This is a genomic window from Marinobacter lutaoensis, from assembly GCF_001981305.1.
GTDB classification, from domain to species: Bacteria; Pseudomonadota; Gammaproteobacteria; order Pseudomonadales; family Oleiphilaceae; genus Marinobacter; species Marinobacter lutaoensis.
The window spans coordinates 1-57,671 of sequence record NZ_MSCW01000009.1; the positions used below are offsets into that span (position 1 = coordinate 1).

Here is a 57,671-nt window from a genome sequence, read left to right on the forward strand (position 1 = left end):
TATACGAAGAAGAACGGAGTTGTGTACGATCTGAGAGAGATCAATGATCGGGCCACCAAACTGAATCGGGCGTTCCAGGCATGGGGCGGCATGCAAACAACTGATGCCTTTGCAGCCCCGATTGAGGCAGTTATTTCGTCACAAGCCGGGCTTTGGGATCATCCTTTGGGCACCGTTATGGCTCCGACCACGCCGGATGCAATCGGCTTGTGTCCACTGTTTCGGCCAACAACCAGTTGGACAAAAGACGACGGAAACGTGCTCTTGCGCACAGCGGACGGGCGTTTCGTCCATTATCAACAGGGCTCGCCTCGACAATCCGCCTGGGTAACGATGCTTGTGGGGCCGATGGGTTTTGGTAAGTCCACGGCATTGAACACGCTAAACCTTTTTTACCTTTTGAACCCATCGGTCAATGATGAGTTGCCGTTCTTGAGATGCTTGGACATTGGCCCATCTTCACGATCAATCGTGGACTTGGTAGACCAAACGCTTGGGCATAAAAACCCCAATATAGCCAAATACATACGGATACAAAACAGTGAGCGGTATCGCTTCAATCCGTTCGATACCCCACTGGGTTGTGAGTTTCCAATGCCCAATCACCTCGAATATCTGGGCAACCTGATTGGCACAGTATGCTACTCCATGCAGGGTAACCCGGTGCTGGAGAAGCAGATGCCCGGGATGGTCAACGCGGCGATCAACCAATTATATGAGCGGTTTTCCTCGCCGAAAAATGGCGGTGACCGTGCTCGCACGTTCAACGAACTTGACAACAGTTATGTTACCGAGAAAGTGCGCGAACATGGCATCGAGGTAGATGAGCGTAGTACCTGGCATGAAATTCGAGACGCGCTGTTTGATTGCGGCGAAATTCGCGCAGCACTGATTGCCCATCGTAAGGCCATGCCGGTCTTGCAGGATTTGATCGGTGTAATCGCCTCCGAGCGTATGCGATCTGATTACCCTGACACGATCGGTGGTGTGCCCATCCTGGATATGTTCAGCCGCTCAATTCAGGAGGCGGTCGATCTGTTTCCGATGATTAATGGCGAAACTCGGTTCGAGCTTGGCGAAAGCCGAGTAATCTCTCTGGATATGGAAGATCTGGTACCCAGAGAGCAGACAGACAGAGCCATGTGGAAGGCGTCGATTGCCTTCTTCATCGGCTATGACATTCTCACCAGGGATTTCTTCTTCCATGAAGATTACCTGCCGCTGATCCCTCGGAGATACCAACCCTACCACCAAAAACGGATGCGAGACCTGTCCACCCAGGATAAACGCTTTTCGATGGACGAGCGGCAACGGTTTGCCAAGATTCCGACGGCCCAAGCGCAAGTCGATGGACTTATTGCAGAAGGCCGGAAAAACAAAGTGGATATTCAAGTGGCATCCCAGTTGTTTGAGCATCATACCGATCAATCGATTCGATTGGCGACCACGATCATTATTCTGGGTGCAGGCAATATGACCAAGGAAGAGGCAGAAGAGATTAAAACCCGATTTGATCTTACGGATGCTCAGATGCAACTCATCCGGCGGATTCGGCCGCCTTCTGCCAAAGGTGCCGAGGCTTTTGTGGTATTCAGAACCAAAGACGGGACTCAGGCGCACCATGTCTATCTGACAGATGGTCCGATGTATCTCTGGCTCATTGCAACCGAGTTGGTGGATCGCACATTCCGGAAAATGGCGTATGAACGGTATCCGATCAACGAAGCATTGCGCCGGCTGGCGAAAAAATATCCGGGAGGATCAATCAAGAAGGAAATCGAGAATCGCCTGGCCAGCCAGGATGAATTCGACGTGGCGGAGAACAAAGAGCAGAACATTCTGGAGGCTCTGATCGAGGAATTATAAAAAATCGTAAAATCATATATGTGGATGACCTTATTGATGACGATTCGAATATCATAAGCAGCGCTCAGAACAAGAACCTGAAAACAGCCTCTTAGTTAGAGGGGTTCGCAGGAAGCGCATTGGTGTCAATGAGGGATCACAGTAACCGGTGCGAAACCTTAACGCTGGCCGTTTCGCACTATCGTTTGGTTTTGTTGCGCTGTGGAATTGAAAAATGGCTCTTATCCGAGAAGCAGATTTAGCTGTTGTTAGAGATGACAAGGGGCGGATAACCGCGATTCGATACTTGTTGTCCAGTCCATTGTTCGCTCCCTCGCTCTCTCGCGTGGGTACCTCTTGCCAAGAGCTCGATGCAGTCATCATCGAAGAAAACGCTCCTTTTTGGCATGGCCAATGTCTGTCGCTAAATATCGACGGAGATGAAGTCACGATCAAGCTCCGCATGGATGAGCGGGTTGCCAATGCAGTGAATGCGAGTGGTCAAACCTTGATGCAAGAGATTGCCACGTTCATTCGAGCTGCCGGTCGAGTGGAGGTTGTCGAACACATCGTTGACCCGGCCAAGGTCATTAACCAATTCGCCGGCTGGGAACCCCGAACGGTGCCGGTGCTGGTTCGCTATTATGCGACCTATTTCGACTTCTTGAATGAGTTCGGTTCGGTCAGAACTGGTTGACAAGTCCCATAGGGTATACTGTTCTAAATAGTAAAATTACCATATACCCAGATACGTGAGGTGGAGTTAGTATGACGGTGATGGTCGAAGCGCTGGTACGCGCTACGCATGGCGAGGATGGCCGGATAGCTAGCTTGGAGTTCGGCATCATCGAATGGCCCTACGCTGAACTGGAACCAGCGCAGGTGTTGTTGGTTGAACGCGGTTTGCGTGGCGGCGACGATGATCCAATGTACCTGATCGCACTGATGAACGATGGTGAGTCCATGTTCGAGGTTGCGTTTAAGGCGAGCCGGGAAATTCGTGAGTTCGCGCGTCAGCATATTAGTCGTGCAGGACAGATCAAGCTGGTGAGGCTGCCCAGTATTTATGACGAGATTGCCGAGCCCGAGGGCCGGCGAAAAATCCGGAACTTCGTGGTTCCGGCGCGCGTGTATCCAAGCACCGCGGAAGCAATTGTTGCATTGGCAAACCCGGAAGCATTGGCAAGTTAAGCCAACCTTTCGGGAGCAAGAGGAGTGAATTGTATGACGGGACTGACTGGGACTTCGGACAGTGGACTGACCCCTCAAGAAAAGGCAGTGCTCAATACCTATAAGGAGTGGATCGGTGACGACACCAATACGACGATTTTTCTGGCAGGAAGTACACGGGGATCGATCGATCTGAACAAGGATGAGCAGCGCTTCACAATCCGCGATGACCGGAGCCTGAGCGAGAACTTCATTGCCGCACTCAAAAGGTTTGGGGCCGATCGTGTGGTCGATGCGCGAGTGTCTGCCGAACAAACCTTGGGGCTACTGAACGAAATGGCGAATCAACCGTTCCAGCCAGCATTGCAGGCGGCCATGACTACCGCAGCGAACGACGAATTGAGCATGGATCTCGACAGCCGCGAAGGTGCTAGTCCTGGTCTGAGTTGACCCAGCGGTAACCAGTCACAGCATCCCTTTATCAAAGCCCGCCCATAGCTCGGCGGGCTTTTTTTCGCGCTGAATCCGCCACCCCACTCTGCACCATTCAGGCGAGAGCGTGCTCGGATGCTTGCCCCATGGCGAGGCCAGCGCCGAGCCGTGGCCATCGAGCGTCGCACCAGCGGCGCCGATTCCGGCCGGCGCGCAGCGACACCATGCAGGCGCGTATGCGCCTCTAAAAGCAGAATCATGAGGCGCGGCCACCTTCGTTGAGCATCTTGTCCAGCATGAAGGACAGCATTTCCACGTCCTCGTAAGATAGCTGATTGCGGGCGGCCGCAGTAATTAACCGGTCGTGAAGGCGGACAATATCAGTGCGCTTGGGCGGTATCAGGTATTGCCGGGCGATTCGTTTCACATCCGACAACCCTCGGTCTTTGGTGGAAAGCCGCCCGGTTACATCGGTCATGGTTTCCCTGCCGGTCTGCAACCACTTCGGATTCACCCCAAGGCATTCGGCAATCTCCATGGTGTACCGGCTGGATTTAATGGTGCCATTTAGGATCTTGGAGAGGGTGGATCGGGTCAGATTGATGCCATGGTCACGCATCATGGCCTTGCGCAACATTGATCGGTTCATCCTGGCATACCGCATCGCGAAATCCAGCCGAGCCGCCAGCGGTGATACCTTCGTGACACTGGCATCACCCAGGTTCGCCATAGAGTTTTCGTCTGATGAATGCGTTTGAGACGCATCCTCTCGGCCATTCGAGTATACATGGTCATCCATAGGTCATTTCCACTTCGTTGCAGTACGTTGCCAAACACTGCCCGCAGCGCCAATACGCGCAGATCGGACACCTAATTGGCGGAGCTGTCCGCCATAAGTGATCAAATGTTGTACGTTGTCCCGACGGAGATGATCCATCCGCCAGCCCTCTTGTCACGGTGCTATCACCCTGCTTCGGCAAGGGTTTTTCCAGCACTGTAAACGGTTATTCAAAAGCAATCGGACACACGGGTACACGCTTGGTCACCCCAATTGTCAGATTGTCCATGTTCTCATGATGCCCTTTATGCACTTATTGCCCGGATCACCAACGATGATCGAGTCAAAAAGGAACCACTTGTTGTATTGCAGACATCCCGGTTCGTTTAGATTGAAACCAGAAAAAAGTAATGAAAAACAATTACATAAATGATAACCGGCATTGTCGGTCGGGTCTGAAACGACCCGCCGCCCTATTCTCAATTGGTTTCTCTTCGTTGTTGCTAATTATCACATAGGATACTGTAGTTAATACGAAAACGAGTGAAACACCTGTGGATAGGAGAGGTAAGCCATGCTTGACATCATCGGCCAGGCAAAAGAGAAAGGTCGCGAACGCAACAAAGTTCGGACGACCGTCTTCAAGTTGGAGAAGTACATCATCAACAAAGATAACCCCGGCGAGTCCCGGATGATCGGCTACGACATGTACGCCAAGGATGAGAATGGCGTCCCCAAACGGGTTGAAGTCAAACACATCAATGAAAAAACCCAGGGTATTACCGATTTCGCGAATCCTGGTGCGATGATGCACACCGCTCCGGGTGGCCTGATCCGCCTTTCCCAATACCGGGTCGCCGGGGATGGCACCTATCTGACTAGCCACATGCAACGGATTCGCCGTGATGAAGGACCCAAAATCTCGGCAAGCCAGGACAAATATGACATTGGCTACATGAAGGGATGGGTCAAAATTTATCCGAAACGGGAACCGGATGGAAAACTGACCATCTTTGAACGCCGGGGGCGTCTGTTCCATCGTGCTGACGCAATGGTCATCCCTGAAGATGCTCAGGAAACCTTGGTCAACTTCGGTGGTGATAATTTCGAGCAGGAAGTCAAACAGGCACTCAATCGAGCTATTGACAATGCGCCCAAGGGCACTCAGCCCATCCTGATGGTTCGGATGCCCGGCAAATTGGAAGCTGATGAGATCCGAATTCCCAATTTGAAGGTTGAGGCGGACAAGTCAATTACCCTTCTTCCGAAAGAAGAAATGATCGCGCTGGCCATGAAAAATGGAAAGCTCGCGAACAATTACTTCCCTGTTCATGAAGCGGCCAAACAGGGCGGTCAGGTTGCCCAGGTTCAGTTCGTTCCGGGATTTTCCATGCAGGCTATCGGCCTGAAATGGGATGGCAAATCGATGCAAAAGAATCCGGAAACCGGACTCGAAGAACCGCGCTACACCGAGCGCAGCCTGATTGAAGAGTTCATCAGTGAAACCGCGCAACGGCATCAACTACCTCCCGAGCCTGGTTCAGATAAGGTTCGCTATGTAATTGATGATGGTGCTCCTCAGTATGCGTTCGGAGTTCTGAGCTATCGCATCAAGCAAGTCGAACCTGGTGAATATGCCAATGCGGACCTGGACACCTTTGGTCGGGATCGGGGTGCCGAAATCATTGTGTCTCCGAATGCCGGTTTGGATGTTAAACCGAATCCGTATGCACCGGCTGTATCGACTCAGCAATCGGTAAACCAAGCACCGAAAACAGAGCCCCAAGTAAAACCAGCGGTATCCGCACCTGTGCAACAGGCGCCCCAACCTGCACCAAGTGCCCAAACAACGGCACAAAGCCAACCGGTTTCAGAGAAGACCCAGCTCATTGAAGAAGAGGTTGCCGAGCCTGAAGAGGCGGCTGATTTCGGTATCGATGATTTTGACGATCCGGCGTTCGATAACATCGATATGGATGACATCGAGCAACAATTGTCCGCTCAGCAACTCTAACAACCTGGAACGCTATACCCTCCCTTTCAGGGAGGGTTTCTCTGTATTGGAAGCATCAAAGGCAAGATTATGGCGATCCCAACCCTAACCTGGATGAACCTTTCGTCTTACAACCTGGTTGCTCAGGTTGCCCAAGACAAAAATGGAAATTCGATTCTCTTGCTTCGACCGATCAACCCCCAAGAACAGGCCACCGTATCAACACGGCGAGCCGAATTATTGAACGATCGGTTGACCAAAATCACAGATCAGGTTGGTCGCCAACGTCTGTCTACCCGGATTCTACAGGGCTCTATCAATGCGATAGTGGGCTCCATGGTGAATACACCGGCAAAAATGTCGGTGTTCCTGAAAAAGGTCTTCCCGAAAGCCACACCGGTCGAAATGACGGTGGACCAGATCCGTCAGTTCGATTTTATCCGGAAAAAGGCCATGAAATTGGCTGAGGCCGAACGGGTTTCTGCGGATGCCCCGGTGAACCTGGATGCCCTAAATAGCGCGTTGCCTGACGGGTTGTTGGTCAATTACCGGGAAACCGACCAAAAACGGGGCTCCCTGGTGATTAAGGTGGAGAATGTAATGACCCCGTTGGCCATCGTCATGCTGGACACCGGGCTGGATAGCCTTACCAATGAAAAGCTATGGACTAATCATATAAAAGAAGCGGTTAGCCAGTATTTTCAAGATCGGGAAACCTCAGATCGAGAACAGATTGCCCTGCGCCAACAGGCAATCCAGAAAATTCAGGATAGCCGCCCCCTCACCTTCTGGGAATCCGAAATTCTCTCCCTGGAAAACCAGTTTCTTAAAAACTGGTTATCCAAGTCGTCATTGGACGACCAAGATCCGACCGAAGACGCGACCTATAGCCTGGACGACCTGATTTCCCTTCGGAAAACCTTGCAGGCAAAACTGGATGCCCAAGGTCAAGTTTTGGACGATCGTTTAGTTTCCCGTATCAAACAGGTCGATCAGGCCATCGCGGAGTTGGAAGCGGACACCCAGGATGCGGCTGCCTCCGGCGATGGCGTGTCCCTGGGTTGGGACAACGTACAACATGACGATGATTTGTCGGATTTGGGGGCGATCGGTTACACCGTTGACGGGGAACCCTTGTTTGAGGATGAGCGTGGGGTTCGTTTCAAGCAGCGGGGTGGCGTCCGTCTGATGGAGACCGTGCGGCTTATTCCGAGTGCATCTGGCACAAAGGTTGAGCCAGCTAACCGGAACTGGGAATGGCTGACCTTTGATGAAGCCATGGATGACGACCGCGACGAGCTGTTGCTGGCCCACCGGGTCCGGGCGGTTTACAACCTGCGTTACGGCGATCTCCATGACGAGCAGCGGAGCTGGAAGGGTTTGACCATTCGGCACGACGGTCAGACACACCAGGTTGCGGTTCGTCCGGCGAAGGAGAAAGGGCATCTGCATATGGTGACGCTTTATGTCCACAAGCCCGCCAGCAGTTCAGGCTCGCCTGCCCTGTTCAGCAATCTGTTACGGATTACAGAAACAGGTGATGACCAGGTACTGGTGGATCAGCCCGGGCGCAAAGCCGACCGCGCCACCCTAAAAATTTGGGCCTCCCTCGGTCTGTCGCTACCGACAGACGCCCCGGAAGACTCTATAACTCTGTTTGAAAGCATTCAGTCCGAACTGGACTATGAAGAACTTGAGGAGACACAGTATGGCCGGCGAAATGGACGTGAAGACGCTGATCGAGCGGGTAATGACAGCGGTTCAGGCCTTGCCGCAGACGCCGAAGAACATGCCGACGGCGTGTCCGCTGGCGGAGGAAGTCGAGGGGTGCCTGAGCGCGGCGGAGACGTGGCTGGAGGAGACGGCGTTGACGTTTCAACTCCAGTGGCTGACCGGAACGAATCCGGGGAATCTGATGGACGGAGCGATCGCGAACCGGGTCAGCGCAGCGACACTGAAGATGGCCAAAGAGCAACCGGGGATCAGCAAGGCCCGAGCCTACATGCTGGACTGGCTGCACAAGGGACAACTGGCGGCGGAGGAAATGGGACTGCTGCACGGATCGGAGGCGCCGACCGAGCGGGATCTGACACCGCTGCACATTCCGGCGTCGCAGACCGAGACGGAGATTCAGCAGGTATTTTTGGACAGCCTGCTGGCGCATCTGAAACAGCATTGGCTCAAGAATCCGTTGCTCAACGGAGCGCTGGCGGATCTGGCGGATCGGCGGCCGGCCTATCTGATGAAGCTGATGGAGCATCCGGAGAAGACCGAGCAGCTGTATCTGGCGCCGTTCCTGGTACTGGTGGGACTGATCGAAGCGTTGCTGGACAGCCGGCAAATGCAGATTCGACACGAGCTGCTCAGCAAGATTCAGGATCTTCGGTACCGGCCGGTGAAGGAGCGGATTCGCCTGCAGACGCAACTGGAAACCGAGGCGGCACACATGCTGGGCGAGCAGATCGGGGGGATCGTGAACGCGACGAACCCGTTGTTCGAGATGAAGTCCTTGAATCCATTAGCCGAGACGCTGAACTTGAACAGCGTACTCCCGCTCAACGCCTGAAAGACAATCTGGCCGCGTTGCGCCTGCGCGCAGAATTGCGCAACAGCGGCCAAGACCAGCCCAGCGATGAGGATCGCGCCATTCTGGCCCGCTACTCCGGCTTCGGCGGCATCCACGCACAACTGTTCGGCGGAACCTACGGTGTTCCCAACTACGTAAAAGATGCCAACCTGCAATTTCAGGATTTCGTTCGCGACAAGATTCTGACCGACGAAGAATTTCAGCAGATTAAACGCACGATCCTGAACGCCCATTACACACATTCCGGCGTCATTGAGCCGATGTGGGAAGCCCTTGATCGCATGGGTGTTGATCTTGGCCGGGTTCTGGAACCCTCCTGTGGTATTGGCAACTTCCGGACGTACATGCCGGAAAGCGTTCGGCGCAAAGTGCGCAGTTTCACCGGCGTGGAATTGGACGCCCTGACGGCGGATCTGGCCCGCCTGGTTCATAAAGACGCCCACATCATCCACAGCGGTTTCGAGAAAACGACGTTCCCGGACGACTTCTTTGACACGGTAATTTCCAACATTCCGTTTGGTGAATACCGGATTTACGATCCCTCGCACCCGGAACGCAAGCAGACCATCCACCATCAGTTCTTCCTCAAAGCGTTGGACAAGGTGCGGCCCGGCGGCGTGGTTGCATTTGTCACTTCCCGCTATGTCCTGGATAGCCGTGATGCGTCGGTGCGCCGGGAAATCATGGATCGCGCCCATGTCATGGGCGTGTATCGGTTGCCAAGCCAGACCTTCGACAAATCCACCGGCACACAGGTGGTGACGGATGTCGTGTTCCTTCAAAAGAAAGGTGATTTTCAGCCGAACTATGAACCCTTGGACATCTCGTCCACCGAAAGCGTGAGCGCGGAAGTTCATGGATCGACTTTGGTGGGCGAGGACGATTCGGTGTACAAGGCCGGCGACATCATGCCGCACGCCGGCAATGTGAACAGCGTGTTTGTTCGGGAGCCCGAACGGATTATCGGTAAGCTGTGTGCCGTGTCTGGCCCTACCGGCCCTACCCTGAGTGTCATTGGCGATACTGAGGATGACATTGCCAGTCAGAAAGCGCGGTACGCCGAAGCCTTCTCGTCGCTGCCCCGGAACATCGTTGATGCGCCACGAACCACCGTGACAGCGAACGACCTTCAGAAGAAAGTTGAGCAGCGTGCCAAATCGATGGTGGATCTTGAGAAACTCCCGGGCACGTTGTCCATCAGTGTTGACGGCAAGATCATGGTGCGCGAACTCGCAGACGGTGACACGGTGCTGGTGGAAGAAACCAGTATTCCGAAGTCCATGCGTAACCGGGCAGCGGCCGCGATCCTGGCAATGGGCGCCTTGTCGGAGCTGTTGGACATGGAAGTGTCTGGCGAATTTGACGACGCCATCTTGGATGATCGACGGGCAGAAGCCCGGGCCGCATTTGACCGGTGGGAAGCCGAAGAACAGAAGGCGAAATCGGCATTTTCGAAGAAAGCCTGGCGGGTCATTCTCAACGATCCGCGGGCACAGCGAATGCGGTTTGGGGAAGTCTATGACGAACAGAACCGTCAGATTGAACGGCCGGACATCCTGTTTCAGCGTACCGTCCGACCGGTCAATGAAATTCCTCATTCGGCTGAATCTTTGGAAGAAGCGCTCAGCTTGTCGCTTGCGTACACCGCGAAGGTATCGGAAACCTATATTGCGGAACTGCTCTCCCGGGAGGATCGCGAGGTTTCTGCAGATGATGTTCGTAAGAAACTGGTCGAAAAGGGTCTCGCCTTTGTTGACCCGGTAACCGGTAATCTGGTGGAGCGCGCCGTTTACCTGTCCGGAAACCTCCGACCAAAAATCGATGCGTGCGAAGCGGTCGTCAAAACGGCACCGGAATTCCAGGTCAACCTGGACGCACTCAATGCCGCACTCCCCGAACCGCTGACTGCAAGTCAAATTAAAGTCGGTATTGACGCTTTTTGGTTGCCCCAGGATGTTCTTGAGCAGTTTATGCGCGAGGAAATGGGGATAGTGACGACCGGCAACTGGGGCGTTGAGCCCTATTTCGATGAGCATAAACGACACTGGCGCTTGCGACCGTCAGCGTCCAGTGGTGCGCCGAGTTTGGCGGCTATCGCCCGCAACCAGGAGCAAGTTCTCAAAAGTCGATGGGGTACTAAGCGCCGGCATGGGTTGGATTTGTTGGACAATCTGTTCACGCAAACCATCCCGAAAGTGATGGACCCCATTCCGGGTACAGATCCGACCAGGTACGAGATAAATGTCGAGGAATCCCTAAAGGCACAAAGTAAAGCGGAAGAGATTGCCGACACGTTTAGGAACTGGGTTTTCAAAGACCCTGAGCGCACCCAACGACTGGTTGATATTTATAACCACCGCTTTAATACCACAGTGCTGTATGAGCCCGATGGCTCGCACATGACATTCCCGGGCATGGCCGAAAGCTGGGTACCGCGTAAGCATCAGGCGGACTTTATCTGGCGTGCGGTGTCTGGCCCGAATGCAATGACGGCTCACCGTGTGGGCGCAGGTAAAACCTTGCAGCTCATCTCAACGGCGATTCGTGGCAAACAGCTCGGTCGGTGGAACAAGCCGATGGTGGTTGTTCCAAACCACATGCTTGAGCAGTTCTGCAATGACGCTCAGGGCATCTATCCCAGCGCCAAAGTGCTGATGATGTCAGCGGCGGACGCCCGGGCGGACAACCGAGCCAGCTTTGCAACCAAAATCGCCATGGGCGACTGGGATCTGGTGGTCTGCACACATTCTGTTTTCGAGAAAATCAGCGTTCCCCAGCAATTCGAAGCTGAAATCATTGCAGAGGAAATTCACCGACTCGAAATGGCCATGATGGCCAGCCAGGATGACAATCAGAAAAGAGGCGCACGACCCAAGGAAATTGAGAAGGCCAAAGCCCGCCTGGAAGAACGATTGCAACGCACGCTTGACCAGATCAAGAAAGGCAGTGAAAACGTCCTGAATATGAAGGAAATCGGCATTGACTGGATCGGTGTCGATGAAGCCCACTACTACAAGAATCTGGCGCCCGACACTGCTCAGGAAATTCCAGGGCTCTCGCGATCCGAATCCAAACGCGCCGTCAACATGCTGATCAAGTGTCAGTATTTGAACAAACTCCATGACGGCCCATTCGGTGTGGTGATGGCCACCGGAACCCCAATCAGCAACTCTATTGCTGAGCTGTATACGTTCACCCGAATGCTGCGCCCAGACCTGCTCCTGGAAAGCGGCATCCATAATTTCAATGACTGGATGGGCCTGTTTGCCGAGGTCAAGCATGGCCTGGAGATCAAACCCGAAGGTGGCGGTTATCAGATGAAATCACGTCTGAGCCGGTTCAAGAACCTTCCGGAGCTGGTCAAGATGGTTCGCACATTCATTGATGTGAAGACCGCAGAAGACCTCAATCTCCCAACACCGGAGATCGAACATCATCAGGCTGTCTGTGAACAGACAGAATTTATGCGTCTGTTCATGAAGTACATTGAGGCGCGCGCAAAAACCGTCCGTTCGCGGGATGAGGGCCCAGCCCCCGCCCAGATTCTTGCCAGAGAAATTCGGACGGCCTTACATCGTGCAAATGACAAGACCGCCTCGATTAACTCTGAGGATGATGTTGAGACCATCAGCGAGGATCAGGTGTCGCAAGACATCCTGTTGACCATTGCAACCGATGGTCGAAAAGCTGCACTCGACCCTCGACTGATTCACCCGAAATTTGAGGATCACCCGTCCTCAAAGGTGAACAAACTCATTAGCAACCTGCTAGAGATGTATCGAAAGTACGATGCAGACAAGGCCTTACAGCTTGTGTTCTGCGATTTCTCCAGCCCGACTGGCAAAGGGATATTCAATGTTTACCAGGACGTAAAGGACAAACTCATTGCCGCCGGCATCCCGGAGGATGAAATCGCATTTATCCATGATGCGAAAACCGACAAAGCGAAAGAAGACCTGTTCGCAGCTTGTCGCCGCGGCGATGTCCGATTCCTGCTGGGAAGTACCGACAAAATGGGTGTCGGCACCAATGTGCAGGAGCGTTTGGTTGCCATCCACCAAATGGACCCGCCATGGAAGCCCAGCTCCATTGAGCAGCGTCTGGGCCGGATTGAACGCCAGGGCAATATGTTCGATAAGGCGCACAACTTTGTGTACACCACCCAGGATTCGTTCGATCTGTTTATGTGGGAAACCAATGACCGGAAACTGAAAATGATCAATCAGGCCATGCGCCGGCCGGAAGATTGTGTTCGGGAACTGGAGGAAGATACGGAACCTGGCTATGAAGACATTCTCGCCGTCACTACCGGGAATCCGGCGATTCGCGAATTCATCTCAGTACGCTTGGAACTGGATAAACTCAAGCGCATGAAGAATTCACACATTGATGCTCAAGCGGATCTGGGGAACCGGCTAATCGAACAAGAGAAACGGATTGAAAGTATTGAAAAATACTTGCAGGGCAAGATCCACGAACGTGATGTGGTGCGCGCTAACACACCGTTGGGTCTCCATGTGAGCCAGCCGATAGCCGGACTTTGTGAGGGGCCGATGATTGTGGTGGGAGGCATTAGACCACTTGCTGATGCCTTGGAGAAACTGTGTAAATCCGCCCCCATGTATCAGGATACCATCGTGGGAACCTTTGGCGGATTGCCCGTCCTGATGAATCGCCAATCCAACAAGGTAACCTTGCTTATCAAGCGTCACGATGACACCAAGGAGCACCTGTACCGCATCGTGTTTGAGGATGATCTATATGGAAAAGGCGTCCATGACGAACCCGAAGATCACTTTGCTGAGGCCGCTAAAACTCTGGTCCGTTATGTCCGCAAAATTGGCCAATCCAACGGCGTAGAGAAGACCGAAGAAGCCCTCGCAATAGCAAAATTGAATCTTCAAAAAATCCGAGAAGACTATGGGCGCCCGTTTGCCTATGAAGCGGAATTGGAGAGCTGCAAAAAGCGCTTTGAGAATCTATCCGCCCAAGTCGGTGACGCGCTCAGCGAAAAGGGCCAGCTCGATCCTGCACCGTTGGTTGCCTTTGCGAAAGAAATTGTGCGTCAAACCGGAAACTACCACTACCTGCTAGACATAGCCCAAGAAACTATGCCGAAAAGTGGGGCGTTGATTGTTGATGCGAATGGTCTACCGACGAACGATGACGAGGATTTGCTGGGCTTTATTGATGACGAAAAAGACGATCACGAACAGATCATGAGAACCGGATGAGCACAGTTGCGTCCGCCCTTGTTGGCGGACGTTACAATGATCTGGACCTTCTGACAGCCGCAGACAGGAATGATGACAATGCCGGAAGAGACTTTTGAGAATGGGCTTGAGCGGGGATATCCGATCCATGTGAGCCCGGATGCGTTTATTGCGACCGCCGAGCAGATGCTCCGTATTCGCGCCGCCAATCGTGGTATCCGGGAAGTAGCCATAAAAGATGCAAACGTGCCTATTGCCGGAGCCTTCCGGCACGATACCTTGATGCCGGTCATGGTCGATTACATGAACGCAGTGATCCTCCCGCACTCGGAGTTGAAGTTTGAGTCGGCGATGAACGACGAGGTAACGGCACGGGTCGCTGCAGGCATGGCTGCCGAACAGCGCCGGGAACCCGAAGTTAAGGATGTTCTGGCCGCCAGCGAGATGGTGTCCGAGCACCTGACAAAGACGCCTTTGTATAATGCCGAAAGCGAGGCTGGCGGACTGGGCGTGGAGACACGGCTCCGAACCTATGCCAGCACTCCCCTTTCCGTCACTTTGCTCATACTGGATACCGCGCTGGAATCTGCACATACGCTCTCAATGCGCCACCAGCAGTCCTCTCTGGGCATCGCCGAACCGGACGTGCTTGATCTGACCCCTGTGTGCGAGCTTCTCTCGGCGCTGCCAGTCGCAGAACGCCTTGTAAGTATCCCCGAACGGCTACAGCGGGAAATCGACCGGGTACTCCGTTCCGAAACCGCGGAGCCCACAGAGAATACCTACGACGCGCTGGACGCGACCTTGAGTCACCAAGACCATAATATCGTGCCGCCCGGCGCCAGCAACGGGATGGAGTGATGCGATGACATTTAATGTTTTCGATGCCGTTCAGCAACAGAACGAACAAATGCGCCAGCAGGAGCTGAACAAGCAAGCGGCCAAGACCGCTGCCCTGGCCGCCTTGCCAGTCATACGAACCATTTCAAAAGTGCTGGCAGCGTCTTTGAACGGTGAAACAATCAAAGACCCCAAGGGGACGGAACAGCGGGCCAAGGCCTTGCTGGACACCATCGGAGAACAATCGCTTGCGCTTTATGAGAAGCTCGGCAGTGTGAATGATAAACGCATTCTGCCCTCTATCACGGGGTCTGTGACCACGGTTCTGCAGAGCCTATATCGAAGTAACGGTGAAGCGGCTCTGGACGTTGATGTCGCTTCCCTGTTGGCAGAGGGGGCAAAACTGCCAGGCATTTGGAAGGATGAGCAGGTTGGCGATGATCTGGGGTCGCTACCGTTCCGGCGTACCATCGCGATGATGCAGTCCATGAGCCCGTTGATGGCAGCTTACCAGCGATTCGACTTCTATCAGCACAATAACCGCCAGCAAGTCCTGTCTGACCTTCAAAACATGCTCTGGACGACTGTTGACAAGTCATTGCAGTCTCATCCGGTCGTTGCGCAAATGGCGGAACCCGAAGTGGAAATGCTCAGGCGAAACCTCTTGTTGCGCAGTGGTGAGCTGTTGGCGGCGGCCTGGGACAACCAAGCGGAAATAGCAAAAGCACACATAGCCGAATGCACGACCGATGAGCGCCGGGCGTACAAAGCGAATGGATACCCAATTGATTCGGTGGTGGAAGAATTTGAGAGTGCTTACCTTATGCTGGAACAGTCTCTGGATACCACGCTGAGCAGCCAGTATGTGCTGCCCGACGCGGACGAAAACCCTTCCCCCTCCCCGGCCTGACCGCCGCGACGTACCGCGTTAAATCACGAACCGCTTGCCTCGGGAGCGCAAAGCGCGACCGGGGCTGTCGTCCAATAAGCGTAAGCGCCATTGGCGGCGAATGAACGCGACTTCAACTCCGCATGAAGCGGCCCCCAACAAGACAACGCTCACTTCCGTCAGCCACACCGACATCCACATGTTAAAGGCCCATTGAGGCCACGTAATCCTGCTCGACTCGATCGTTAGAGGTACAACCGTTGCCGGCAAGCATTCAAGCGCCACAACACCGGCAGAGATAGCACGGCGAGGACAAGGTACGACATAGGAGCATTGACAACAGGAAAGAACAGAAATGGCTTGGTGTCTCTTACAACCACCTGATACAACGCCGAGACGAGACTAGGCAAATGGGCGAGCAGCGCAAAATGGAGCAGATGAAAGGCGGCTATTGTGAACGCGGTACGTCGCACAGAGTGATCACGCAGAAACATGGATGGAAAAGGGACGCGCTTGGTAAGCCCATACATTTGGATAGCATCGAGCATCAAGCGCAAGGAGACATAGGTTCCGGCCAGCGCCCACCACAAAGCCACGACGGATAGCTCCCGCCATCGTGGATGTCGCGAGAGAGCATCAACACAATACGCCGCAGGTTCCGGGGAGAGAAAGCACAAGGCAGCGCCCAAAAAAGGTTCCAGCCATATCACAACGGAGCCCGCAAAGAACACCAAGGCCAGAACGCCCAATGCGATGCTGCTTATGCACAACGTGTGCTGTCCGGTTGGATGCATGATTGATTTTCCCTGCTACCGATCACCGACTCTGAATTTGGCTGCACGGCGTTTGAGCGACTATGCACTACAGTCAGATCCTCGTCGTTATACTTTGATATTCCATGTGAAATGGTAAACGAATTTCTGACAAGTAAGTGTAATCGAGCAAGAACACCGTGTTTGACTTACCACCACCCCCAATGGTGCCCGCCGATGCGCCGCCGGAGATGATTCAGCGACTTGAGCAACCGACACCGCTAAGTCGGGAATGCCTTGAGCGGGTATCGCGCACTTACGAGGTACACCCAGTCATTCTCTCGTTGATAGCGCGGGTTGAAGGCGGCTGGACGGGTGCAAAGATCGCAAACAAAGATGGCACCTACGATTTGGGCCTGATGCAGATCAACACGATTCACCTCGAATTCTTGAAGAACTACGGGATCACTGAAGAGATGCTTCGCAATAACGACTGCATCAATCTTGGCTTTGCTGCTTACTACGTCCGGAAAGTCACGACGAATCAAACGGCCGCGAACGCTTATGAGTACCTCCGCGCAATCGCGCGGTATCACTCGAAAAACGAGCCTCATCGGACCGTCTACGCGGACAAACTGATGGCCGAGTGGGAAAACGTGTCAAAAGCAATGAGTACAGGGGGTGAGTGATGGCAACAGCAACGAATGCCGGCAATGACCGGTGGATGGATAATCTGCTTGGCATTTCTGTTTGCATTGCTGTCGGGTTTGCTGGGCTCTACATGATCTGGCGCAGTCACAGTGACGTGATATTGCAAGTCCTATTCTATCTGGTGGGCGGCCTCTCGCATGGTGCCCAATATGTACCCTGGCTCTACCCGGAAGAGATCGGCAGCAGATTCTTAAACTGGTCACGGACGTTGTTTTCGGCCGATCCCTCTCAATATGGATGGCCTGCCGCGAAACTGATGATCCAAACCATAACTCACACTCTTACGTTGTTCCTGGTGCCGTACTTCTTGGCGCAACTTATCGTGTTCCGGAAAGTCCATGTCATCAATCGGTTTACCCGGAATTTCACCCTGAAAATGCTCAAGGAACGGAATGCCGAAAAATACGCACCCGTGGCCAGCGTGCAACACGAAGATATGCTCTCCCTCCCTTTGTATGAAGGCCCATGGGCAATGGCCCGGCAGCCCATTGACTACGCACTGTTGAACGAGTTGGTGGTCGTAAGGAAGAAGAGAATCGCGGTAAGAGCGTTGAGCATGATTGGCATGAATAGTGACAGCATCGACAAGTCCACACCGATTAAAGGCTGGAGCGAACAAAAGATTAAGTGGAACGTCGCAAAACGCCGACGGGTTATGCCGAATCCAGCCCAATGCCGCCTTGATATTGCAAAAACCGATGAGGTAATGCGAAGTCAACTTGGGGGGCTGTTTAATGAGAGCTTGCTGGATGAGTTTGAGCGATGTGTCCTGGCGATCCTGTACACCGCAAACGCTGCCGGCCTGAGCGAAGCCCGTGCGCTTGCCTTGAAGTACGCCAAGAGTTTTCGCCGACTCGATGCAAAAGGTAAGCATAACCCAACGATTGACGGCAAAAGCGCTGGGAAAATCATTGCCAAATATCGGGGCCACCCTATCAATGTGAGGGTCACTAAACGGCACGCTTACAAGACCACCGTTTTTATGGGGTTGCTCGAAGCATCATGGGATAAAGGCGTATTTATTGCCCCGGAATTCCTCTGGCTTAAATCGGTTCACAGAACCCTATTTTTTTCCCTCCTGCAATTGGGTGGTGACCGGCCAATTACGGAAGCGATGGGGCCTTGGGCTCACTACTACGTGGAAAAAAAAGTGGGTCGAGCGATTGAAACTCCATGTATCGAAGCAGCTACTGATGGCTTGGAAAACACCCTATTCGAAGAAATGTGGATTGGATCTGATGAAGGCACGATCGATGAAGTTGTTGCACGCAAAGCTATCGAAAATCCCGATGACGATCGATTCAGTCCAACCAAAGGTATTGACCTTTATGATCCACCGAGCACGAAAAAAGGGGCTTAGAAAGTGCCTGCTCATGGCGGCACTGAGCAACGTCTTGGTATCGGCCCCGGTTGCCGCATCGCCAGTCGAACTGCCGGCGGTAAAAGTGATTGAGCCGGTAAAGCGCGCGGCCGGCCAGGGGTGCGAAAACCCGGCTGCAGCAATGTGGGAATCACTGGATTTGAATACCGATTTGCTTGTGCGCAATTCAATTGGCAAGGCGCTGTTCAGCGCTTCGGTATCCGAGAAAGCTGAAGACGATGATGCGCGTGAGCGTGATCATATTGGTCGCAACAGCTACCCATTGCCTGAGTTTCTTACCGATTAGATCAACGTTGATGGGATGTGAAATGGGTTCAGCACAGAATCAGAAACTGAGAAGCCTGACATCTGATAAGGAAATTCCACATGAGCAGCTCTATCGCGACACCCGCCGCCCGATGGAAAAGGTGCGCGATACGTTGGCAGACTCCCCTGGTCTTGCCTCCGCGATAGTATTGATGCTTCTGCCCTTGGCTGCGGTCAGTACCACGTTTTTTGTAGTTGTCATTACTCCCATTTTGTTTTGGGTCGTCGGCTGCGTGAAGAGTAAAGAGCAAACGCTTCCGATCTACCTTCCGACAGAAGCAAATATCAAAGATTTGAACGATCCCAAGCCAGGCCGGAGAGGCTTTAACAAAGCAAGCGGCGAGTTCTTGATGGGCAACTTGCGACTGGCTAAGCGTGCCTATGAGATCTGGCTGACCTTCAATTATCTATGTATGCACCAGCTGATTATCGGGACAACGGGTTCGGGTAAATCAGAAACGATTGTGTCGCAGATTGCCAATTTCATCGCCAGCGGTAGTTCCGCCAGCCTGATCGACCCGAAAGCTGGCCCAAAGCTGGGATGGCAAATTTTCACTTTGGCACGTTTTTTCGGTCGGGAAGATGACTTCCGAACACTGAACTACATCAAGGGCAATACGAATAAAAAACTGGATCGAGCGATGAGGCGAGGCCACTGCGCCAACCTATTCGCATTTGGTTCATCTGAATCTATTACGCAGCTTTTGGTGTCTCTTATGCCACCCGGTGGATCAGAGAACAAACTGTTTTCTGAGCGAGCAATCAGCCTGGTATCGGCAACCATGCCTGCGCTTGTTGACCTGCGCGATAACGCCGGATTGAAGATCAATCCAGGGGTACTGCGAAAGGCAATGGAGTTCAAGGAGCTGGAAAAGCTCAAACGGGCAAAACCGATTTCACCTGAAAGTCGTGAAGCAATTCGGGCGTATCTCTCATCACTGTCAGGTTACCAGGAAAACCCGGTTGATCGTCAGGGCAACCCAACGGACAAACAAGACAGCGAAGTATATCGGCAACACGGATTTGCACAGGCATATTTCACCCGCGCACTGAGCACCCTGTCCGATAGCTACGCTGATATTTACATGGTTGGCCGTGGCGAGGTCAACTTCCTGGATCTCATTCTGAGACGCCGAATTCTGGTTGTTCTGATTCCCGCGCTTGAAAAAGCCCCGGAAGAAATGAAGAACCTTGGTAAGTTGGTGCTGGCGGGCCAGAAAAACGCTGTATCGACCGGGCTCCCGCCTTACATTGAAGGTACGAAAGCTGAGGTTTTGGACGCACTGCCGACTAATGCACCAATTCCATTCGGGCTATATATTGATGAGGCAGCCTTTGTGCTGATCGAAGGTATTGGCGCCCTCTTTGCGCAGGCGCGGAGCCTCGGGGTTGCCTGCACAGTGGCCGGCCAGGACGTGGCCGGCATGAAGAAGGAAAATGCGAACGAAGCAGAGCAGATTTTTGAGAACACAAAGACCAAGACCATAATGGCAAGCGAGGGGCTTGGCGAAACGCGGAAGTTGATTGAAGAAATTGCGGGCGAAGGCATCACGGCCGTTACGGCTGGCTACCAGATGGATGAAGGTGGCCTGCTTGGAAATTATATCGACAATCGAAGCGCGAGCTTTGAGAAGCGTGAACGGGTCAGCTCTCAGGACACGCGGTCTGCCCTGGTTGGTGAAGGTTTTGTGTTCTGGCGTGACAAAGTGATCCCGTGGCAGAGCTTTTACCATGGGCTTGATGAAGAGTCGATCATCAGTGATTTCCAGATTCTCAGATTACCAGATGTTGGTGAGCCTACCCGGGGGCCGGGCTTCAAGCTGCTACTCAACGACTCCCCGCTGGTGACCGCCATCAAGGACGCTGTTTCCAAAGGCCATGATCTTGGCTTGGAAAACAGCAATGTGATCCCGCAATTTAGCCTTGACGGCAGTCACCCTCTTGGAGAAGCAAAGTTTGACCTGGCAATGAGTCAGTGGCGGCAAGTTCTGAGGCACCTAAAGCGCGCCAAGGAAAAGCCTGCCGAATTGCCGGATAACCATCTTGTTGCCAGCGAAGGTTTGTTTATTGCTGCGCTAAGCATTCAGCATGACCAAACCGCAGTGGAAGATCTACGGGATTCGGAGGATTCGCTGGATCTGATGCCAACCACACAGGATCGGGACGAAGAGCAAGCCAATTTAGATGCCACCAGCTTGTTCGATACAGTGTCCACGCTTGACGATACTCAATGGCCGGATTCGTCTATGGAGCTCGATGGCCTGAGCGCATCCCTTAATGATGTCAGCGACAGCCTCGACATTCTCAACTCACCGCGACGGAATGTTCGTGCCGAACAAGGTGACAGCAGCCACTCACGACGTGCTGAGGTGGTGAAATCTGCCATGGCAGGCAAGGAAGATAGTTCGGCGACTGATGGTCTGGAAAAGCCAGTTGAGACAGAGGAAGCTCCATCCGTCCAGGAAACACTGGACGCTTTGGCAGGTTATCACCCTCCCGAATCCGAATCACCAGATGCAGAGATTCCAAAAGAACCTCCTACCCTTGTAGGCGAACCTACAAAAGCGTCGTCGTTGCTCAGTGGAAAAGAATGGGTGCTTGATCCCAATCGGCTGGCGGAGCGAGTTCAGCGGCCAATACACCCTGCGGAAATTGAGATTGCAGCCCGGGGCGGCGATTATGCCGGCCGCATTGAACGAGCATTGGGCACATCACTGGAAGAGAGTCGCCGGGTCAGCGAAGAAACCGCGGTCGCAATCGCAAAAAGCATTGGGTACCCGAAGCATATCGACAGTGTACCGGCCAAGTTAGAATCTCAGGAAGAACAGCGGGTCGTGATTCAGGATAGCAGCCGAACCGTTCGGAACATGAGAGCGTGGCTAAAGGGCTCCTGACAGCCGGGAGGGATTTGCTGTCAGGAGCTTAACCAATATGTCCATGTTGTTGGTCGCAACAACGTAATCATCGACCCCGGTTGAAACGATGGTAATGACCGGGGTTTTTATCACCTTGTTGAAGTCTTCGCCCTGATATTCAGCCTCAAAGATCGTACAAACCTGGCTTTTCAGGTAAGCGACCTGCGAACCATGGTGATCCTGGCATCGACGAAGAAGATCCTCAGCTATAGCGGCGTATCGCAGATCCATCTGTTTGCAGCCGGAATGTTCTGCAACCCGGTCAGCTACTTTAAGTGGCGCCTGATAATCAATCATTAGCCGCCATGGATTTTCCGCGACGTACTCGGGTGCGTTTTCTTGATGGTCTTCGACGACCTTGGATGCCATCGCGGCCGGAACCGCCCAATCCGCCAGCATCTTGTGAATCGCTTGAAGTTGCGCCAGCCTGCGGGTATGCGAATGAATGATGTCGGCTTTACCTACCCCTATCCCTTCAACAGTGGTTAAGGCAACGGGGTTATTCAGCATCATGTGCATGGTCCTGTCACCGAATCGCTTGACCAGGCGAGATGCAAGTTCAGGCCCGATGCCCTCAATGTGTCCGGCGGAAAGGTAGCGACGAATATCCTCCGCTGTTGTCGGCATGGTGGGCGCATAGTCAACGACCCAGAACTGCCACCCATAGGCGTCATGTTTTCGCCAGTAGCCCTTGATGAGAAGAGCCTCGTTCTCGTGAATATTGCCGGATGTGAGAACACATGAGAACGAATTCGGAGAGTCCTTACTCCGGTTTAGGGAATCCTCTGCGGCTTGAAACCGGAATACCTGGAAATCGTCTCGTTGCACAAGGAGGCTCGCGACGAATCCGACATAGCTTTTCATTGTCGCCATAACCCCTCCCCTGCCATTGGCCGGCGATCAGAAAACAATCAACCGAGGGCAGTGTAGCACAAAGGATACATTCACTCGGGTCCCTCTTTCGTTTCAACATTGTTCACTTAGACTATTGGAAGATGAAATGTTCCAGGAGAGACCCGTGAGCGCGTTTGAGAAGCAAATTAAAGAGGTCATGGCGGCAGTAGACGCACTACCTCAGCGCGCGGTGATCCCGGATGATGTAGCTGTTCGATGGGCGAAAGAGATCATCCGGTTTGAACCCGAGCGCGCTGTTTGGCACGCTCGCCGAGCAGGCGTTATCGGTGGTTCCGAAGCGGGAGAATTTGTGCTGGCTGCGCTCGGAGAGCGGCCGGCATACAAGGATTTGGAGGGCATCTGGCGCCAGAAGATGCTCCTGGATTTGCCTGATTACCCGAACATCTACATGAAGCGCGGCACGGCATTGGAGCCCCTGGCCCGCGCAGTATATCTTCAAATGACAGGCCACCGGAGCATTCTGGATGCGCCGGATGTGCAGGCCGCGTTCTCCAAACCTCACAAAGAATATGCCCATATTGGCGGGAATCCGGATGAAGTTGCCGTAGCCAACGGCCTGCGAGTTATCACCGATTTCAAGGTTCGGAATCGGTTAGACGAGAACCAGGGCCTCTCCGTGATTAACGGTGCCCAGCTTCACTGGTATGGCCTAATCCATTTGGCGAATACTGGCACAGCCGTCGATGGATATTGCCTGGCGGAACTTGATCTGCCGCCAGAAATGATGGACGACCTCATGAAAAATCCACCCAAAGACTGGACGGCTTTGGCAAAGGACATTGCCCGAATCAACCGTCCGGGCTTTGGCATGAGAACCAGATATTTCAAACATAACCAGGGTCTGGGAAATAACTTAATCAACCTGACGAAGCACTTCTGGGAAACGTATGTGCTGACAGGCACACCGTACAGAAAGCCGAAGCCCAAGCTGCCCGACACGTTCACCAATGAAGATCGGAAGGTCGTGGAAAATGCGCACAACGAGTTCCTGACCCACAAGCTGGCAGAAACGGTTGCTAAAGAGAATGCCGAACGAGCACGAAAGACACTGATCTCTGTGGCCGAGAAGTATGCGCTGACAGATTGGCCGTTTAGCGTTTCCGGGGTGAGCAGTGGCATTAGCCGGCGGTTTAACACGGAACAGGCGGCGAAAGATCTGTTGATGAAAGGAGTTGACCCCCAAACCATCACCAAGACGCGGGGCCGGGCCGACGTTGAGCGAATGATTCAGACGCTGGAAAGTCACGGCTTGTTGACAGATGCGCATTTTCAAACGGATTGGGACACCCGGGCGGTGCAAGCTGCGCTCAAAGAGCATGGCTTGAGAATGGAGGACTACAAGACCCAGAACGTCCGGATAGGTCTGTCACAAAAAAGTGCGGATCAGCCGGTAATCGCCACCCTGTCGAAAAAGATGGCAAACCATATCGAGAGTTTTGATCCGCTGGCGACGGACACAACGAATCTGCAAGCGGAGCCCGATATTGAGAATATCGATGAGCCGGAAGCCGCAAGCCATTTGAAACTGGCATGACCAGCCAAAACAGTCAGTCGAGAAAACGGGACATGATTCAGTCAATCAAGCATTGGTCCGATCGCCTGAAGACAGGGCTTCGGGATACCGCGCGGTTTATCGCGGAGTTTGGCTATCCGCTGGGCTGCACCACATTGGGCGTAATGGGCGTTTGCGCGGTTACCGCTGGGGTTATGGGACACAGTTCCGAGCATCCATTGGTTGCAGAGGAACTTAAAGCTATGGCGGTTGTTCTTGGTGCAACCGGTATGGCTACAAGCGGCCCACTCATCGCCATCGGCGCCTGGTGTGAACAGTTAATGGAAAAGCTGGACATCAAAGAACGTCAGAATGCCGTCTGGAACGACGAAATGCACAGTGGTGACGCCAGCACTGAGATTATAAGACTTATGAGCACCCGGGAACGGCGATCACTGATCGAAAAGATCGTGAAAGGCACACCAGCCGAAGCCACATTCCATCGATTTGCTGGTGAAAACGAGCGTTTGAGTAGAGTTGCACATGGGATAGCGTCATCTGATTTACAATTTGGTCAGAATTCAGACGTGCGGATGACGCCAGCTTGATCAGTTTTTAATCAAACCGGTGAGAGCTTGGTTGTCCGTCACTTATGAATGTTTTCCACAGAAATACCCACCGAAAATGTGGATAAAACACGGTTGGAGTGAGCAGATGACCAATCTCAATAAGAGTTCAGGAGATAAGCGGCCACCGATCACACTGTTCAACGCAACGGATCGGTACAAATTCATCAAGAACGAAATGGCTCAGCTTGGGCCAAAAATTGAAGAACTGAAAGAATGCGCACACCCCGGTGTTTTCGACATTCATATTCAGTATTCGATGCTCGTAACAGCAACTCAAGGTGCCGCTTCGAAATTCGATAGCGGCTCGGTTCAGAAACTGACAACGAAAGATCTCGCGATGCTGGAGAATCTGCAAATTCTTGTTCTGGACTTTGCAGATATTGTCAATGAGGCCCGAGCCGAATTGCTACCTGAATAAACAGGGGCAGCAAATAACGCTAGGAGTAGTGCGATGTACGACAAGACGTATGCAATGACGACCGGTGTATCGGTTAGCCAAAAGGAAAAATCATCGAAGCCGTGGTCGGAGAGAATCAAAGCCGCTCATCATGGAATGGCAAAATACTTTGCTGAGTACGGCACCAAAACCGGGCTTGCAGGCGGCACACTCCTGGTCATGGCCGGCGGAGCCACACTGCTCAGTGCGGCTACAGCGACCACGCCGGAAGCCGTCGAGGCAGCCAGATCTGCGAGCTCGGCTATGATTCTCGGTGGCGTCCTGAAAATTGGCGCCATGAGCATTGCCGAACACGTGGCCAAGCTGCATTTAAATGGCATTGACTCGCTTTTTGAAGGCGCCGCAGCCAAAGATACAACAGCTTCTCAAAAAGGCTCCGGCGCAACTTTGCAAGACGATCCCATTCTGCAAGACCCGCGGTTCAAGCGGGCACTGGTGGCCACATTTCGGGATCTGCAGAATGATCCTGAAACCCGAGCCAGCGTCGTAGAGATGTTGCAAAACTCGAAGCAGGCTCGCAAAGCTCTTCTGAATGCGCAACGGCAAATTGAGGAGGCCGATAAGGCCCGGCAAGTTTCTGCTGTCACACAGGGCGCCGCTGAGCAGTACCATGGTGAAGAAGAGCGCCCCGAAGCCCCCCGTTTGCATTAAGCACAGCACGGGGACGACACACGTCACACGTCGTCCCTGTGTATTGCCACCCTTCGCCCCTCATAGATTAACCTGCCCTACCCGGTCTTCCTGTTAGACTTGGGCAGTAAGGAGAGCAAATGAACACACCACAACAAGACGCTCCCCCCCCTAAAGCGCACTGGTGGACCAGGTGTAAGAAACAGATGGCCAAAACTAAGCGCTTTGCAAAAGAGTTTTGTGCTCGATCTTCCGGCGTGGTTGGAAAACTGTACTACGCATCGATGCTCGTGGGAGGCCTGGCAATCGGCGCCACTGCACTTGAAGTTCCCGGGGCATCAACAACTATGGTGGTTGCTGTTGCGACAACAAGGTTATTCAAAGCACTCTGGGACCACGTTAGAGATCTGAAAGATGCGGCCGAGGACCTTGAAAATCAGGAGAACGACGCCCGGATCGTAGCGCGCATGGATCAGACCACGTCTGAGCTTGAAGAACTGCGGAAACTCGTCGAAGAACAGCGGAACGTGATCGAAATGCAAGCCAAGGCGAGTCAGAAATTGGAAGCCAGCCTCAGCGAAAGCGATGCACGCATGCGTGAGCTTTCCGCAAGTCATGACAATCTGATCGCCGTGCTCAGACATTTTGTTGGCGACGACACTGACAACGAAGTTCAGCAGCAAGCCAAGCGGGCGTTTCGGTTGAAGTATCAGTCGGAACTTGACGCTGCAGAGAAAACTGGGTTGATTGAGCGTGTATCGTTTGATCCAGAGCGCGACAACTTTGTGCGATATACCGGTGACGGTAGTGACGATCCAGGTCTATCAGAACCGGAAAGTGAGAACGAGCGGGTTACTATGTAACCCGTCAGAACTACCATCCCCTATTCTGTGCGTGGGGGTGCCGAAGTCTGGCCATTATATGTCGGTGCTACGCCTTCAGTTGCTTCTGCTTCCACCCACATCATTCTCAGCGTTACGCGGAGTGAGCCTGCCAGATCTGAAAGATTGCCGGAGCGATTGATTAAGTCATTGAGGGCATGATTTGAGGCGGGCCTGGGGGCATATCCCGCCAACACACGAGCGCGATTCAGCAATTCATCAACCCGGGATGATTCGTCGAAGGGGTCTGGCAAACCTACGGGTTCTGCGGCCAGTGAATAGTGCTCAGAAGCCATCTCGTTCCTTCTCCATAATGTTTGCTGCGACCTGCGCGAGCAGAAGAACCTTGGTTCGTTTGGTCTTCCACTTTTCGAACTTCATTGCCAAATGCTCGGCCTCCATCTGAACCAGCTGAGCCAACGCATAGGCATCGTCAACGGCAACTTGCGATAACCAGATGGCGTCCCGTTGACGGTAGTGAGCCAGGTTGTACCAGAAATTTTCGTTCGATGTGACCTCGGGTACCGGCTCGCCCATCGATTCGGCAAGAAACTGATCCACGTCGGTCGCCTGAGACCTTGCACGACGAAACTTGATGTGATCGTCGAGTGCCTTCATGGCCATCCCAAATTCCATATCATCGAGCTGGGCCTGGGTAGCCTGTCTGAGCTCCTCCGGCGTTGTTGCCGCTCTAGCAAGCGCGTCTCCATGAGTCGGTGCATCCACCATGAGGTACTGAATCAGATAGTCAGCCCTTTGATCGTCGGAAAGACCATATTCATCCGGCTGAATTGATAGCGTGAGTTTTTCATCGCTGATGAGTATGGACGGGTTTAGGATTTCCGGAATAGTCGCGTCCGGGCTACCGTTTTGGGCAGCAAGTTTTCGAAGTTGGAGGAAGTCTTGGTTAGCAACCTGTGCTGCCCGGGACGCAGTACCCATCATCTGAGCCTGCATCCCATCGGCATCTGTTGGTACAGAGTCTGGCGGCGAAATAGCGTCACCGATCAATTCCCCGCTATCCGAGACGAATCGCCCTGTAGTAACGTATTGATAGCCCCAACCCAGCGAAGACCTGGGCTTCAGACTGCTTACCGTGCCATAGGCCAGTGATTGGCATCCGCCATGAGCATCCGCAGTAGCATTGGTTGCTTTTTCCGTGCTTACCGTTTGTTCAACCCCGACGTTGGTAGATGCAGAGCCAACCATGCTGGCGACAAGATTCTTGGTTGTACGCTCAATCTGTCCAACGATCAGGCTTGACGATTTTCCCACACTGGTCTGAATCTGGGCTTGAAGCATGGGGAACCCCACCGGAATTGGGCTCGTGTAGATACCTTCGTTGATTGCCCGGCCAATGGCTTGCTCACTGATTGTCAATGCAGACTGAATCACACCGAAAGCACCGCCAGCAGCTCCAGCGCAAACGCCACAACCGGCGGCGAAACCTGCAGCAAAACCAGGGGTAGCTTGTCCAGATAGCGGCGCAAGGGCTATTGCGATGCCCACAGCGAGTGAACGGACTGGGAATCTTCGGCCTGACATCACTTACGCTCCTGTCGTACCTGTGAAGCAAGTATCTGCGACATCAACAGCGTCTCGTAGCGTTCTAGCTTCCAAAGTTCGTAATCCATCACCAGATGATCGGCCTTTACCATCGCCAGGTCTTTTTGCAGACCTTCCGGCTCTTTGGTGGCCGCACTCGCGACCGTGGCAGGATCGTTCATGCGATGGGTGGCCATGTGCCTGATCAAATCCGAATACGCCACTTTGCGGTTTTCAGCCACAAAGGTGTCGTATTCTTCAGGCGACATACGCTCAAGTATTGATGCGAACCAGGAATCTTCAGGAAGATCCAGGACCGGCGCTTCGTAAGCAAGCAGGTTTTGAGAGATGCCCTGGGCAATGGACAGTCGCATGTTGAACAAATCGGCGTCCACGTTCTTCTTGATTTCAGAGGGCGTGGAAGGGCTCTTGATCTTACGGGCCGGCTGAGGATTCAAAGTGAGGTTCAACGCCCGGGATGCGGTTTGAAATTCCTCTGGCGACATGGCACCGATGTCATCTGGCCCGGCCAGAACATTCATTGGCGCCGTTTTGATTTCTGGGTTGTCCCGGATGAGCTTGCCTACGAGAGCACCAAAGGCTACCTCTGCGTTAGTGGTCTCCGGGTATTGGCTGGGCGTTTCGTTGTAGGTAATGACTGCTCGTGTAAGCTCTTCCTGCTGCGCGCCGAGCAACATATCAGCAGCCTGGGTGTCGCCTGTGCGTTGCACGTACTCACATTCGTTGGTTGCATGGCGTGAGGGAGACGTAGCATTCAGATCTTGACGGATAGACTCTTCAATTGCCGGTTGCATCAGAATCTGGCTAGTTAGCGCTTTCTCCATCGCGGTAATGGCCGACACCACTTCCTTCGCCATCTTTGCTTCGGAGGCCATGACCTGGGCCGACGTTTTATCAAAGCCAAGCTGAAGGGCTGAGACGATGGCTGCCGAACCACCTGCCACCAACATAGTCACATTGGATGCCCCACTAGAAATCGTCCCGATACAAGTGCAGGCGTTCGCCGATGTCGGGAGGACAGAAAACGCACTCACAGCAGCCGCCAGCACACAGATTTTTACACCAAACCGTTGTTTCGCCATAGCAGCATCTCCAGATCAGCGGCGCAGGCCGGGGTTGTAATTTGGAGTCGGAATCGACTGGCCACGGGATTGGGTCGTGTATTGCGATCCGGGCAGGCGATCAACGTACATATCGCCATCGACCTGTATCTTATCGCCACTGTACGTGGGCAGATTTTCAGTCAGGTCCCCCATCACTTTGTCGAAGTTGATACCCAGTTCTCGGCCACTGTCATCTACTGTGATCAGCGAATTGCTGCGCCCAAGGCTAACCGACAACTCCCCGAGGTCCATCGGCGCCGAAATGGACACTCCGATTTTAGAGATACTGTCGTTGATGTAATTGTCCACAGCCTGGCACGCGGCTTTTTCCAAACTGCTCAACAATCCTTTAGCCAGCGCGGTCACCGCACCAAACCCAAGATTCGCACCATAATCGCTGATACAGCCGGCTTCTTCTGCATCGAAGTCCGGCAGGTTTTCAACCACCTTCTGAGCCTTACCGCTGGCGATGGCGGAATTCGTCTCACGATTAGCCTCACGCAGCTTGCTGAGAATTTCACACCCGGCCCCAGAAGGCAGGGGTCCAGCTGCGGCGCTGGAAGGGGCGACGGAAAGCGCCGATGCTGCCATGCTCACAACCAGAATCATGGAGACCCCTGCTGCGGAGTGGCCCGCTTTATGGAACAACCGAATCATAGTGAAAGCCTCCTGTTATCAAGTGCGACGCGCCTTCGCGGACGCACTTGCGCGTTCGATGGCGTCAAGGACGCCTTCGACACGCTCATGCGAAAAAATACGAGCGATTAGCCCGGCCCGTTCGAAGGCCAGAAAACGCTCAAGCGCCAACTGCGCCGACACCTTCACCTCGCCCCCTGGCGAGGTGGCTACAAGATTGGAAACAAGGTCGAGAAACGACGAGATAAACTGCGGTCGAAGCTCGGCGTTAACGTGCAGCAGCATCATGGCGGTTGAGCCATGTAAATATGCCATCAGCTTTAGCGTATCCTCGGGATTCTCCCGCATGTACTCCGTCACACAGGGGTGCTGCCTGACCAACGAAATCAATTCATCCAGAACATCCATGAAGTCCGGATGCCCTTCGATGACCCATGATTCCTTCTCATCAATGAGCTTCACGACCTTTTCGGCGACCCCATCAATTCGTCGCCAATATGTGTGTTGACCAACGGTGTGTGTTGGCGTGCTTTGGAGTTCAGGGTTCGTCAAACAGTCCACAAAAAGCGACTACCTATGTTGCGTATTGGAAATTGTGGTTGCAGGAATCGTTCACAGACTCCGATCTGGTAACCAATTGCTGCATAATATACCCCATGTGATTTTATAAATGTGAGACTGTAGCCATGGAGCAATCTTCAAAACAGGTTAAGTGGAGCGAGAAGGAAGCACGCTGGGATGAAGGTGCGACCGCGCAAGAGAAGCCGGGAAAGGGTAGCAGTCTGCTGGGTTCCGGCCTGCGCAATGTAGTGCGCGCTGCCGTCAAGCTCGGAGCGTGGGATGTGCTGGTCCGGGATGCAAAACGGATCAAGCCGCGCTACCCCAAATTGTGGCGTGATCTGTGGGGGCTGCGACGAACACTTCGATCCGCCGAGCCCACTGGCCCGATTACCGCCGGCAAGAGCGTCGCGGTGGCACTATCTGTCACCATTATCACCGTGTTGATGACTGGGTACTTCGCACTCCTGCTGGTTGGTTATATTCATGGCCGAAATGTTGACCTCGCAGCACTTATCGCCACTGGAGCCATCTGTATCGGAGGTGCGTTTCAGGCCGCTTGTTATTGGAAGGTGTCTCACATCCTCAAACGAAAAAGCAGATCGTCAGCCCCCCAGAGCCTGACCATTCAGCGCGGCGATGAAAAGCCAGCGAAAAATTCACGCGGGTAAGCAAGATGATGGATAAACACCACAAGGCATCGTTCAAATACACGAAATGGGCGTTAGCCCTTTTCGTCATTCTGGCCGCATCGACTGGTCATGCCCTTGCAGACGTTCCGATGGATGAACGGGCGTCAGTGACCGGCGGTTACGGAGCATGGATGTTGTCATCCCTGTTTGAAAGCGGGTCACTGAATGATATGCCAGCCGACAAAGGCATTGTCGGGGCTGTCATCACACCGTTTTCCCTGGTTTGCGCGATGGTCGTTGTTTTGGTGATGATGATCAAAGGCGTGCAGCACGTCCTGATCGCAGCTCAGGCAAGGGATATTGAACAAAGCCCAATCAGTATGACGTGGGCACCCATTCACATGGTTTTTGCGGTCGCACTTGCAGTTCCCCTACCCTGGTCCGGCTACTCTATGGGGCAGTACGTCGGTATTTGGGTGGCCGAACAGTCGAATCTTCTTGGAAACCTGACGGCTGAGCGGTCGGTCGATTCCAGTGAGTATGGCCTTATCACCGAAATTCCGCTGCCCGGTGTTCGGACAACGGTTCAAGGGATTGTGGATGCACATGTGTGCAAGGCAATGTTCAATGCCCTTGGGCAGTATATGGAAAGCCAGGGTGGATCAGGTGTACAGGTTGAACCGGTTGTCGTTTCAGATTCTGACACGTTAACCCGGCTTGTGGGGCCGGCATCAAAAGGATTCTCTGGGAATGGAGAGCCCAAGCGAAACGGGGTGACGTTCTCTATCACCCGGACTGGTACTGCGGGCAACTTTGTAAACAGTGAACGTGATGCTCTGGACTTTTGCGGCAGCGTCGTCGTCGAGTACGACGCATACTTTGGTGATACACAAGTCTGGCAGCGCCCTCCACAACCAGCGCCTGATGGATCGGGCGGTCAGTGCGCTGGCGGCATCCTATGTGGTGAAGAGGATGTTACCCGAAACGAGGACAAGCGTGTTGTAGCTCAGGCGTTCCAGGGAGCACACGAACAATTGGAAAGTCTGTTCGTTGACCGTGCTGTGAACGGATCAGGTCGAATTGGCGCAGCCGTCGATTACCTGACTTGGGATGTGGATCTGTATTTCGAAGCACTCACCGATCCAGATAAGATGGAGGCATATCACCAATCTCAATATCTGGAAGAACAGCAAATCGAACGTGCTGCGTTGGCCATAAAACAGGAAATTGATCGCCTTCAATCGGATGTTGTACGAGCTTACATGACGGCGATTGACCAACTTCGGTCACGCAATCAGAGCACTGGTGACAGCTTTCAGGATGCTGTAATGAGAACTGGTTGGACGGTGCTCGGTCTTTATTGGTTCCAGCAAAATGTGTACAACTCCGCTGTGCTCGATTCGGTCAACTTTAATGCGACCGCAAGAATTGGGGTTGGTGAGATTATCCGCAGCCTTGAAGCAGCGACGGGTGATGCTGAGTTTGCAAACCGCATGGCGAACCGCCTCACCGAATATCGCCGGGCCGTAAACCGCAAAATCATGAACACCCGTCTGGACCCAAACCCTCTGCAATATGCGGCGTCTGGCTATAGCGCAACGAGCAACACCATTGCGCTAGACGAGAAAATTCGTGCCAGTCAAATGCGTGAAGAATTGCCCACGTACCTGGAATCGCTTCTTGATAGCGGCGCTCAAAATCAGGGCGCGGTTCTGGGAGATGGTGATAGCTTTGGCCCTGACGTAGTTACATCAACGCTTTTCCGGGATTGGATCTTTCCGAGTGTCGTCGGCACGATGATTGATAAAAACCTGATGACATCTCTGGTCAATACCGGACACAACCTGATCGCTATTGCAGGTACGTTTTACTCCATCGAACTGATGGCACGATCAACCAGCAAATGGGCCGAAAATAAAGCCAGCCAAGGCTTTTTTAATAAAGTAACGTCGTTTTTCCTTAATCCGATAGATAGCGCTGCCGGAGAAGCAATTTCACCGTTTGCTACATCCTGGATCGGCTTCTTTCTTGTTGAGCTCCTGAATGACATCAAACCGGTGTTTCTGTATCTATTCCTGCTGGGATTGTTCCTAGCCTTTTATTTGCCGGCAGTCATTATGATTCAGTGGTTGATTGGCCTGATCCAGTGGTTGATCTATGTGATTGAGGCTGTCGTGGTGATCCCTTTGTGGTCAGTTCTGTTTGCAAGTGATATGGGACAAAAAGCATTTGCTCCTCAAACCGCACAACAAGGTTTGATTCACCTGCTGTCCATCCTTTTTTATCCAACATTGATGATTATCGGTTTTACTATCGGGATTAAGGTGTTGGATCTTGCCGGGATATTTCTCATTGACTATATACTCATTGGCTTCTTTGGCATCACGTCTGGTTACACTTTTGGGCCAGTTTCGACCGTAGCGGGATTGACGATTCTTGCGATTATTGTGTACCAAGTTATCATGCGCATTTTCAGCGGAATGTTGGAGCTGAATGATCGGGCGATCAACTGGATTGGTCAGCGTCAGACCTTCGGTGAGAACAGCGTTGAGCAAGCCGTTCGCTCTGGTGTCGTTGGTATTATTCAGCGCACCGAAGGCATTGCCCAAAAGAACGGTCAGAGACGGGATCGGCCTGGAACCAATAAAGCTCCGGGCGTTGATAGAGCCTAGGATTCTTTAAAAAAGTGAGCCTGAATTCATGGCGCCCGTAGGTTTCCTTACTGGCGCCATTTTTTTTCACTTGTATTCTTGGTATTAAGAAGAGTTACAACGCATAGTAATTGAATCAGGAGTCTGCTATGCCTGCAAAAAAACAAGCCTACGCATCAAATGACAGCCTCGCGGCCGGGCTCACTGCATCATCCAGCATGACCGATATTGGGCGCACATTGGGGCGCACCGCCCCCGACAGCTCTGTGCGTTTAGCAGCCATGCTCGAACGGGGTAATGGTTGGGATCAAGTACGCAACACCCATAACATGCTGATGGGATTCTTGTTCGTATGCGCTCTGATTGCAGGCGTCATCTATACGTTTAAGGATTCGTCGGTTGCAGGCATCTTTGGCCTGATTTTGGTGATTGCTGGCCCATTCTTTTTATTCGCCGTGGGCTTTGCGACCGCCATGCAGATGACCAGCTATGTTCCGATTCGATTTCGGGCACGCTGCATTCCGGTGGATGAACCGAACATCCATGCCGGCCAGATGCTGACCGGGCACCCAATGACCGAGCTTCTCTTTGTCATACCAGTCAAAGTGATCGCTCTACTGATCATGCTGCCCTTTTGGATGCTCGGATCATGTCTTGAGGTTCTTCGTGTTATTGGCCTCAACCTGATCGGGAAAAAAGCATCGTACCGTGGCGATCAAGGCAAATACTACGACAAGGTTCGTCGCCAGTATGCCAAGGTATACCACGAGAAAGGCGTTGCTGCTGCGATGGAGTATCTGCGCCTGGCCTACAGCGGCCTGCTCACTCCAATCGGTGTGGAAATTCCACGAGATCAGTGGTTCGGTGAAGGATACAAACGCTGGCTGTCCCCGATGATCGAGCGTCATGGCCCGGTTGATATGTACTGTACCGGAGAGCCTGGGCAATCATCTGAACAGCTTCGGGAAATGAGCCGGTCAACATCCGACAAGCCGGACAAAAAATACGATGCGATTTGAGGATCGCAGCAAGCAAAAAGCCGACACCCATGGTGCCGGCTTTTTTGTATCAGCCCATAAACTGAGAAGCTATGCTTCGATACCTTTCTCGCTCAGGATCGCCTGGCAGAGCATCATTTGGACCGGTCGATTCCAGATCAGTAGTTGCCGTTGCTGAATCGTCCACAACAACCTGAGCTTTTACTTGAGGGTCCGAAGATGATTCCAGCAACCAGTTGTCGGAATCTGATTCAGAATCATCCAGTTTTGGCGCACTTGCGTTTCCGTGACCGCGCTGGAAAACACCTCCCGGGTGTCCGAGCCCCAGTTCCGACAGCGAACCAGGATAACCACCATTCGGTGATAGCAGCATTGCCTGGCACATGATCCGCATTGCTCTGTGCACGATCATGGTTCGCTCAGTTCGCCCTTTTGCCAGAATGCTCTTGAGAACTCGCAACTCATCTTGCGAGTACCCAACGCACCCCGACGGACCGCCGATCATGACTCGAACAGGCTTCAGTTCATCGGACACAATCACCTCCGCAAACGCATCAGAGCGCGCTCAATTTCAACATTCCGCGAGCATTCGCGAACTCATCCATCACGATAAAGTTAGGCAATTGCTCCCAGTCTTTGAACAGATTTCGGCATAGCAGCGAACCTCCACCTACGAGCAGAATGGCCTGATACTCGGAGAAATTTGGAATCCGCTGTTTCACGAAGGCCTTGATTTCACTGACCGTTTCGGAAGCTGCCTCATCGATAATATGTTGAACGGGAATCTGGCGTTGGAAGCTGCGCCCCTGATCGTCTTTGTCATAGTGTGGGTAGGTACCCGAAGCCATGACCTGGTTGATTTTCCACTCAGGAATACCGCCTACAGGAATGCCCTTGGACTCCAAGTAAGCCGCCAGCTTGCGCTTCAGTGGTTCAACGATGTCCATGGTCCCCCTCTTGAGCGTGCCACTGGACGCTTGCCGAATGCGCATATCCTTGGTGAGCGTCACCACATCAAAGGTAGATCCGCCAAAGTCGAGCACTCCGATAGGCGCAAACACGTCACTCAAACCCTCACCAACATTCGGAACAAGGAAGTCGAACGCAGCTGCAACTGCTTCCGAAATCACATCCGAGCGAATCACATTGGCTACCTGCTGAGGCTCATCCCTGTTATTCACAACCATTTTCACCGGCTTCAGCATGGACTCTTTCTGGCCGAGAATCAGATCTTCATTTTTCGAGCCATCAGTATTAAAAAAGTCCCGAACCGGTAGACTGGTAACCAGAATGACTTGCTGATCTGGTGTAACACCACTTTCCCGCAAACCATGATTCACCAAAACCCGGTTTGCATCCGTAAGGCCGTAGTCGCCTGTTCTCAAAGGAATCGGCTGACTTACGTGCTCATCAACAACAAACCGCTCGCCATTTGTCTCGTACATGTTGGCGTAGCCACCTTGCATGTCGGTGATCGCCTCACTGGAGCTGCCGAGAATTGCCGGGTATTTCAGCGTCCGGATTTCTCCTTTTTCCACCCAGGCAACCTTGTGGTAGTTGTACCCATTATCTACAGCGCGTCGAATCGGCTTCATACAAACCTCAATATCTGCGTCCTTTGAAATGATCCCAGCTCCATTTGCGAAGCCGGACCTGATGTTTTGAGTGAAGGCGCCAATAGCCGCCATTGAAAAAGAATCGGAATCGGCGCGTAATATCGGCCCACCGATACGCCCGCTTCCGCATTCGATAAATATCCAAAGCAAAGTTGAGCAAACACAGATTTAGAACTGTGCCGTAAGGGAAAACAGTAAGAAATAGGAAAGGAAGAACACCCATTATGCTGAAAAAATTGCCAACTGACGCACGCTGAGATTTGTGCGCCCAAATAATGGGGTCTCCATTTCCTTTTTTTACAAGATGCAATTTCATGAATCTGCACCCTCTTCAAATACGACCTTGTAGTGGTCGTCGAGACTGTGGTCGTCGAGACTTATGCGGGACGGGCTATCTGCTTTAGATGGTGAAGAGTTTGAGTTTTCGAACTCAGCTTTATATCGGTCATAAAGCCCTTGATCGATACGCCCTGCCTCGTACAGATCGTCCACATCACGCATTAATGGACGACCGTATTGCTGCACGAAGTCGCTCATTACCGCCGTGATATGTTCGCCTTTTGTTTCATACAACTGCCGGCGCATATCATTGTTCAGAGCAAGGTATTCCCGAATCGCAGCCCGCTTACCATCAACTGTCGGAATCAACTCCTGGTAGATCAATACCTGAGCGGCTCCGATAAGTCCGGCCGTCGCCCGGGCCTGCTCCTGGAACGGGAATACACCCACCATTCGGGACAGCATCTCAGCCACCGAGTTGACATGCACAGTTGTGTATACCCGGTGCCCGGTTTCTGCGTTGTGAATGGCTCCCGCGATGGTTTCTGCATCACGGGCCTCCCCCAAAATGATGTCGTCAGGATGTCGGCGCAACGAGTTCGCAGTAGCGTGTGCGTAGTCCTTCAACATGACGTAAACATCAGATTGAGCAATGCGCCCCGTGCGCCCGGGAATAGCTCTGTAATCGAATTCGATGGGACTTTCATAGGTCAGAACGCGGCGTCCTTCGGGCGCCGTGAGAATCCGTTTAACGACTGCCCCTATCAATGTCGATTTACCTGATCCGGTTGCGCCGCCAACGATCACAATTCCTGTTCTCGGAAACAGCCGCTCAATAAGGTCTGAGGGCACTTTAAGGTCTTCCAGGCTTGGTGGAACCTGGGCAATCGTTCGCATCGTAATGTCGATACCTACAGGTGAGCCATGCAGCCCCATTGAGGCGGTTGCGTTTACCCGGAACCGATAGGTGGTATACCGATCTTTTCGGACGGTATAAGTGAAATTGTGATCGTCCGCTTTTTGCAATGTCGCCGCAGCAGATTGTTTGTACATGCGGTTGAGGATGAGTTCGATCGATTCGACATCCAGCGGCCTTCTGCCGACGGTTACAATTCGCCCGTGGCGCTTGACCGCAAGCATCTCTCCATCCTGAAGAAGAATGTCGTCAACACCCCACTCGTATAGCTGAATCAAAGCCTGATCGAGTTTTTCAAGCGTCAACGGGTGATCGTCATTGATTTTGGGAATTTGTTCTTGATCCGACATACCGGTATAGCTGCCCTAATCTATTCACCAAAAACCGGCATTTGAGAACTGCCAGTTCCAGAGTTTCCCGGTCCCAAGTAGTCGCTTGAGGCAAACACGGGCTGGGCCTGGTGCTCTTCGAGGGAAACCCACAACGCATCCCAGTGATTCAGACTGTTGAAGGTGAGCGGCACTGCTACCGAGTACACCGTGTCTCCGGCGTTGATTACCTTTCCACCATCAGCCGTGGTCATTTCAGGCTCAGAACCAACCATTATTGGTCGCTGAACGATTTGCCTGGACTCCAGGATGCGGTAGGTAATACGGCCTCGGATGTCTTGAACCAGCTCATTCAATGAATTGGTCCATGAGAGTTGCGCTTGTTCAAGCCCGGCCTTCCAGCCTTCGTCGATGGCCTGTTGCCAAACAGCTTTTTCTTCCGGCGTGCGGGGCAATAGTTTCGGGTGGGGATCTTCCGGATACGGAAACTCACGCCACAAATAGTCACGCCACGTCGGTGGCGTGGTAATTGCCCGCGGCGGCTCGTCCACCCTGTATTGGATCTTTACCTCCCTGAGCTTCTGGTCGTCCGGTGAAATCTCATACCGATCGCGGATCTCTGTAATTGACGGCAGCAGCATGTGCTTATCGACCACGAACGGAGAGAAACTGGCAATGCGATCCAGGGTTCCCTCTTGTGACTTGGTGAACGCCAGGAGCTTTTCATATCGCCAAGCCAGTCCGGTCTGGGCGGCAAACGTGAATGCCGCCTCTCTGATCGCCCGATGCCTCAGCTCATTGGTCAGCGCCGGATCACCGTCGCTGTAGCTGCCCAAACCGAAGCCTGCCTCATATTGCCGGATTTCCTCATAGATGGGCGGCTGTTGAGATTCAATCCATACGTCGAGGCTTGGAACTTCCATAGAGCCCTCCTTGATCAGCGCTCCGGGTAGGTAATCTGCAGGCGATCAATATCGGGATCGAGCGTGACGAGCGCCCTTCCACCTGCCTGATAAGAGGCATCAATGAGGAACTCCGCCAGCGGCTTGCGTGAACGGTTGATAGCAATAGTGATCGGGACAATCGGTGATTTTCCGATGATCTGAGGCTCTTGATAGCCCACCAGCTTGGACAACCCCCTCAAGAACGATTCCAGCTCACCGTAGTAGTCTTCCTTCAGTACAACTTCACGGCGCCACTGCTCTGGAAAATCCGAGGCTTGATAGTCCAGGGTTTCCCCAATACCGGTTGAACTCACTCGTGCGGATTCGGCATAGCTCAACATGCGATAAGACTCGGCGATCTCATCTGCAGCTTTGGAAAGCTGAACAACAGCTGGGTCTACCTGCAAGGTGACATCCTGGGGTGATGCTGCACACCCAGCAAGGAACACCGGGACCAGTAAGGAAGCAAACGTCTTCTTGAAGGCCATTCTTGTCCTCTCTCCTATTGCAATGATTCGCACCTAAGCGGTGCTTCATACTCGAATACCTTATGCACTAATCGTAACACATCAGACTCACCGGTTCGGGTAAGCACCACCAAACGCGAAAAATGATCCGCAGAGTCGCCATACAAGCGCCACGCGGTGGCTGCAGCAAGGCTGCAAAAAAACCAGATACGAGCTGTGCAAGGGCTGAGGAACGGCCATGAAAAGGCCGTACAAAATCCAATTGCAGATAGAGGGCAAGGAAATCGGATAAGTGAACTCAGAAAGAACACTAAACGGCCATAAAACGATCTCTAAAAGGCGTCAAATTGGCCTCTAACTGGCTGAGCGACCATTTCGGAAGCGACGCCATCCCATTCTCCTTCTAGGCAGTCCTATTTGCCTGGGCCACCTTCAACGAAAACCGATCAAAAATTGGCTTGCCGGGCACAAACATCCTGCTCCTTAATCAATGTCTTCACGGATTCGATCAAAAATTCGCGATTAAATTGCCCCCCCCTCCTCGATGTCGATACCCCCAGCGAATTGATTAAAACGCCGTCAAACAACACGACAGCGTTAGAAAATCTCTATCTAGTAATGTTTTAGAATATTCCATGCGAGGCAAAAGGACGTGTATAGTTACTAGGAGGGTATGTGAGTATATAGAGTTATGGGGTAATTTTTTCTAACGCTTTCATTGGGAGAATAGCCCGAAACAGCCGTGCAAACCGCATCGACGCTGGAACGGCCACAAAGCAAAAGACCACCCAGAACGGAAAGAGAACGTGATTGGCAAGATCAACATCGGATTCGACACGGAAAACCCTGAATGCTTTCGGGAAACCGGAGGCATTCCAGACCGGACTCGGAGTTTGTTTACCCGTTTTGTCAGGGAGAAGCTGACGGAATTTCTGATTCAGGACACCGACACGCAGAAGGCGTTTGCCGACTGGGTTGAGGGCCACCTTGAGCGGAGCGGGGCGACCAAGAAGACGAAGCGGAACGATCTGAAGGACATTCGCCGGTTTGCCGAGCGGAACAAGATGCACTATTTGCGAACCCGGGCAGAGGGTCTGTTACTGGAGAACCGGAACAACGTCCCGAACAAGCGTCGGAACTTTGCGATTTCCCATTTGTTCACACAGGACACCCTTGAGCGGATCTTGGGTTATTTCGAGACGAGCCGGCATACCGAAACTCAATACCAGGCGATCCGTTTGTTCGTGATGACGTGCCAGACGGGTTTGCGGACGATCGAATGGGACAGTGCGGAGCTGGTCACCCCACCCTGCCGAGTATTGCCTGGTGAGAGTAAAGAGCTTCCATACCTTGAAGTTCGGACAGCCAAGACCCGGGGTGGTAATCCGGAGCGGACGCGCTACCTGATACTGGATGAGTTTACGGATGCCCAGATAGAGAATCTGGCAGACACGATTCAGTATGCGCGATCGATCAACAAGGGTACCCGGTCGAATCTGGTTATTCAGGCGCGTCGTGTTCTCCAGCATTTATACGCGGATGATCCGGAGGCGCTGGAGCTGTTGTCGGAGTTGGATTTCCGGACGGCTCGCAAGCTGTACACCGTTGAGTTTCTCCGGGGAGGCGCATCGATGAAGGAGGCCGCAGCTGCGCTTGGGCACACGAGCATAAACAATGTTCGGTACTACTCACACGGCGATATTTCGATTGATCGGACCACCGAATTGCCTTTGGCGCGTCCGCCGAAGGGAGCGATTGCCCAGGTGAAAGACACATTGGCCGAGTTGAATGCGGCCCGCCGAAGAAAGGGTCAGGGGCCCCTACGCGGTTATGAGGATGACGATGCTGTTAAGCCTACGGAGCGTCCATCACTCAGACGGTTGTCGGGTCAGAAGGATCGACCTGATGAACAGATGGAAAGTGATGCAAACCGCCTTGGCCGCAGCTTTTTGGACAAGCTGTGACACCTTGGGATAGATGGCACTTCGAGAACTGAGATAGGGAGACATGCGGGACATGCTGAATAACGCGATGTATCAGGGCGGTGTGGCAAGCGACCTGGAAGCCGAACTGACCGGTCTCAAGGAGCGGATACTGGGCAACCGTGGAGCGCACTATCCGGAGGTTTACGACCCGGCGAACCTGATCTGTCCGACGAAATTGACGGATGGTATTCGTGCGGCCGTTCGTCTTTCGGAAGCCCTGATACGTGGTCACCGAGTGGTTGCGGTGGCGGACTTTGATTGTGATGGTGCGACCGGGGCGGCGATTTTCATCCGCTGCATGAATCGTTTTTCGGCGGTGCTCAGTTCGTTCCGGTATCCGAGGGCATCGTTTGAGTACGTGATTCCGGATAGATTCAAGTACGGGTATGGGCTCAAGATCCCGTTGGCCGAAGACAAGATCAGGCCATTGCGTCCGGATGTGGTTGTCACGATTGACAATGGTATTTCGTCTCACGATGCGGTGTACCGTATCAACAGTTGGACGGCGGTTAGTGATTACAACCGCGATGGAACACCTCATGTAATTATCACGGATCACCATGCGCCAGGGGAGGATCTGCCGGCGGCGTATGCAGTGGTCAACCCAAATCGCAAAGATTGCTCGTTCCCGTCGAAAGCGCTGTCGGGTTGCGGGGTGGCGTTTTATCTGATGATTCTGGTTCGCCAGGCTTTGATTTCTCGGTTGAAGAAGGCGGGCAAGCCTGAAGCGGCCCAGGCGATCGCGTCGATTCAGGTGAACCATGTAGCGGACGTTTTGGCGATTGGGACGATTGGTGACGTTGTACCGATGGACGCGAACAACCGGTTATTGGTCAAGGTTGGCCTGGACAGGATCAATCGCGGGCTGAGCATGAGTCCGAAAGAATCTCATGACCGCGGTTACCTGTGCTATGGGGTGAGAGCCCTGTTGAGCCTTGCGGGTGTCCAGGGGCCGGTTACATCGACCGACCTCGCATTCCAGGTTGTCCCTAGGATCAATGCGGTTGGCAGGATGGAGAAGCCGGTATCTGGGATAGAGTGCTTGCTGGCGGACTCACAGATCATTGCTGAGATTGAGGCGAAGCGCTGCGACGCGCTGAACAAGGAACGGAAGGCGGTTCAGAAGGACATGGAGCGGGAGGCCAATGATGAGCTGAGTCGCCTGTTTGGGGAGTCGGACAGCCTGTCGGAGTCGGAAGATCAATCTGCGGTTGTTCTCCATGCGGATCATTGGCACCCGGGCATAGTGGGCCTGGTAGCCAGTCGCATAAAAGAGCGGACGAAGGGGGCGGTAATTTGCTTTTCGCCGGAGGCCGACCCAAATGCGGAGCCAGGTTCGCCGGATGCTGTGAGCGGAGATCCGGACTGGCTGAAGGGGTCTGGTCGATCAGATAACGTGCACCTTCGTGATGCGCTGGCCTATGTGGCGTCCCGTGCCCCGGACATGATGATGCAGTTTGGTGGCCATGCCCGGGCCGCCGGTTTGTCATTACACCGATCGGAGCTGAACCGGTTCCGCCGTTTGTTCCGGGAAGCGGTAGCGTATCTGCGTGAGGTATCCCCTCTTACGAATCCTGTGTTCCAGGATGGTTCTTTGTTGCCGGCACACCGTTGTCGAGAGCTGGCGGAATGGATCGAGGGCCAGCCGTGGGGTCAGATGTTCCCGGAACCTTTGTTCAGCCAGAAGTTCAAGGTGATTCGCTCACTGGGCATCGGGAAGGAACACCAGAAGCTCCTGGTTATGGACTTGGATGATGAACCGCTGACCGGGGAATTTGGTGAAGATGGAACCCCGGTGTATCCGGTAAGCCATGGCGCCAAGGCATTCCCAGTGCTTTGGTTTTTCTCACGGGATGAGAGCAATCCCAATCCGGTGCAGCCGGGAGTAGCTATTGAGCTGACCTATACGCTGACGATCAATCGTTTTCGGGGAAAGGATGAGCTTCAGGGTATTGCCCGGGATGTTCAATATATAGGGCATGGCCGATAAGGCAATTGATGCACTGGCTGACGAGTGCGAACGGGAGATCAGACGCTCCTTCGGCACCCAATCGCCTGCCACGGCGACCTAGCGACGACCGGATGAACTGGGCGGGCATGGGTGTTTCCAAAAAGCCCCGCCTGCCCTTTCACGCCTACTCTGCCCAGGATAATGCGCTACGATAAGCCTATCGAATCGCATGGGTGTATCTATTTCGTATTTTGTTGAGGTAACACACATGCGTTCCCTTGAGAGGCAGCAGGATGGAGGAGTTAGCCAGCATGACAACCCCAACGGCAACAGTGACGAACATGAACGACAAACTCACCCAGACAATTCTGGATGCCGCTTTGAAAGGCGGTATGAATGAGGTGGTTCAGAGGCTTAACGAGAAAGATGAGATCACCCCGGACGATTTGCTGGACGTGGTTCGCGATCTTGGCGAGATTGTCCGCCAGCGCATACATCAGCGGGACGTATTGGCGCAATCCATTCTGAAAGCGGCGGTTGATGCCGGGATGATCAAACGGGAAGCGCAACTTAGCGGCCCGGAAATTCTCGACGCAATCAACAACCTTGGGTCTGCAGCGAAAGAGACGGTACAACGGAATCTCCGGGCTATCGAGGACGAGAGAATCCTGAACGAATTCCTTGGTGAAACGAAGTACACCGGAGAGCCGGTAGAGATCCCGGCGGAGAGCGAGGAAAGCCCGGGGATGCGATAAGGGACTTTCCAGTATGGGTCTGAGGCGAGTTCGCGAGCGGGCGCCTCGGACCTGGATTTGCTTTCCCGCTCAACCCTTCTTCATCGCCACCGCCTTCCCGCGATTGCTCTCCGTCTTGCCCCTGGCGGCATTCAGAATTTTCCGAACAACCTGGTCAACGCAGTGTTGAACAAAGAGAAGGAGATCGACACCTTTACCGACAGTCAGGCCAGTGCTGTATTCGAGTACAAACCGAACATCTGATTGCGGTTAGTTCAGACGCCGGCGAAGCGATAAAGTTCAGGTTGCAGGCCCGGGGCCCGCAGCCTCCCTCCTCTTACCGCCATCAACCTCAGCGAGAATCCGACCGCCATGCACACCGCCGACTACTTGGTTTTCGACCGTTCAGAATACGATGCTTTCGTGACAAGCCTGGGCAGCCAATCCGCCAGCGCTATTCACGAAGCGATCATGGCAGATCGCGACGCCCTCGAATGCCTGGCCCGGCTACGCCTGAAGACGACAATCCGGGAAGGTCGATGGGCATTCGATGTGACGTGCCACACCCAGACACCCGGTTTCTCTCACGACCCACGCGATTCCGGCGGATATTGCACGTCTATCTTTCACATGGAACAGGACTCCGAGCACTCCAATCTGGCGCGTACGGTTGATCTGACGAATTCCGGAGATCTGGAAGGCACAGGCCTCAACAGTTGGCTGGTCGATCAAGCCCGCTGGCGGTTTGAGCGCATTGCCGGGCCGGACCCATGGATTTGCGGCAGCCTCAGCCATGTGGATGCGGACAACGAACGTCGCGTGCCGTTCTGGCGCCGGCACGTCGATGGCGCAGTGTAGAGGTAGACGAATATGGTTGCGGCGCGTTTGAAGGCCCCTGGAAGCGAGCGTTTAACCCTTACCGGTGCACGGTTGCAGTTCATCCGGTGTCGGAAACCGGTGCGCTTCCTCGCCGGACGGATCGCGATGCCCGCGGGTATTTGTACTGGCACGGCGACCGAATAGGATTCAAATGGATCGATGCCATGGATGCGCGGATCAAACGCCGCCCCTTGCGTTCGATGTACACAGGTGAAATCTTTGGCTGAGCCGTGCCTGAGCGGGCAGGCGAAGCCTCATCGCGAAGAAAGGCCGAAGGCCGCCAGCAAGGGCGTCAGCCCGCCAGCGGCCACCGGCCGCCCCCCGGCAACGCCGGGCCTCAAAGCGCTTTTCCCCTGACCTTGACGGGCTGTTTCAAAAACGCCCCACACCCATCGCGATCACTAACGATACGTTTATCCTACAAAGCCACATGCGATAATCTGGACGAACACTCATTAGAGACATGCGACAAGGACGCAATGAGCTGGGAACTGATTCGGACCACGCCACTGAAATTCTGGTTCAACAGACGGGCTCGCCGGTTGTGGCGGGCAGCACAGGAACGAAAGCGCCGGAACATGGAAAGCGCCCGGGAAGCCCGTGAGATTGAGAAAGCGAAGTTGATCGCGTCGGTATTCGGCGTGGAGGTGATCTATCACGATCCGGGCATGAAGTTACCGGGGCATGTAACGCCGTTGCAGGAGGCGGTACGCACACTGCGTCGGTACGGTTACCTGTGCCTAGATCGGAATGGCCAGATCATTGGTTTGGACGACCGGTATATTGGGCAGATTGTTAAGAACCCGGTACCCAAGAGCGAACTGGAAGCAGCGTTTCGCCGGAGTCGGATGGTTGGCATTAACGGTCGGCCTGATCGTTCCAGTGATACCGATTCGTTTTCGGACGACCGCAGCCGCCCGACTCTGAAATTGGTTCGCTGATTGCGGTTATCGCTATGTGGCGTGATCACCAGGCTTTGATCCGGCAAACCCTTACTCAACGCGGGCAACCGAAAAAGGGGTTATCGGCGCCAGTCGCGGAAAACCGTTCATTGGTTGCCCAGGTACGTTACACGCCATCCGCAAGCGGCGACGGCTCCCTGCTTTTGACGATTCTCCAACGCGCTGAATACGTTGCCCAACTCAACCGTACCCTGTCTGACCTCACCCTGATCCGATCAGACACGGAACATCTGGTTGACCGTTCTCGGCTTTCGGGGCGAATGGAAACCCGCACCTGGTTGACCTTTCAATATCCGGCGACCGACGCCAATGCTCGGGCAACCTTGGCACTGGCAAAACGGATCACGCAAACGGGAACTGAGCGCATACAAATAACTGACCGTCGAAGCCGACAGTATTTTGATAGCCAGCGCGCTCGCCTGTTGCAACAGCACACTGAGACACGCATTCGCAGGCAAGAGGATGGTTCGGCGCTTCGGGCCGCGCTTGCCGCTTCGGCGGGCATGGCCGGTCAGCCGGAAAAGCGGGTGCTAATAGCAGACACTCCGCAAGGAAAATCGGACAGCCCGGACATTACCGTGGTTACCGGGCGAACCCCGGCCACTCGGTTGCAAGCAACGGCTTTGAAGATCTACGCCCTCCGCGATCCTAATGATCCGGAGCGGTTGCGGAATGGATATTCCAACGCCGGGCTTTACGAGCTGATCCTAAGCCACCCGGGCGCCCGGTACGTGAAGGGCACAAAAACGCGCAGCGGGTATTTCCGGGTACCGGTCAGTGAAACCACGGCAAACCTGCTCAAGGTTCTGATGAACCGTTATGGTCTGCGCCCCGAGGCAAGGGTTCCGGTTTTGGGCAACAAGCCCTTCGTTGCTGCGATCAAGGAGCGCTTGCACCACCTGCGCAACTGCTACCAGCTTTCGTTTCTGGACTCTCTGGAAACGACGATCGGGCGCCCGAATTTGCCGAGACCGAAGGGGTTGAATTACCTGCCCTACCAGGAAGCGGGCATCCGATATGCCCTTACCCTGGGTAATGCGCTGATTGCAGATGAGCCGGGCCTTGGGAAAACCATACAGGCGATTGGGGTATCCAATGCTTTGCCGGATACCCGGCGCATTTTGGTGATTACGCCGGCGTCCTTGAAGATCAACTGGCAACGCGAATGGCGCAAATGGAGCGTGAAAGAGTTATCGGTTCACCGAGTTCCGGACGGTCGACCGGAAAGCTGGTCACCCGATGCGGATGTGGTTGTTCTGAATTTTGATTTGGTGGAACAGCATTATGAACGGCTGACGGAAAAGCCCTGGGATCTGTTGATTGTGGACGAGGCTCACGCGCTGAAGAACCCGGATGCGAAGCGAACCAAGCTGATCTTGGGTCATGGTCAGGGTCGTAATCATGTTCCGGGCATTCCGGCACAACGGCGGCTGTACCTGACCGGGACACCGACACTGAATCGGCCACGCGAGCTATGGCCTCTGGTGCATTCTCTGGACCCGGACTTTTTCAGCGATAGGCGGGCGTTTGAGGTTCGCTACTGCAACGGCCATCAGACGAAATACGGTTGGGATGCCAGGGGCGCCTCGAATCTGTCGGAATTGCACCGCCAGCTGCGTGCCCGGGTCATGGTTCGCCGGAAGAAAGATCAGGTCTTGAAGGACTTGCCACCCAAAACCCGGCAACTGATCGAGCTCGATCATCCGGCTGTGTCCGCCTACACCGGCAGTTTCCGGAAACTGTCTGAGGCGCAGAAGACGCTGAGGGCGCTGTATGACGAACGTCAGGAGTTAGATGCTCGGGCGCACCGGGGCGAGATAGCGCATGAGAGTTACCAGCAGCAGGCCCACCGGTTGTCCGAGGCGGCTCGGATCGCCTTTCATCAGATGAGCCAGGCCCGCAAGGAAACCGCGCTGGCAAAGGTTCCCCAGGTTGTCGAGTTAATCAAAACCACGTTGAGCAATGGCAAGCTGATCCTGTTTTGCCATCACCATGAGGTCGTAGAAGCGTATGTCGATGCCCTGAATCAACATTTCAAACGCGAGGCTGGCCGGCAGGGTACACCGAACACGGTTGCCGTTGTTACCGGGCAAACGGCGAACGACGAGCGTCAGGTACAGGCTGACCGGTTCCAGGAAGATGACCGATGTCGGGTATTCATTGGCACAATTGGCTCTGCCGGTACCGGTCTGACGTTGACGGAGGCCTCCACGGTGTTGTTTGCCGAACTGGATTGGGTGCCCGGCAACATGAGTCAGGCGGAAGACCGGGCGCACCGGATCGGCCAGAAAGATCATGTGTTGGTGTATCACACGGCCATCGAACACTCTCTGGAAGCCCGAATGATCCGTCGCCTGATCGAGAAGCAGGAGGTCATTGACCAAACGTTGGATGGCCCTTCCGTACCGTCTGACCGGTTAAATCGCCCGGCTACAGAAGACGCGGAAGACCGATTTATGGACTGGGTATTTTCGATTGCGCAGTCTGCGAGCGATGCAGCGGGCATTGTCGGCGCGGACGAGCTGGGCGGGACACTGGATGAGTCCCCGGGCCTGGCGGGTCGGTCCCGGCCTGCCCTATCGGCAGTACCGAATTAATCAATCACTGGGAAGGAGACGATGAAACGCACGACGATGAATCGTGATGAACACACGCATTCGGCAGGCTCGTGCCGGAGGCTGGCAGTCTGGTGTGTCGTGTCCGCCTTGCTGGCGGGCACCGGCAGCGCGATTGCCACCATGGCTTTGGTACCGAGTACGTCGGCCCCAGGCGAAGAGGTGAAGGCGGTGTACGTAAAGGACAACCATTTGCGCTTCCGCGATGTTGATGCGGCGGTGTCAAAGGCATTCGGGAAGGAGTTGGCCCGGCTGGGCGTCACCGAGATTGAGGTGAGCGCGACCAAGGGGCATCCGGACCACTACATGATGTCGGTGACCCTCGGAGACGACCGGTTTGAGTATGGCGCGGTCTATCCGGACCATCGGGCGATGAGCATGACTGTGGCGCCGTCGGGAGAGGTGCGCATCCGATTCACGCCAGAGGAACGACTGGGCGACGAAGCCAGTTACTTGCGTCTGGCACATGAAGTCAGCCGTCTGGGGTTACACGCGGCAAAGCGTTATGCCGCCAGCCGGAATCGTGTGTTTATGGTTCGAGACGAGGTATAGAGAGGAAATGCTCAGACCGGAGCTTGAGTTGAGTCATTTCATGGAATCCTTGACGCTGGCGGGCCTGACGCTGCCACTGTATGGGTGGCTATTGCTGGCGGTGACCGCGGGCTTTGCGTTTCTTATCCACCGGATGCCGGGGCCACGTCGCTCGTGGCGTGTGGCCGCCTCGCGCCGATGGTTGGCGCGATTTCGCCGCCGGGCTCATCGCTACACGGATTATCAGCGCTTCGAGTACATCCGCAAAACCGATCCATTTCTGTTCGAAGACATCTTGATGACGGCGTTTGAGGAGCGGGGTTACAAGGTACGGCGGACACCGGCGACGCGCGATGGTGGCGCCGACGGTTATGTCGATCTCGACGGGCTGCAGGTGGTGGTTCAAGCCAAGCGGTATCGAGGTTCGATTGCGCCGGCGCACGTACATGCCCTGGAGTTTCTGGCCACCCGGAACCCCAAACTCGACCGTGGGCTTTTTGTGCATACCGGGCGCACGTCGCGCCCCATACAGGAGTACATTCGTCGGTCACCTACTCTGGACATGCTCAGCGGGGTATCGACGCTGCTGGCCTTCCTGGACGGAAAGCCCATCACGCTGTTTGGCCGACGGCTTCGTCCGGCAAAACACCTGGCACGGCGTAGCTCAAAAGAGAACCGTTCGTCATCGAGCGACGCATCTCTACACGCTGGTAATCGTGTCTAGCCAACACATCGTGTCTAGCCAACACGAAGACTCTTGCCCCGCTCCTGCGGGGCTTTTTCATGCACCCGATCCTTCGTCTTCCATAAATAGGCGCAGCTCGTCCAAATCGCGTCTGTACAGCGTTTTCCCCAAGCAACAGAGATGCGCCCACATGAGCAGTTCCCATAGGTGAAATGCCATTAGCATAAAGCTTATTGTGGTGATGCTCGGAGCGGAAATCACGACAGGAAGGATCGACAGCGCAAACGCAGCATTTCTTACTGGTCGATGGCGCGAAAAACGATTCAGCCAGGGCAAATTGATTAAGATAGGCCAAAGAATTCAAACGAAAATGGGGCAGCGTTTTGACCAAAACCCACGAACCGGAGAGTCGGTTAGACGACGATTTAGATGCCGGCAGTCGCCACGATGACCTATATGATGCGGTGCTATACAACGGCAGCTATGCACGCGACCCGGCCAGATATAGCGCCGACATACAAACGCTGCTGGCGCCGCGCCTGCATGACACAATCCGCCAGCAACAGCGCGCACTGGACTCCGCGGTACCGAATCGGTCGGAAGCGGATGCGCGGGATCGCCGGGCGCAATGGCTGGCGCAGGAGCAAAACCGGATTTATTCACTCACTACCCGGGCCAGGCTGCGCATGTCCTGGAGCATACGCTGGGCGGTGGCCACGCTGACGTGTATGCTGCTGGCCGTCATTACGTTCAACGTCACCATTCTCAGTGCACACCCGGTCAGCCGCCCGGGCACGGATCTTATGTCACCGGAAGGGTTGGTATTGACCGCGCTGGTAGCCGGCATCATGGTCTGCGGCCTGAACACCTTACGCCATGCCCTGCACCGGGAGTTGGCACAGCTCCGGTCCCTCATTCGAGGCCATCGCCCAGCATCGGACACCCCGAAGGTTCAGTTGCACAGCACCCGGACATGGACCTGGCAGCGCCAGGCGTTTCGTTTGATGGGTGTTACCTGGACGATCCCGGTTCCCCGGCGGGCGTATCGGATGTTACCGGTGACAGACTGGGATTTTCAATACGACGCTCTGACGTATCTGAGGAAACAGCACACCAAAAACTGATTCGGTGTCCGGTGTTACTTTAGCGCATCCAAAACGCCCCACCTCGCAGCCGGTCTGCCGATTTATACTGGTGGCATCCATGTGCTTTTTGGAAAAACGAAAGGGTCGGTCATGAACACACGGATTGAATTGCTGTACAGAAGCGCGTCGGCGAAAGAATGGCTGACCGTAATTTTGCCGGGGGCCATCACGCAACAACAGGTGAACACCATTTCCGATTCGTTGACGATGGATACCTGCTTTATCCCGGCGCAAGTGGGTCTGCCCTCCCCTCTGGAAGAGTCGATCCGGCAAGGCGAATTATCGGGCGTGACCGAGGACGATCACGTCTGGACGAGTCTTGAGGACTGGCTGGAAGGCACGCCGAATGCGGAAGACCTGCATACCGAAGAACCACCGACGATCGAACTTCCGGTTGAGGAATTTGCCGACCGGGTGAGCACTGCGAAGTGGGACCTGGTTAAGGAACATCGACGTATGGAGATGCCGGATTTCGGGGTCATTCTGGCGCGCATTGAGGCCACCGAGACGGACGAGATGCGCCTTGAGATGCTTGATGCAACTGCCCGCACGGACAATCTCCGGGAAAGCTGAGATGCCACGGTCTAAAGCATCAAGGAGATACCACTCCACCTAACCTATTTACCTCCTCTCGACCCTCTCTTGCCGCTTCACTAGGGCGGGTAGAAACTGGCTCGCCCACCATGAATTAACATTTTTATTGGTAAATTATGCAGTTTGTGCATATTATGACTAACGCTATGCACAATAACGGAGGTGAGGCATGAGCAGCAACGAATCTATCCTCAAAAAGATGCGCCTGGATGCCGGGATTTCGCAAGCCGAAATGGCGGCTTACTTGCAGGTTTCCCAGGGCCAGGTATCGCGTTTTGAGCAAGACCCGGATGAGGTCAGCATGAAGATCTATCGGCAATGGGAAGCCTATTGCGGCAAAGTGGCCAACAGCCGGCCATTGGATGTTGGTGATCCGCTAAAGGAGATCCGTCAGCGGATCGAGTTGATTGCCAATTATTGCGATGCTGCACCGAAGCTGGTTGATGGTTTCCCTGTTGAGCAACTGGAAAACGGTGAGGAAACAGCGTCAACCGAGAGCTTGGTACAGGGTATTCGGCGCATTGCGCGCAAACCCCGGATGGGCTTGTTCGGGCGGTTCGACATGGGCAAGTCACGGCTGGCGAATATGCTTATGGGCGGTGACAGCCTGCCGGCGTCGTACCAACCGGCCACGAGCATTGCTTGCCTGGTGCGACATATTGACGACCAGCCGGCATGGCAACCGGAACCTGTTTGGATTTTCGGCAAGGGTTTTGATCTGGATCGCCCGGACGACGAAGATCACTGCAAGGCGCACCGAATCATCGGCGGCGGCTTCGAGATGCTCCGGGAGTATGGCACGCACTCTGGCAGCATGAGCGGGCGCCATGAAGCGGTAGCGGCCGTTGTTTACGTCGATTCGCCATTCCTGCGCGGGTGCGACATTATCGACCTCCCAGGCTACCAGCACCAGGAAGGAGACGACCAGCGGGCAGAAATGGCCCGCCAGCTGGCGGACATTATCGTGTATGTATCCACGGCCCAGGGGTTCATGAACGAGTATGACCGCAGCTACCTGTCGCAGCTGATCCGAAATCTACCGGCTTACGAAACGCCTGAAAACGGGCTCGACCCGCTGTGCAACCTGTTTGTTGTCGCCACCCGAGCCGATATTGTCGGCGACGCCATTGATGGCATTCTCGACAAGGCCGCGTCCTACAGTTTCGATGGCATCAGCGATACGCTGCAGGATCGTGGCGAGCAAGTCGGCGTCCCAATCGATGAGGCTGCGTTCCGGCGGCGCTTTTTCACCTACTCCGCAGAGAACGTCGGACTGCGCAGCAACTTCGAACGGGAACTGGGCAATCTTCTTTCTGATGCCTGCCCCAAGCACATTCTGCGCGACATGGAGAAGGCGATTCAGCAGGCCAAGGCCTCCGGTACCCAGTCACTTGTGGCTCTCATCAACATTCTTCAAGAAACCCTGGATCACCAGGAGCGCGCTCGCGAGGACATGGAAACCATCTTGAGCGAAGAGCCTCAGCGCATCCAGAAGAAAACCGAATACGAGCAACAGGTACTGAACCTGATTCGGCAGCTCAAGACCGAATCCGTATCCGAGATTGAACAGATCTGCGATGAATGGATCGATGCCGACCGAATCGAAAGTGTTATTCGCAACCGCTATGACAAAAAGAAGCAAGCCCGCGAACTGGCCCCAGGCCACATTATCGAGAAGATTCAGTTCAATACGGACCAAGTGCTGAAAGCAAAAGCGAAACGGCTTTCCACGGTAATCGACGAGTACCTGAACGAATACGATATCGGCATTGAGGCAAACAGCACCCTGCACAGCAGCTGGGAGTTCAACGCGAAAGGAGCATTTATTGGCTCGCTGGCGAGCCTGGGCACATTCGGCGCACTCGCTTCATGGGCGAGTGTGGTAGCGGGTGGCAGCAACCTGGGCGGCTACATTCTGGCGGCCAAGATCACATCCGCCCTTGCCGCGATTGGCATCCCCACGGGAGGCACAGGAACGATCATGACGCTGATTCGTACTTTGGGTGGGCCGTTCGCAGTGGGTGTTGGTATTTCCGTCGCGATTGGCGTCATTGCAGCAGCCATCTTCGGTGACTCGTGGCAACGCAAGCTCGCCCGGAAGATCGAAAAGGAGCTGAAAAAAGCAGGGGCGAAAGACACCCTGGTGCGCAATGTGGGCGCATTTTGGGACGATACCGAAAAGGCGTTCAAACATGCGGCGGAGGAAACGGAACAAGATTTCCAGCGCAAACTGGAGAGCTTGAAGCAGATCGCTTTCAGCACCGATGTCGATGTTTTGCAGGCGCATCTGTCGAATGCGAAGGAGCTGAAGGATTTTTTCGCCGGTATTCCGTGGCGCCCCTTGGAAAGCTAACCCGTGGCATCATAGGTTAGCCTGACCCGGCCCGCCCTCACCCATCGGAATAGGGGGCGGGCATTGCGAGGTAATCGACCAGGAATTCGGAGACTGTGATTATGACTCAAATGTCAGAAGCCGAGCGCGAAGACATCTGGGCCGAGGGGCACGAGGCGTTCGAGATGGACGAGCCGGAGCACAGCAATCCCTATCGCTTGGGAACATTGGAATATGAGATTTGGCTTGATGGTTGGGAGGATGTGCAACAAGATAATTGATAAAAAATGCGATTCTAGCCCTGAATGCAGATAATAATCGCAGCACTTTGGGACATCGAATATCTGAATTATCGAGTAAATTAGAATCATTGAAAGAGGACGCAGCTTCTGGTTCTAAATGCAGGTGATACCCATGGAAACATTAATTTCATACTTAACAGCAATCCCGGCCGCCATAGGTTTTATTTTAGCTTTGATCGGCGTGATCCCGTTTGTCATGGCCCTTAAAAATCCACCGAGCAATACGAGACAAGCCGCTTTTTACTGTTCTGTATACGTAGCTGGAGCGGTGGGAATGATGTCATTCCTGGCCCACCTGTTCGCAAATGTACAAACATAGTTTGAATAGAGAGCGCTGAATTGAGACTGATCAAAAAATGCGCCCCTGATACAGGCCTCATTATATTTATCAACTGTATTTGAAGCATAAGCCAAGCGCGCGTATCATAATTTAGAGAACAAGTAACGATAACCAACAACGGAAGTCAGAAGTATGGGAATCAAAGAGTACGGCCCGGGCGATCATGATGCCGGATTTATCGGTTTTCGGGTGACGTTTTGCTTTGATGGTGAGTATCGGCAAGCGTATTTTTCTACCGTAAGAGCCAAATACCAGGACGACCGCTGCCTCTATTTCAAGCGACAGCGTTTAAGGGCGGAACTTCAGGATGCAGAATGGGCGGCCGAAAGTGCCCTTTATCAATACCGGCGCTTTGTTACGGAAAACTCGTCGAACACAAAACCCTTCCGGGGCGTCGGAGTTCATGGAATCACTCTAGGGTTCCACAGACCGAGTGGAACGAGTAAATGGACGCCTCATATTGCCGTTTCACGTCCTGGACGCCCGAGCGTGCGCAAGACGTTCAAAAAAGGGTATTTCAGCGCTATTTGGGCTCAATGTGTCGAGTTATGGGCTACCGAATATGGCGTGCTCGAAGGTGACAGGCAGCGCGTACTGAACAATCCTCCCAACCCAACCCAGTTCAAAGATCTGCGACGGCACATGAATGAGGTTGAAGGCCATGACATCCCAGCATCTGCGCTATCCGATGTTTTTCGGGAGCAAAGGGATCAACTCAAAGCCACGCGCATTCTCAAACCGACGACTCGCAAGCCAGCTCTGGCCGACCATTTCGCGCCACAAGATAGCGATCGCCAAAGGGCGGATACCTTGGAAGCCGAAATGGCGACCTGGTTTGAAAAAGAACGGCAGCAATTCGCCGCCTGCTGATGCACGAGCATGGATGCTCAAATTGGTCACTCGTGAATGGGCGCGATAGCCCGGGCGCTCAGTCAACATAGGTACACTATTCGGTATCGATTCCATTTTGGTACGACAAGGTTTCCCTATGGCAAAACGATTTTCCATTTCCTATCTGAAACACCTTTGGTGCTTGGCACTGGTGACCCTCAGCTGCGTCTGGACCAGTTCGGTTTTGGCCACCCCCGCCCTGATTGGTATCGAAGCGCAGATCACCACAGTTGGCGAACTGAGAGCCATGTATGAGGATGCCGAAATGATTGCCGGATACACGGACGAATTCGGAGGGCCGATCTATCGGATAACCGGTGAGGATGCCGGCGCCGAAGGAATGCACGAAGCCCGGTTCATCTTTAATCGCAACGGCGTCCCGGTTGCCATGACTGGGGTGTTCGATCGTCAACTGTTTGATCACATCAATCTGATTCTGGGCACTCGCTACAAACTGATTCACCACAACAACCGGCCGGGCGTAAAAGACCGACTGCGGTCAGCCTGGTATCAAACCGGGGATCGAGCGAACACCATCGTCTCTCTGACGGCGCCAAAGGGCAGCGACAAGGTGTATGTGACCTATGCGGATCTGGCCACCCGAAACCGGATTCAGGCCGCTCTGGAACGGCAAAAAGAACCGCCAAAGCGGTATTGGTGGCAGTGAACCCGACTCAAAGAAAGGACGGAGAGAATCTTGACTTCTGACCACCTGAACTCCGGTGAAATTCTGTGCCTGGAACTGGACGACCAGGCACTGGATGACCTGATAACACTCCTGAATGAGAATCTTCAATCGATCGAACGGAAATACGAAGCTGCGATTGAGAGCAAGAAGCTGGCCCAGAGCGTTTCCAAATGCTCGGAATATTCCAAGTTTGTTTGCTGCAGCATCACACCGCCTCTGAGCCCTAGCAACAATCCGGGGTCGGCAACCATCGCCTTCCCCGATTCCCTCTGCTGAAGACTCTGCCGCCGATACGCCACCGCCGACTTGCGAAAAGTGCAATAAACTAATATCCAAAAGAAAAAATAAGCCAGAAAAAGATTTCATTGACGAAACTGGTCTCCCAAGTCAGTATAGAGACAATAGATCACTATTTAAGGCTATTTACGCATTAAACTGACACTGAAACGGTGTGCAATGAAAACCAAGGCTGGCTTACTCAACGCGCTACACGACGAAATCAAAAGGCTTCAACTCCTTGCTGACAAGATTGAAGCATCGGAAGAACCGGACCTTCACCCCATCTCTGACCTGGCAACGGTGTTGCGGGATCGCCGCGAGAGCCTGAGACTCAGCGTCACGGACGTTTCCGATTTAGCCGGGCTCTCCCCAAATACCTACCGGGTACTAGAAACGGGCGCTGGCAACCCAACGATCACGACACTGACGGGGATTGGTAAAGTCCTGAACTTTGATGTGTGGCTGGAGCTCAAATGAAAGCGCTTGTCAAAATGAATGGAATTGTCGCCGGAACCTTGAGCAGACAGGGTTCAAAAGTGATGTTTGAGTATGATAAGGGCTATCTGACACTCGGACAGCCTGCTTTGAGCAAAAGCCTACCGTTACGGACTGAGCCCTATGAATCTGAAGGCTTACCCGCCTATTTCAGCGGTTTGGTGAGCGAAGGCTGGCTTAAACGAGTTCAATCCAGAGAGCAACGCATCGACCCTGACGACGACTTCGCCTTGCTTGTCCACAACGGAGACGACCTACCCGGAGCCATAACCATTGAACTGCTTGATCTGTCTTAAAACGCTGCCTGAGAAGGGAACGTCTGGCTACCACGGGAAATGCCTTGAGCGCCTTTTCGGAGACAAGGAGGTTGACCTGGATCTGCCTGAGAACCGGAAAGATCTCGTATCTAAGATGCCCAAACAGACCAAAGGATTCTCCATCAGCGGCGTTCAAATGAAGTGCCAGATGGCGATTGAGGACAAAAAACTCAAGCTCGTGGACCACAACGGGCAGTTCATCATGAAGCCCTCTCCTGAAGAGTATGCGAACGTCGCGGAGAATGAGCACGCCACCCTTACCCTGATGGATCGCATTGGGTTTGATGTCCCTCCATGTGGACTTCTGAGGCTGCAGGACGACCACCTGGTGTTCATTATCCGACGCTATGACCGGGATTTTGAAACGGGCATGAAAGCGCATCAGGAAGATGCCATGCAGGCCCTAGGGATCACCAACGAAGACGCCTCGAATAA

50 protein-coding genes and 1 pseudogene (1 of these 51 running past the window's edge) are annotated in these 57,671 nt (G+C 53.8%); 39 read left to right on the top strand and 12 right to left on the bottom strand.

Annotated features, from left to right (window positions below; genetic code table 11):
* From BTO32_RS14720 to BTO32_RS14735, 4 genes and pseudogenes are all read left to right on the top strand, one after another.
* A pseudogene (locus tag BTO32_RS14720) lies at positions 1 to 1,866 on the top strand (type IV secretion protein IcmB); the annotation flags it as partial.
* A 214-nt stretch (positions 1,867 to 2,080) separates the two neighbouring features.
* The gene (locus tag BTO32_RS14725) at positions 2,081 to 2,542 is read left to right on the top strand and encodes a hypothetical protein (protein WP_076725411.1); all 462 of its coding nucleotides are present in this window, start codon (positions 2,081 to 2,083) and stop codon (positions 2,540 to 2,542) included.
* 71 nt (positions 2,543 to 2,613) lie between these two features.
* Positions 2,614 to 3,036 carry a hypothetical protein gene (locus tag BTO32_RS14730; protein WP_076725412.1) on the top strand — a complete coding sequence of 141 codons (423 nt, stop codon included), beginning with the start codon at positions 2,614 to 2,616 and terminating at the stop codon, positions 3,034 to 3,036.
* Positions 3,037 to 3,069: 33 nt separating this feature from the next.
* Positions 3,070 to 3,465, top strand: coding sequence for a hypothetical protein (locus BTO32_RS14735; RefSeq protein ID WP_076725413.1), 396 nt, complete (start codon positions 3,070 to 3,072; stop codon positions 3,463 to 3,465).
* A gap of 238 nt (positions 3,466 to 3,703) precedes the next feature.
* Here BTO32_RS14735 and BTO32_RS14740 read toward each other — a convergent pair whose 3' ends face one another.
* The gene (locus tag BTO32_RS14740) at positions 3,704 to 4,177 is read right to left on the bottom strand and encodes a hypothetical protein (RefSeq protein WP_076725414.1); all 474 of its coding nucleotides are present in this window, start codon (positions 4,175 to 4,177) and stop codon (positions 3,704 to 3,706) included.
* Positions 4,178 to 4,799: 622 nt separating this feature from the next.
* On the opposite strand from BTO32_RS14740, the gene BTO32_RS14745 reads away from it, so the two are divergent.
* From BTO32_RS14745 to BTO32_RS14760, 4 genes are all read left to right on the top strand, one after another.
* A complete protein-coding gene (locus BTO32_RS14745; protein ID WP_076725415.1) occupies positions 4,800 to 6,239 on the top strand; it encodes a hypothetical protein in 1,440 nt (479 codons plus the stop codon).
* A 69-nt stretch (positions 6,240 to 6,308) separates the two neighbouring features.
* A complete protein-coding gene (locus BTO32_RS14750) occupies positions 6,309 to 14,039 on the top strand; it encodes an N-6 DNA methylase (protein ID WP_076725416.1) in 7,731 nt (2,576 codons plus the stop codon).
* Positions 14,040 to 14,117: 78 nt separating this feature from the next.
* Positions 14,118 to 14,879: a hypothetical protein gene (locus BTO32_RS14755; protein WP_076725417.1), complete on the top strand. Its 762-nt coding sequence runs from the start codon at positions 14,118 to 14,120 to the stop codon at positions 14,877 to 14,879.
* Between the two features lie 4 nt (positions 14,880 to 14,883).
* Positions 14,884 to 15,768 (top strand): hypothetical protein, encoded by an 885-nt coding sequence (locus tag BTO32_RS14760; RefSeq protein ID WP_076725418.1) that lies wholly within the window; start codon positions 14,884 to 14,886, stop codon positions 15,766 to 15,768.
* A gap of 224 nt (positions 15,769 to 15,992) precedes the next feature.
* On the opposite strand, the gene BTO32_RS14765 is transcribed toward BTO32_RS14760, so the two are convergent.
* Positions 15,993 to 16,541 (bottom strand): hypothetical protein, encoded by a 549-nt coding sequence (locus BTO32_RS14765; RefSeq protein ID WP_076725419.1) that lies wholly within the window; start codon positions 16,539 to 16,541, stop codon positions 15,993 to 15,995.
* 158 nt (positions 16,542 to 16,699) lie between these two features.
* Here BTO32_RS14765 and BTO32_RS14770 point away from each other — a divergent pair, with 158 nt between their 5' ends.
* Genes BTO32_RS14770 through BTO32_RS14780 form a run of 4 tightly spaced genes read left to right on the top strand, consistent with a single transcriptional unit; the run spans position 16,700 to position 21,791 of the window.
* Entirely contained in the window at positions 16,700 to 17,188 is a 489-nt protein-coding gene (locus BTO32_RS14770) for a lytic transglycosylase domain-containing protein (RefSeq protein ID WP_076725420.1), read from the top strand.
* On the top strand, positions 17,188 to 18,570 hold the full coding sequence (locus BTO32_RS14775; protein WP_076725421.1) for a secretion/conjugation apparatus DotM-related subunit: 1,383 nt from the start codon (positions 17,188 to 17,190) through the stop codon (positions 18,568 to 18,570). Before BTO32_RS14770 ends, BTO32_RS14775 begins: the two co-directional genes overlap by 1 nt.
* Positions 18,571 to 18,583: 13 nt before the next feature.
* Complete coding sequence (locus tag BTO32_RS17745; RefSeq protein ID WP_139339074.1) at positions 18,584 to 18,877, top strand: hypothetical protein; 294 nt, start codon at positions 18,584 to 18,586, stop codon at positions 18,875 to 18,877.
* Positions 18,819 to 21,791 (top strand): type IV secretory system conjugative DNA transfer family protein, encoded by a 2,973-nt coding sequence (locus BTO32_RS14780; protein WP_245820352.1) that lies wholly within the window; start codon positions 18,819 to 18,821, stop codon positions 21,789 to 21,791. The genes BTO32_RS17745 and BTO32_RS14780 overlap by 59 nt, the downstream gene beginning before the upstream one ends.
* Here the strand turns inward: BTO32_RS14780 and BTO32_RS14785 are convergent.
* Entirely contained in the window at positions 21,777 to 22,685 is a 909-nt protein-coding gene (locus tag BTO32_RS14785; RefSeq protein WP_076725423.1) for a helix-hairpin-helix domain-containing protein, read from the bottom strand. The two genes, BTO32_RS14780 and BTO32_RS14785, sit on opposite strands and share 15 nt — an antisense overlap.
* A gap of 145 nt (positions 22,686 to 22,830) precedes the next feature.
* Here BTO32_RS14785 and BTO32_RS14790 point away from each other — a divergent pair, with 145 nt between their 5' ends.
* The 5 genes from BTO32_RS14790 (at position 22,831) to BTO32_RS14810 (ending at position 26,798) form a co-directional block, all read left to right on the top strand.
* On the top strand, positions 22,831 to 24,261 hold the full coding sequence (locus tag BTO32_RS14790) for a YqaJ viral recombinase family protein (RefSeq protein ID WP_175618672.1): 1,431 nt from the start codon (positions 22,831 to 22,833) through the stop codon (positions 24,259 to 24,261).
* Positions 24,258 to 24,827 carry a hypothetical protein gene (locus tag BTO32_RS14795; RefSeq protein ID WP_076725425.1) on the top strand — a complete coding sequence of 190 codons (570 nt, stop codon included), beginning with the start codon at positions 24,258 to 24,260 and terminating at the stop codon, positions 24,825 to 24,827. Before BTO32_RS14790 ends, BTO32_RS14795 begins: the two co-directional genes overlap by 4 nt.
* 106 nt (positions 24,828 to 24,933) lie before the next feature.
* Positions 24,934 to 25,266 carry a hypothetical protein gene (locus BTO32_RS14800; protein ID WP_076725426.1) on the top strand — a complete coding sequence of 111 codons (333 nt, stop codon included), beginning with the start codon at positions 24,934 to 24,936 and terminating at the stop codon, positions 25,264 to 25,266.
* 33 nt (positions 25,267 to 25,299) lie between these two features.
* Positions 25,300 to 25,956 carry a hypothetical protein gene (locus BTO32_RS14805; protein ID WP_076725427.1) on the top strand — a complete coding sequence of 219 codons (657 nt, stop codon included), beginning with the start codon at positions 25,300 to 25,302 and terminating at the stop codon, positions 25,954 to 25,956.
* A gap of 119 nt (positions 25,957 to 26,075) precedes the next feature.
* On the top strand, positions 26,076 to 26,798 hold the full coding sequence (locus BTO32_RS14810) for a hypothetical protein (RefSeq protein WP_076725428.1): 723 nt from the start codon (positions 26,076 to 26,078) through the stop codon (positions 26,796 to 26,798).
* A 303-nt stretch (positions 26,799 to 27,101) separates the two neighbouring features.
* On the opposite strand, the gene BTO32_RS14815 is transcribed toward BTO32_RS14810, so the two are convergent.
* Genes BTO32_RS14815 through icmW form a run of 4 tightly spaced genes read right to left on the bottom strand, consistent with a single transcriptional unit; the run spans position 27,102 to position 30,682 of the window.
* Positions 27,102 to 28,361: a hypothetical protein gene (locus BTO32_RS14815; protein ID WP_076725429.1), complete on the bottom strand. Its 1,260-nt coding sequence runs from the start codon at positions 28,359 to 28,361 to the stop codon at positions 27,102 to 27,104.
* The gene (locus BTO32_RS14820) at positions 28,361 to 29,464 is read right to left on the bottom strand and encodes a hypothetical protein (RefSeq protein WP_076725430.1); all 1,104 of its coding nucleotides are present in this window, start codon (positions 29,462 to 29,464) and stop codon (positions 28,361 to 28,363) included. Before BTO32_RS14820 ends, BTO32_RS14815 begins: the two co-directional genes overlap by 1 nt.
* Before the next feature lie 15 nt (positions 29,465 to 29,479).
* Entirely contained in the window at positions 29,480 to 30,142 is a 663-nt protein-coding gene (locus BTO32_RS14825) for a hypothetical protein (RefSeq protein WP_076725431.1), read from the bottom strand.
* Positions 30,143 to 30,160: 18 nt separating this feature from the next.
* Positions 30,161 to 30,682, bottom strand: coding sequence for a type IVB secretion system protein IcmW (gene icmW, locus BTO32_RS14830; RefSeq protein ID WP_076725432.1), 522 nt, complete (start codon positions 30,680 to 30,682; stop codon positions 30,161 to 30,163).
* A gap of 125 nt (positions 30,683 to 30,807) precedes the next feature.
* On the opposite strand from icmW, the gene BTO32_RS14835 reads away from it, so the two are divergent.
* From BTO32_RS14835 to BTO32_RS14845, 3 genes are all read left to right on the top strand, one after another.
* The gene (locus BTO32_RS14835) at positions 30,808 to 31,350 is read left to right on the top strand and encodes a hypothetical protein (RefSeq protein WP_076725433.1); all 543 of its coding nucleotides are present in this window, start codon (positions 30,808 to 30,810) and stop codon (positions 31,348 to 31,350) included.
* Positions 31,351 to 31,355: 5 nt separating this feature from the next.
* On the top strand, positions 31,356 to 33,983 hold the full coding sequence (locus tag BTO32_RS14840) for a DotA/TraY family protein (protein WP_076725434.1): 2,628 nt from the start codon (positions 31,356 to 31,358) through the stop codon (positions 33,981 to 33,983).
* 128 nt (positions 33,984 to 34,111) lie between these two features.
* A complete protein-coding gene (locus BTO32_RS14845) occupies positions 34,112 to 34,981 on the top strand; it encodes a hypothetical protein (protein WP_076725435.1) in 870 nt (289 codons plus the stop codon).
* A gap of 49 nt (positions 34,982 to 35,030) precedes the next feature.
* On the opposite strand, the gene BTO32_RS17750 is transcribed toward BTO32_RS14845, so the two are convergent.
* From BTO32_RS17750 to BTO32_RS14870, 5 genes are all read right to left on the bottom strand, one after another.
* Positions 35,031 to 35,495 carry a hypothetical protein gene (locus BTO32_RS17750; protein ID WP_139339076.1) on the bottom strand — a complete coding sequence of 155 codons (465 nt, stop codon included), beginning with the start codon at positions 35,493 to 35,495 and terminating at the stop codon, positions 35,031 to 35,033.
* Between the two features lie 19 nt (positions 35,496 to 35,514).
* Positions 35,515 to 36,648, bottom strand: coding sequence for a ParM/StbA family protein (gene parM, locus BTO32_RS14850; RefSeq protein WP_245820353.1), 1,134 nt, complete (start codon positions 36,646 to 36,648; stop codon positions 35,515 to 35,517).
* Between the two features lie 240 nt (positions 36,649 to 36,888).
* Entirely contained in the window at positions 36,889 to 38,121 is a 1,233-nt protein-coding gene (locus BTO32_RS14860) for a type IV pilus twitching motility protein PilT (protein WP_084206868.1), read from the bottom strand.
* A 20-nt stretch (positions 38,122 to 38,141) separates the two neighbouring features.
* Positions 38,142 to 39,023 carry a type IV secretory system conjugative DNA transfer family protein gene (locus BTO32_RS14865; RefSeq protein WP_076725438.1) on the bottom strand — a complete coding sequence of 294 codons (882 nt, stop codon included), beginning with the start codon at positions 39,021 to 39,023 and terminating at the stop codon, positions 38,142 to 38,144.
* Positions 39,024 to 39,037: 14 nt separating this feature from the next.
* Positions 39,038 to 39,532 carry a DotD/TraH family lipoprotein gene (locus tag BTO32_RS14870; protein WP_076725439.1) on the bottom strand — a complete coding sequence of 165 codons (495 nt, stop codon included), beginning with the start codon at positions 39,530 to 39,532 and terminating at the stop codon, positions 39,038 to 39,040.
* A 785-nt stretch (positions 39,533 to 40,317) separates the two neighbouring features.
* Between BTO32_RS14870 and BTO32_RS14875 the strand changes: the two genes are divergently transcribed.
* The 19 genes from BTO32_RS14875 to BTO32_RS14955 all read left to right on the top strand — a co-directional run.
* Positions 40,318 to 41,475, top strand: a complete 1,158-nt coding sequence (locus BTO32_RS14875) for a hypothetical protein (RefSeq protein ID WP_076725440.1) — start codon at positions 40,318 to 40,320, stop codon at positions 41,473 to 41,475.
* Positions 41,476 to 41,527: 52 nt separating this feature from the next.
* The gene (locus tag BTO32_RS14880; RefSeq protein WP_245820354.1) at positions 41,528 to 43,486 is read left to right on the top strand and encodes a single-stranded-DNA-specific exonuclease RecJ; all 1,959 of its coding nucleotides are present in this window, start codon (positions 41,528 to 41,530) and stop codon (positions 43,484 to 43,486) included.
* A 272-nt stretch (positions 43,487 to 43,758) separates the two neighbouring features.
* Positions 43,759 to 44,202 carry a hypothetical protein gene (locus BTO32_RS14885; protein ID WP_139339077.1) on the top strand — a complete coding sequence of 148 codons (444 nt, stop codon included), beginning with the start codon at positions 43,759 to 43,761 and terminating at the stop codon, positions 44,200 to 44,202.
* A gap of 351 nt (positions 44,203 to 44,553) precedes the next feature.
* On the top strand, positions 44,554 to 45,039 hold the full coding sequence (locus BTO32_RS17755) for a hypothetical protein (RefSeq protein ID WP_139339078.1): 486 nt from the start codon (positions 44,554 to 44,556) through the stop codon (positions 45,037 to 45,039).
* Positions 45,040 to 45,638: 599 nt separating this feature from the next.
* Positions 45,639 to 46,001 carry a hypothetical protein gene (locus BTO32_RS14895; protein ID WP_139339079.1) on the top strand — a complete coding sequence of 121 codons (363 nt, stop codon included), beginning with the start codon at positions 45,639 to 45,641 and terminating at the stop codon, positions 45,999 to 46,001.
* A 14-nt stretch (positions 46,002 to 46,015) separates the two neighbouring features.
* Positions 46,016 to 48,619: a DEAD/DEAH box helicase gene (locus tag BTO32_RS14900; protein ID WP_084206869.1), complete on the top strand. Its 2,604-nt coding sequence runs from the start codon at positions 46,016 to 46,018 to the stop codon at positions 48,617 to 48,619.
* 21 nt (positions 48,620 to 48,640) lie between these two features.
* Positions 48,641 to 49,189 (top strand): hypothetical protein, encoded by a 549-nt coding sequence (locus BTO32_RS14905; RefSeq protein ID WP_076725446.1) that lies wholly within the window; start codon positions 48,641 to 48,643, stop codon positions 49,187 to 49,189.
* A 7-nt stretch (positions 49,190 to 49,196) separates the two neighbouring features.
* On the top strand, positions 49,197 to 49,892 hold the full coding sequence (locus BTO32_RS14910; protein ID WP_076725447.1) for a restriction endonuclease: 696 nt from the start codon (positions 49,197 to 49,199) through the stop codon (positions 49,890 to 49,892).
* Between the two features lie 344 nt (positions 49,893 to 50,236).
* Positions 50,237 to 50,977 carry a hypothetical protein gene (locus BTO32_RS14915; RefSeq protein WP_076725448.1) on the top strand — a complete coding sequence of 247 codons (741 nt, stop codon included), beginning with the start codon at positions 50,237 to 50,239 and terminating at the stop codon, positions 50,975 to 50,977.
* 111 nt (positions 50,978 to 51,088) lie between these two features.
* Positions 51,089 to 51,571 carry a hypothetical protein gene (locus tag BTO32_RS14920; RefSeq protein ID WP_076725449.1) on the top strand — a complete coding sequence of 161 codons (483 nt, stop codon included), beginning with the start codon at positions 51,089 to 51,091 and terminating at the stop codon, positions 51,569 to 51,571.
* Between the two features lie 190 nt (positions 51,572 to 51,761).
* Positions 51,762 to 53,945 carry a dynamin family protein gene (locus BTO32_RS14925; protein ID WP_076725450.1) on the top strand — a complete coding sequence of 728 codons (2,184 nt, stop codon included), beginning with the start codon at positions 51,762 to 51,764 and terminating at the stop codon, positions 53,943 to 53,945.
* Between the two features lie 101 nt (positions 53,946 to 54,046).
* Positions 54,047 to 54,205: a hypothetical protein gene (locus tag BTO32_RS17920; RefSeq protein ID WP_175618673.1), complete on the top strand. Its 159-nt coding sequence runs from the start codon at positions 54,047 to 54,049 to the stop codon at positions 54,203 to 54,205.
* A 133-nt stretch (positions 54,206 to 54,338) separates the two neighbouring features.
* A complete protein-coding gene (locus tag BTO32_RS17760; RefSeq protein ID WP_139339080.1) occupies positions 54,339 to 54,545 on the top strand; it encodes a hypothetical protein in 207 nt (68 codons plus the stop codon).
* Between the two features lie 153 nt (positions 54,546 to 54,698).
* On the top strand, positions 54,699 to 55,436 hold the full coding sequence (locus BTO32_RS17765) for a hypothetical protein (protein WP_139339081.1): 738 nt from the start codon (positions 54,699 to 54,701) through the stop codon (positions 55,434 to 55,436).
* 163 nt (positions 55,437 to 55,599) lie between these two features.
* Positions 55,600 to 56,124 (top strand): hypothetical protein, encoded by a 525-nt coding sequence (locus BTO32_RS14935; RefSeq protein ID WP_139339082.1) that lies wholly within the window; start codon positions 55,600 to 55,602, stop codon positions 56,122 to 56,124.
* Between the two features lie 30 nt (positions 56,125 to 56,154).
* Positions 56,155 to 56,421: a hypothetical protein gene (locus BTO32_RS14940; RefSeq protein WP_076725453.1), complete on the top strand. Its 267-nt coding sequence runs from the start codon at positions 56,155 to 56,157 to the stop codon at positions 56,419 to 56,421.
* A gap of 180 nt (positions 56,422 to 56,601) precedes the next feature.
* A complete protein-coding gene (locus BTO32_RS14945) occupies positions 56,602 to 56,901 on the top strand; it encodes a helix-turn-helix domain-containing protein (RefSeq protein ID WP_076725454.1) in 300 nt (99 codons plus the stop codon).
* Positions 56,898 to 57,215 (top strand): HipA N-terminal domain-containing protein, encoded by a 318-nt coding sequence (locus BTO32_RS14950; RefSeq protein WP_076725455.1) that lies wholly within the window; start codon positions 56,898 to 56,900, stop codon positions 57,213 to 57,215. The genes BTO32_RS14945 and BTO32_RS14950 overlap by 4 nt, the downstream gene beginning before the upstream one ends.
* Positions 57,193 to 57,671 carry the beginning of a type II toxin-antitoxin system HipA family toxin gene (locus tag BTO32_RS14955; RefSeq protein ID WP_175618674.1) on the top strand. It continues 532 nt past the right edge of the window, so the window shows 479 of its 1,011 coding nt (coding positions 1-479); it begins with the start codon at positions 57,193 to 57,195; its stop codon lies beyond the right edge, outside the window. The genes BTO32_RS14950 and BTO32_RS14955 overlap by 23 nt, the downstream gene beginning before the upstream one ends.

Excerpts from the sequence above, each read along its gene's own strand:
- BTO32_RS14725 (WP_076725411.1), top strand. The coding sequence starts at position 2,081 with ATGGCTCTTATCCGAGAAGCAGATTTAGCTGTTGTTAGAGATGACAAG.
- BTO32_RS14730 (WP_076725412.1), top strand. The coding sequence starts at position 2,614 with ATGACGGTGATGGTCGAAGCGCTGGTACGCGCTACGCATGGCGAGGAT.
- BTO32_RS14735 (WP_076725413.1), top strand. The coding sequence starts at position 3,070 with ATGACGGGACTGACTGGGACTTCGGACAGTGGACTGACCCCTCAAGAA.
- BTO32_RS14740 (WP_076725414.1), bottom strand. The coding sequence starts at position 4,177 with ATGGCGAACCTGGGTGATGCCAGTGTCACGAAGGTATCACCGCTGGCG.
- BTO32_RS14745 (WP_076725415.1), top strand. The coding sequence starts at position 4,800 with ATGCTTGACATCATCGGCCAGGCAAAAGAGAAAGGTCGCGAACGCAAC.
- BTO32_RS14750 (WP_076725416.1), top strand. The coding sequence starts at position 6,309 with ATGGCGATCCCAACCCTAACCTGGATGAACCTTTCGTCTTACAACCTG.
- BTO32_RS14755 (WP_076725417.1), top strand. The coding sequence starts at position 14,118 with ATGCCGGAAGAGACTTTTGAGAATGGGCTTGAGCGGGGATATCCGATC.
- BTO32_RS14760 (WP_076725418.1), top strand. The coding sequence starts at position 14,884 with ATGACATTTAATGTTTTCGATGCCGTTCAGCAACAGAACGAACAAATG.
- BTO32_RS14765 (WP_076725419.1), bottom strand. The coding sequence starts at position 16,541 with ATGCATCCAACCGGACAGCACACGTTGTGCATAAGCAGCATCGCATTG.
- BTO32_RS14775 (WP_076725421.1), top strand. The coding sequence starts at position 17,188 with ATGGCAACAGCAACGAATGCCGGCAATGACCGGTGGATGGATAATCTG.
- BTO32_RS17745 (WP_139339074.1), top strand. The coding sequence starts at position 18,584 with ATGGCGGCACTGAGCAACGTCTTGGTATCGGCCCCGGTTGCCGCATCG.
- BTO32_RS14785 (WP_076725423.1), bottom strand. The coding sequence starts at position 22,685 with ATGGCGACAATGAAAAGCTATGTCGGATTCGTCGCGAGCCTCCTTGTG.
- BTO32_RS14795 (WP_076725425.1), top strand. The coding sequence starts at position 24,258 with ATGACCAGCCAAAACAGTCAGTCGAGAAAACGGGACATGATTCAGTCA.
- BTO32_RS14800 (WP_076725426.1), top strand. The coding sequence starts at position 24,934 with ATGACCAATCTCAATAAGAGTTCAGGAGATAAGCGGCCACCGATCACA.
- BTO32_RS14805 (WP_076725427.1), top strand. The coding sequence starts at position 25,300 with ATGTACGACAAGACGTATGCAATGACGACCGGTGTATCGGTTAGCCAA.
- BTO32_RS14810 (WP_076725428.1), top strand. The coding sequence starts at position 26,076 with ATGAACACACCACAACAAGACGCTCCCCCCCCTAAAGCGCACTGGTGG.
- BTO32_RS14815 (WP_076725429.1), bottom strand. The coding sequence starts at position 28,361 with ATGTCAGGCCGAAGATTCCCAGTCCGTTCACTCGCTGTGGGCATCGCA.
- BTO32_RS14820 (WP_076725430.1), bottom strand. The coding sequence starts at position 29,464 with ATGGCGAAACAACGGTTTGGTGTAAAAATCTGTGTGCTGGCGGCTGCT.
- BTO32_RS14825 (WP_076725431.1), bottom strand. The coding sequence starts at position 30,142 with ATGATTCGGTTGTTCCATAAAGCGGGCCACTCCGCAGCAGGGGTCTCC.
- BTO32_RS14835 (WP_076725433.1), top strand. The coding sequence starts at position 30,808 with ATGGAGCAATCTTCAAAACAGGTTAAGTGGAGCGAGAAGGAAGCACGC.
- BTO32_RS14840 (WP_076725434.1), top strand. The coding sequence starts at position 31,356 with ATGATGGATAAACACCACAAGGCATCGTTCAAATACACGAAATGGGCG.
- BTO32_RS14845 (WP_076725435.1), top strand. The coding sequence starts at position 34,112 with ATGCCTGCAAAAAAACAAGCCTACGCATCAAATGACAGCCTCGCGGCC.
- parM (WP_245820353.1), bottom strand. The coding sequence starts at position 36,648 with ATGGCGGCTATTGGCGCCTTCACTCAAAACATCAGGTCCGGCTTCGCA.
- BTO32_RS14860 (WP_084206868.1), bottom strand. The coding sequence starts at position 38,121 with ATGTCGGATCAAGAACAAATTCCCAAAATCAATGACGATCACCCGTTG.
- BTO32_RS14865 (WP_076725438.1), bottom strand. The coding sequence starts at position 39,023 with ATGGAAGTTCCAAGCCTCGACGTATGGATTGAATCTCAACAGCCGCCC.
- BTO32_RS14870 (WP_076725439.1), bottom strand. The coding sequence starts at position 39,532 with ATGGCCTTCAAGAAGACGTTTGCTTCCTTACTGGTCCCGGTGTTCCTT.
- BTO32_RS14880 (WP_245820354.1), top strand. The coding sequence starts at position 41,528 with ATGCTGAATAACGCGATGTATCAGGGCGGTGTGGCAAGCGACCTGGAA.
- BTO32_RS14885 (WP_139339077.1), top strand. The coding sequence starts at position 43,759 with ATGACAACCCCAACGGCAACAGTGACGAACATGAACGACAAACTCACC.
- BTO32_RS17755 (WP_139339078.1), top strand. The coding sequence starts at position 44,554 with ATGCACACCGCCGACTACTTGGTTTTCGACCGTTCAGAATACGATGCT.
- BTO32_RS14895 (WP_139339079.1), top strand. The coding sequence starts at position 45,639 with ATGGAAAGCGCCCGGGAAGCCCGTGAGATTGAGAAAGCGAAGTTGATC.
- BTO32_RS14900 (WP_084206869.1), top strand. The coding sequence starts at position 46,016 with ATGTGGCGTGATCACCAGGCTTTGATCCGGCAAACCCTTACTCAACGC.
- BTO32_RS14905 (WP_076725446.1), top strand. The coding sequence starts at position 48,641 with ATGAAACGCACGACGATGAATCGTGATGAACACACGCATTCGGCAGGC.
- BTO32_RS14910 (WP_076725447.1), top strand. The coding sequence starts at position 49,197 with ATGCTCAGACCGGAGCTTGAGTTGAGTCATTTCATGGAATCCTTGACG.
- BTO32_RS14920 (WP_076725449.1), top strand. The coding sequence starts at position 51,089 with ATGAACACACGGATTGAATTGCTGTACAGAAGCGCGTCGGCGAAAGAA.
- BTO32_RS14925 (WP_076725450.1), top strand. The coding sequence starts at position 51,762 with ATGAGCAGCAACGAATCTATCCTCAAAAAGATGCGCCTGGATGCCGGG.
- BTO32_RS17920 (WP_175618673.1), top strand. The coding sequence starts at position 54,047 with ATGACTCAAATGTCAGAAGCCGAGCGCGAAGACATCTGGGCCGAGGGG.
- BTO32_RS17760 (WP_139339080.1), top strand. The coding sequence starts at position 54,339 with ATGGAAACATTAATTTCATACTTAACAGCAATCCCGGCCGCCATAGGT.
- BTO32_RS17765 (WP_139339081.1), top strand. The coding sequence starts at position 54,699 with ATGGGAATCAAAGAGTACGGCCCGGGCGATCATGATGCCGGATTTATC.
- BTO32_RS14945 (WP_076725454.1), top strand. The coding sequence starts at position 56,602 with ATGAAAACCAAGGCTGGCTTACTCAACGCGCTACACGACGAAATCAAA.
- BTO32_RS14950 (WP_076725455.1), top strand. The coding sequence starts at position 56,898 with ATGAAAGCGCTTGTCAAAATGAATGGAATTGTCGCCGGAACCTTGAGC.